Here is a 57,671-nt window from a genome sequence, read left to right on the forward strand (position 1 = left end):
GTACGCTTACCATACCCGTTTTTCGTTACAATTAAGACATTCGTATCTTCTTCAACAATTTCCATACCTACTACTTGGTCCTCTTCGCCTAATGTAATAGCTTTTACACCAGCTGCATTACGGCCCATAGAACGTACATCTTGTTCATTGAAGCGAATTAACATACCGTTGCTTGTCCCTACGATAATATCTTTATCGCCAGATGTTAAACGTACAGAAATCACTTCATCTTCTTCACGAAGCGAAATTGCAATTAAACCGTTCGTACGTATATTTGCAAATGATGAAAGTGGCGTTCTCTTAGAAATACCTTGTTTCGTTGTAAAGAATAAGAACTGGTCGTCACCAAATTCACGAATTGGAATAATGGCATTGATCCACTCACCCTTATCTACCCCTAATAGGTTAATAATTGGTAGCCCTTTTGCAGTACGACTATACTCTGGGATTTCATATCCTTTCGTACGGTATACTTTACCCTTGTTTGTAAAGAATAAAATATGATCATGAGTAGACGTTGTTAATAAGTGTTCAACAAAGTCATCATCATTCGTACCCATTCCTTGTACACCACGTCCCCCACGGTTCTGTGTTTTGTACGTAGAAGCTGGTAACCTCTTAATATAACCGTTATGAGTTAACGTAATTGCAATATTTTGCTCAGGAATTAAATCTTCATCTTCAATAAATTCCATACCGCCAATTGTAATTTCTGTTCGTCTCTTATCATTGAAACGCTCTTTTACTTCTGTTAATTCTTCACGAATAATCTCAAGAACTTTCTCTTCATCTGCTAAAATCGCTTTTAATTCAGCAATTAAATTCATTAAATCTTGATATTCTTGCTCGATTTTTTCACGTTCTAATCCAGTTAAACGTTGCAGACGCATATCTAAAATCGCTTGCGCTTGTTTCTCACTTAAACCGAAACGTTCCATTAAGCCTTGCTTTGCAATATCAGCCGTTTTTGAACTACGAATTAACGTAATAACTTCATCAAGATGATCTAAAGCAATTCGTAATCCTTCTAAAATATGAGCACGTGCCTCTGCTTTTTCTAATTCATACGCAGTACGTCTACGGATTACTACCTTCTGGTGCTCCAAATAATGATATAAGTTTTGTTTTAAATTTAGTACTTGAGGCTCTCCATTTACAAGAGACAACATATTAATACCGAAACTTGTCTGAAGTGCTGTATGTTTATATAGATTGTTTAATAGTACGTTTGCATTGGCGTCACGACGTACTTCCATGACAATACGCATACCATTTCGGTCTGATTCATCACGTAAATCTGTAATACCTTCAATTTTCTTATCGCGAACTAATTCTGCGATTTTTTCAATTAATCGTGCCTTATTAACTTGATAAGGTAGTTCCGTTACGATAATAGATTGTTTACCATTTGATTTCTCTTCAATTTCAACTTTGGCACGAAGCATAATAGAACCGCGCCCTGTTTCATAAGCTCTACGGATGCCACTTCGACCTAAGATTAAACCTGATGTCGGGAAGTCTGGTCCAGGAATATATTCCATTAACTCCGCTATAGTAATATCCGGGTTATGACTTAATGCCAACACACCATCAATTACTTCGCCAAGTTGATGCGGCGGAATATTTGTTGCCATACCAACTGCAATACCTGTCGTACCGTTTACTAATAAATTAGGAAAACGCGCTGGTAATACAATCGGCTCTCTTTCCGAACCATCGTAGTTATCTTGATAATCAATTGTATTTTTTGAAATATCACGTATTAATTCCATAGAAATCTTAGACATTCTTGCCTCTGTATAACGCATTGCCGCTGCTGAATCTCCATCTACAGAACCGAAGTTACCATGCCCATCTACAAGCATATAACGTTGACTGAAATCTTGCGCCATACGTACCATTGTTTCATAAACGGCTGAATCACCATGAGGGTGATACTTCCCGATTACTTCACCGACAATACGTGCTGATTTCTTATACGCTTTATCAGCTGTAATTCCTAAATCATTCATCGCATATAAAACCCTACGATGCACAGGTTTTAATCCATCACGAACATCTGGTAATGCACGAGATACGATAACACTCATTGCGTAATCTAAAAATGAGGTACGCATTTCATGACTAATATTAATTTCTCGAATTCGTGCTTGTTGTTGATTGTCTGACATCAACGAGCACCTCCTCTTACGTTTCCGTTATACATACATTGATTTATATGTAGAAGACAGGAATACTTAGATTCCTGTCATTACTCATTTAAATATCAAGGTTTTTCACGTATTTTGCATTCTCTTGGATAAAGTTACGACGTGGTTCCACTTTATCACCCATTAAAATTTCAAATGTTTCATCTGCTTCTATTGCATCTTGAAGAGAAACTTGAAGTAACGAACGTACTTCTGGATCCATTGTCGTCTCCCATAGCTGAGTTGGATTCATCTCTCCAAGACCTTTATAACGTTGAATTCCTGGTTTCGGCTGGGCTGGTAACTCAGCTAATATTTTTTCAAGTTCTTTATCATTATAAGCATATTGAATTTTTTTACCTTGTTGCACCTTAAACAACGGTGGCTGTGCGATATATATATATCCACACTCAATTATTTGACGCATATAACGATAGAAGAACGTTAATAATAGGGTACGAATATGCGCACCATCAACATCGGCATCGGTCATAATAATAACTTTATGATAGCGTGCTTTTTCGATATCGAAGTCCCCACCAATATTTGTACCAATCGCCGTAATAATTGTACGAACTTCATCATTTGATAAAATCTTATCTAAGCGTGCCTTTTCAACATTAATAATTTTACCCTTCAGCGGTAAAATTGCTTGAAAATGACGATCGCGTCCTTGTTTTGCAGATCCACCCGCAGAGTCACCCTCTACGATATAAATTTCACTAATTGCTGGATCTTTAGAAGAACAATCTGCCAATTTCCCTGGTAAACTTGAAACTTCTAAAGCACTCTTTCGGCGAGTTAGCTCACGAGCTTTTTTAGCTGCTACACGCGCACGTGCTGCCATCGTTCCTTTATCTACAATCTTACGTGCAACATTGGGATTTTCCAGTAAGAATTTTTCAAAAGCCTCAGAGAATACTGACTCCGTAATCGTCCTCGCTTCACTATTTCCAAGTTTCGTCTTCGTTTGCCCTTCAAATTGTGGATTTGGATGTTTAATTGACACAATTGCTGTTAAACCTTCACGAACATCTTCACCAGTCAAATTACTATCCGCATCTTTTAAAATGTTATTTTTACGACCATAATCGTTAATCACACGTGTTAAGGCAGTTTTAAATCCTACCTCATGTGTACCACCTTCATACGTATGAATATTATTTGTAAATGAGTAAATATGATTTGTATATCCTTCGTTATATTGAAGCGCAACTTCAACTTGAATACCATCTTTTGAACCTTCTACATATACAGGCTCTTCATGAATTGGTTGTTTTGAACGATTTAAATGTTCAACATATGATTTAATTCCACCTTCATAGTGGAACTCTTTCTTTTGCTTATGTTCACGTTTATCTTCAATTGTTAATTTAATATTACGATTTAAAAACGCCAACTCACGCATACGAGTCGCTAGCGTATCGAATTCATATTCTGTCGTCTCTTTAAAAATTTCTGGATCCGGTTTAAAGCGAGTTATTGTTCCAGTCTTATCTGTATCACCGATGACTTTTAAATCTGCAACCGGAATACCTCTTTCGTATTTTTGGTAATGGATTTTACCATCACGATGTACAAATACTTCTAATTCTGTTGATAAGGCATTTACAACAGATGCACCAACACCGTGCAAACCACCAGAAACTTTGTAACCGCCACCGCCAAATTTACCACCAGCGTGGAGGACAGTCATAATAACCTCTACTGCAGGACGTCCCATTTTTTCTTGTATACCAACTGGAATACCACGTCCATTATCCGTTACAAGAATACTATTATCTTCTTCGATACTAACGTTAATTTCATCACAATATCCTGCTAACGCTTCATCGATACTATTATCGACAATCTCCCATACAAGGTGGTGAAGTCCCTTTCCACTCGTAGATCCAATATACATACCCGGACGTTTCCGAACTGCCTCTAGTCCTTCAAGTACCTGTATCTGACTTTCATCATATGCATTTTCTTGCATTTGTTTTTGTTCCATTGACACAAAGATCACCTACTTTTCCATTTAAACAGGGGTTTATGCCCTATCTATTTCACAATCTACCGTGCCGTTCGTTACATGAATTGTTTTCGCATCTTTTAATGTTTCGTGTTCAATTCCGTCGACACTCGTCGTTGTAACAAATGTTTGCACCTTTCCTTGAATTGTATTTAACAGATGTGATTGACGATAATCGTCTAATTCTGATAAAACATCATCCAGCAAAAGGATTGGATATTCTTTAACCTCTGAATAAATTAATTCAATTTCAGCTAATTTTAGGGATAGTGCGGTCGTTCGTTGTTGCCCTTGCGAACCAAAGACTTGAACATTTTTACTATTAACGAAGAATTGTAAATCATCACGATGAGGACCAATTAAAGTCGTACCACGGAAAATTTCACGTTGTTTCACAGATTGAAAACTTTCATAGTATACTTCTTTTATTTTCGACAAATCCATTGATTCTGATACATCTACACTTGGTTTATAGACAATTTCTAACTCTTCTAATCCACGGCTTATACCGCGATGAATTGGAGCTGCCCATTCCTGTAGCAAATGCAAAAATTCAAAACGTTTTTGCAGTATTTTCGCACCATGCTCAATTAGTTGAAGTGTAAATACATCCAACATCGTTTCCTCATTCTTACTATTCCCTTGCATTTTTTTCAACAAGTGATTTCGTTGCGTGAGCACCTTTTGATATTGACTTAATTCATACAAATATATAGGAGCTATTTGTCCTAATTCCATATCTAAAAAGCGTCTTCTTACTTGAGGGCTTCCTTTTACAAGATTTAAATCTTCTGGGGCAAACATGACAACGTTCATCACGCCAATATATTGACTTAACTTTTGTTGTTCAAGTTGATTTAATTTTGCCTTTTTACCTTTTTTCGAAATATTTAATTCCAAAGACAAAGAACTGTTTCTTTTTTGTAATTTCCCTTTTATTTGACCAAACTCTTCATCCCAGCGGATAAGTTCGCGATCATTAGAGGTTCTATGAGATTTCGCCATCGCTAAAACATAAATAGCTTCCATCAAGTTTGTTTTCCCTTGTGCATTTTCGCCGATAATTACATTTACCTTATCTTCAAAGGAAAGCTCTAATTTTTCATAATTGCGATAGTTTTTTAATTGTATTTCTGAAATAAACAAAGGGCTCCCCCTTTATGCCTGAACTTGGAAAGTTCCGCTTCCTGGAATTTCAATAACATCATTCGCATATAGTTTGCGACCTCTTCTATTTTCAAGTTCGTTGTTCACGTACACTTCATATTCTTGTAAAAACCATTTTACAGCGCCACCTGTATCAATTACATCAGCTAACTTTAAAAATTGTCCTAGTGTAATATACTCTGTTGAAATTTTAATATGTTTCATAAAATCGCTCACTTTCTGAAAGTGTTCATTCTTTCATTGTACTAAATAAACTAACATTAGGAAAGTAATACCCAAAAATCAAATAAGGGCCACTAGCATCTTTAAACTAGCAACCCTTATTCCTTACCTAGTAAGTACGAACCGGTAAAATTAATTGAATAATTGAATCATCATTTACTGTACGAATTAAGAACGGTCTCATCGCCCCAGTAAAGCTAACTTTAATCTCTGTACTATCTAGAGCTTTCAATGCATCCATCATATATTTTGCACTAAAAGATATTTTTAACTCTTCTCCATCTACTTTTTCACATTGTACTTCTTCGACAACTTTTCCAATTTCTGGTGAATTCGAGGAGATCTCTAGCATTTCTTGCTCTAAAGTTGATAATTTGACAACGTTATTGCGGCCATCTCTCGCTAATAGTGAAGCACGATCAATTGCTTGTAGGAATTCTTTTGTATTTACAAAAATATCCGTTTTACTCTCTGCTGGAATTAAACGTGTCGTATCTGGATAATTTCCTTCTAACAATCTTGAGAAGAATAATAAATGCTTTGTACGGAATAATACTTGATACTCAGTTATTACAATATCTACCATCTCTTCAGACTCATCCAGAATTTTACTTAATTCGTTTAAGCTCTTACCTGGAATAACAACATTAGCTTGAAATTCATCTGCAATATTATGTCCTTCGATTTTCGCTTTTCGAAGTGCCAGTCTATGACTATCTGTTGCAATACAAGTTAACTCGCTGTTATATACCTTCCAGTTTACACCTGTCAAGATTGGTCTTGTTTCAGAAGTAGAAACTGCAAATACAGTTTGTCTAATCATATGCTTAAGTAAATCTGTTGGTATCTTAAATACATGATGTTCTTCAATCTGTGGTAATAACGGATATTCTGCAGAATCTAAACCATTTAAGTTAAACTCTGATTTTCCAGATTTTATTTTTGTCATAAAATGATTTTCCACAGAAATTTCGACAGTATCCTTAGGTAGTTTTTTTACAATCTCACTAAAATATTTTGCTTGTAAAACAATGCTTCCTGATTGAGCTATTTCTACGATTTCTTTTCCATCTTCTTCGACTGGAATAAACGATTCAATAGAAATATCAGCATCGCTTCCTGTTAATGTAACCCCTTCTTCAGTAGCTACAACTTTAATTCCCGTAAGGATGGGGATTGTTGTACGAGAAGAAACTGCCTTCATTACATCTTGTACACCTCTTACAAGATAGTCTTTTTGTATTGTAAAACGCATAAAGAAAAACCTCCGGTAAGTATAAGATTTTATTTAATTAATAAAGATAAAAAATAGTAGTAATAGTAATAGGGCTTGTGGATATGTGGATAACCCCTTTGAAGGATGTAAAAACAGTCTATCTACATGTGGATAGACTGTGCGTAAAACAAGGTAAGTTATTCACACTATTCAGCTACTACTTTAAAATACCATTAATTTCTTCAACTTGCTTTTGTAATTGCGTATCGGTTTTTAGTAGTTTAGAAATTTTTTCATGGGCATGGATAACTGTTGTATGATCACGTCCACCAAATTCTTCACCTATTTTTGGTAAAGAGGAATCCGTAAGTTCGCGTGATAAATACATTGCAATTTGGCGAGGAAACGCAACTGATTTTGTACGTTTTTTCGCTTTAAAATCTTCTAATTTTACTTGATAAACGTCTCCGACAGCTTTTTGAATATCATAAATAGAGATAATTTTCGGCTTAGAATTTGGAATAATATCTTTAAGTGCTTCAGCTGCTAAATCAGCATTAATATCTTTATTAATTAAAGATGAATAAGCTACAACTCGGATAAGTGCACCTTCTAATTCGCGAATATTTGAATCAATTTGATTTGCGATATAAAGCATAACTTCATTTGGTATATCAAGCCCTTCAGCTTTTGCTTTTTTGCGTAAAATTGCAATTCGTGTCTCTAAATCTGGCGGCGTAATATCTGTAATAAGTCCCCATTCAAAGCGAGAACGAAGACGATCTTCTAAAGTTGGAATTTCTTTTGGTGGTCGATCACTAGAAATTACAATTTGTTTACTTTCTTCGTGTAATGCATTAAATGTATGGAAAAACTCTTCTTGAGTTTGTTCTTTTCCAGCAAGAAATTGAATATCATCTATCAATAAAACATCTACATTGCGATATTTATTACGAAAATCAACAGCTTTATTATCACGAATAGAGTTAATAAATTCATTCGTGAATTTTTCTGATGATAAATATACAACTTTTGCATTTGGATTATGTTCAATTACATAATGGCCAATCGCGTGCATTAAATGCGTCTTTCCAAGCCCAACTCCCCCGTAAATAAAGAGTGGATTATACGCTTTAGCTGGCGCCTCGGCTACAGCTAATGAAGCTGCATGGGCAAAACGGTTACCAGAGCCGATAACAAATGTATCAAATGTATATTTTGGATTTAACATGCTCTGTGGTAAATGAGCTGAATCATCTTGTGCTGGATTCCGCTTAACTGGAGGAAGATCAATGTCCTCTTCCGCTTGACTTTGGGGAATAATAAAGCGAATTGCTAATTTTGCCCCTGTTAAATCGTATAGTGTTTCTGAAATTAGTTCTGAGTAATGAGATTCTAGCCAGTCACGAGCAAATTCATTTGGAGCTGTAATCGTTAATACGTCTTTCTTCAAGTTATGAGCCGTTGTTGATTTTAACCATGTCTCATAACTAGGCTTGCTTACCTTTTTTTCTAATTCTTTTAAAGCACTATTCCATAAATCAGAGATATTTTCCAAAGGTGTCCCTCCTTTACTAAGATGGTAAAAGAATAAGGCTGCGCAACAAATGTACAACCTAATAAATATAAAATGTATATTTATACGAAACGTATTTTAAAACCTAAAAACGTCGTTTGTATATGAGATAGGGTTTTCGACAAAAAAACCAAATGTGGACAACTGTTTACCCACATGTGATTAAAACTGTCCACATGTTATACACAAATTGTGGATAAGATAAAGATGTGGAAAACTTATTCAAAGTGAAAACACAACTATAATATCAAAAAAAAGTGGCTATAGCAATGAATTTAAGAAAGTTATCCACAAAATCAATACCTTGTGGAATAAACTTGTCCACAACACGATATACTGTGTAAAAGTGGGAAAAAAGTTTGTGGATATAAAAAACGTGAAAAAACATTTATCCACAAGGAAATATAGATGCTGTGAAAAAGTATGTGAATAGGTTCAAAATGAATATTTAATGAAAATTTCTAGAACCATTGACATTTTCCTAGTTGATTAACTATAATTTATAGGACTGTCTTTAACAGATATTCCTCAGGGAGGTGTCATATAATGAAAAGAACTTACCAACCAAATAAACGTAAGCGCAGCAAAGTACATGGTTTCCGCAGCCGTATGAGCACAGCGAACGGACGTAAAGTGCTAGCAGCTCGTCGTCGTAAAGGAAGAAAAGTATTATCTGCGTAGACCACTGATCGTTCAGTGGTCTTTTTTTCTAATAATAGTGAATTTCCGCTGATGAAATACAGGAGTGTCAATTGATATGAAGAAAAAACATCGTATAAAGAAGAATGATGAATTCCAGGCGGTTTTTCAAAAAGGAAAATCAAATGCGAATCGTCAGTTTGTTGTATACCAATTAGATAAAGAAGAACAGCCAAACTTTCGCATCGGCCTTTCTGTTAGCAAGAAAATAGGAAATGCAGTAGTTCGTAATCGAATTAAGCGCATGGTCCGTCAAGCTATTACAGAGTTAAAAGATGAGATAGATTCTGGAAAAGATTTTGTTATAATAGCAAGGAAGCCTTGTGCAGAGATGACATATGAAGAAGTAAAGAAAAGCTTAATTCATGTCTTTAAACGCTCTGGTATGAAAAGAATAAAAAAGTAGCGTAAGGAAATGAATTACACTATATACATACCGATACAAGGAGGAGTAGGCTTTGAAAAAGAAATTAGGTTTACTAGCCATGGTCGTTGCATTAATGGCGATTGCCACCGGTTGTAGTGAAACGGGTCAGCCGATTACATCGAAAAGTACTGGGATTTGGAATGAATATTTCGTATATCCGCTTTCTCAGTTAATCACGTATTTTGCCGACTTATTTAACAGTAATTACGGTTTAGCAATTGTTATTACAACTCTTATCATTCGTTTTGCATTATTACCATTAATGATTAAACAAACAAAGAGTACAAAAGCAATGCAAGCGTTACAACCAGAAATGGTGAAGTTAAAAGAGAAATATAGTTCTAAAGATCAAGCAACACAGCAAAAACTACAACAAGAAATGATGCAGTTATATCAAAAGAATGGTGTAAATCCATTGGCAGGATGTTTACCGATATTTGTTCAGATGCCTATTTTATTCGCGTTTTATCATGCGATTATGAGAACAACAGCAATTAGTGAACATACATTTTTATGGTTTGATTTAGGACAGGCAGATCCGTTCTATATCTTACCGGTTGTTGCAGCAATTACGACATTTATTCAGCAAAAGCTTGCAATGGCAGGAACAGCTGGTCAAAATCCGCAAATGGCAATGATGCTTTGGCTTATGCCGATTATGATTTTAATCTTTGCAATTAACTTCCCAGCTGCATTATCACTTTACTGGGTTGTTGGTAATATCTTTGGTATTGCTCAAATGTACTTTATCAAAGGGCCAGAGATTAAGGCTAGCAAAGCTGGAGGCTCAAGCAAGTGAGTATAATTACTGCTAAAGGACAAACAGTCGAGCTGGCAGTAGAGGATGCTTTAAGGCAATTAAATACATCAAAAGATCGAGTAGATATAAATATTGTCGATGAGGGTAAAAGAGGATTCTTAGGTTTATTTGGGAATCGTCCTGCAGTAGTAGAAGTTGTATTGAAGAAAGATCCAATTCAGGAATGTGAAGAATATTTAAGAAATGTTATTCACAATATGGGTGTGGAAGTTGAAATTAGTAAAGTTGTAAAAGGACGCGAGATCGAATTTACAATTTCTGGTGATGATGTAGGAGTTTTAATTGGAAAAAGAGGTAATACACTAAACTCTTTACAGTATTTAACAAAACTTGTTGCGAATCGTAACACGAAGCAGTATATAGGTATTACACTAGATGCTGAAAATTATCGTAGTAAAAGAAAAAGTACGCTAGAATCACTTTCTTATCGATTAGCGAAACAAGTATCTAATACGAAAAAAAGAGTTATTTTAGAACCGATGCCATCTTTTGAACGAAAAATTATTCATCAGGCATTATCAAATCATCAAGGTATCAAAACAACTTCTGAAGGAAATGAACCACATCGGCATGTTGTAATATCTCCTAAATGACCGGTTGCTCAAATGAGTGCCGGTTTTTTTGAGCGAAAAATAGATGTGGATAACTAAAAAACACTAAACTTATCCACTGTGAATAAGTTTAGTGTTTTTTACATGGGGATATAATAAAATGAGTTATTCTTCTTTTGTAGATAGGTTCGTTATGGTATCCTAATAATTTAGTGAAAGAAATAATCATGTTGAAATAGAGATAAATAAGCAAGTGAGGTGAAAGGACATGGAATTTGATACAATTGCTGCGATTTCCACAGCGCTTGGAGAGGGTGCAATTGCCATTGTTCGAGTAAGTGGGGATGATGCGGTTGAGAAAGTTGACCGTATTTTTAAAGGGAAGGATTTAACAGAGGTTCCTTCTCACACTATTCATTATGGTCATATCGTTGATTTAGATACAAATCAAGTTATTGAAGAAGTTATGGTGTCTATTATGCGCGCACCAAGGACTTTTACACGTGAAAATATAGTGGAAATTAACTGTCATGGCGGACTTGTTTCAGTAAATAAAGTATTGCAACTTATTCTAGCGCAAGGAGTACGATTGGCAGAACCGGGCGAATTTACAAAACGTGCTTTTTTAAATGGACGTATCGATCTATCACAAGCAGAAGCTGTTATGGATTTGATTCGAGCAAAAACAGATCGTGCGATGAATGTAGCAATTAATCAAATGGAAGGGCGATTATCTAAATTAATTGGTCGCCTACGTCAAGAAATATTAGAAACATTAGCTCATGTTGAGGTAAATATAGATTATCCAGAATACGATGATGTAGAAGAGATGACACATAATATTTTAATTGAGAAAGCGACGCATGTTCGTTCGGAAATCGAAAAAATATTAGAAACATCAAAACAAGGGAAAATTTTACGTGAAGGTATTGCTACAGCAATTATCGGTAGACCTAATGTTGGGAAATCATCGTTATTAAATAGTCTTGTTCAGGAGAAAAAAGCAATTGTAACTGATATTGCAGGAACAACTCGTGATGTTATTGAAGAGTACGTTAATGTGCGTGGTGTACCTCTTAAACTTATAGATACAGCCGGTATTCGTGAGACAGAAGATGTTGTTGAACGAATTGGTGTGGAGCGATCAAAAGAAATGATGAGCCAAGCAGATTTAGTATTAGTTGTTGTCAACTATAGCGAGGCTTTAACAAATGAGGATGAAGATCTATTCCATGCGGTACAAGGAAAAGACTTTATTGTTATTGTGAATAAGACTGATTTACCGCAAGCGATTGATATGGAACGTGTTACAGAGTTAGCTGCGGGAAATCGTGTTATTACAACATCCTTAATTGAGGAACAAGGAATAGATGAACTCGAAAAGGCAATAGCTGATTTATTCTTTGAAGGAACAATCGATTCTGCAGATATGACATATGTTTCTAATGCGAGACATATTGGATTATTAACACAAGCGGGACAAACAATCGGTGATGCAATTGAGGCAATAGAAAATGGTGTACCAATTGATATGGTGCAAATTGATTTAACAAGAACGTGGGAAATACTTGGTGAAATTACTGGTGACACAGTCCATGAAAGCCTAATTGACCAGTTGTTCTCTCAATTTTGTTTAGGAAAATAATATAGTGATGTTTTAGAAAGATAGAGATTATTAGGAGGAATAAACAATGGGATACAATGCCGGTTCATACGATGTCATAGTAATCGGTGCAGGTCATGCAGGATGTGAAGCTGGTCTTGCGGCAGCACGAATGGGCTCAAAAACATTAATGTTAACAATTAACTTAGATATGGTAGCTTTCATGCCATGTAACCCTTCTGTTGGTGGACCAGCAAAAGGGATTGTTGTTCGTGAAATTGATGCATTAGGCGGAGAAATGGGACGTAATATTGATAAAACTCATATTCAAATGCGTATGCTAAATACAGGTAAGGGGCCAGCTGTACGTGCACTTCGAGCGCAAGCTGATAAATTCTCTTACCAACATGAATTGAAGAAAACAATTGAAGAAACACCAAACTTAACGTTATTCCAAGGAATGGTAGAGCGTTTAATCGTTGAAGATGGTATGTGTAAAGGGGTAGTTACACAAGCTGGTGCAGAATATACAGCAAAAACCGTTGTAATTACGACTGGAACATTTTTACGTGGCGAGATTATCATGGGCGACTTAAAATATTCAAGCGGTCCAAATAATCAGCAACCGTCTATTACATTATCTGAGCATTTAGAGGAACTTGGGTTTGATCTTGTTAGATTTAAAACAGGGACACCTCCGCGTGTAAACAGTAATACAATTGACTACAGTAAAACAGAAATTCAACCGGGTGATGATAAGCCACGTTCGTTCTCTTTTGAAACAACGAAATTTATTATGGATCAAATTCCATGTTGGTTGACATATACAAGTACAGAAACACACCGTTTAATAGATGAAAATTTACATCGTTCAGCTATGTATTCTGGTATGATTAAAGGAACAGGCCCTAGATACTGTCCTTCTATTGAAGACAAAGTAGTAAGATTTAATGATAAACCACGTCATCAAATTTTCTTAGAGCCAGAAGGGCGTAATACACAAGAAGTATATGTGCAAGGTTTATCCACAAGCCTACCAGAAGATGTACAACGTGACATGCTTAGAACAATTCCAGGCCTAGAAAATGTTGAAATGATGCGCACAGGTTATGCAATTGAATATGATGCAATTGTGCCAACACAACTATGGCCAACACTTGAAACGAAAAAGATTAAAAATTTATATACAGCAGGACAAATTAATGGAACTTCTGGTTACGAAGAGGCGGCAGGACAAGGGCTTATGGCTGGGATTAATGCAGCATGCCGTTCTTTAGGTAAAAAAGAAGTTGTTTTAGGTCGTGAGGATGCTTATATTGGTGTCTTAATTGATGATCTTGTTACGAAAGGTACAAATGAACCATATCGTTTATTAACATCTCGTGCAGAATACCGTCTATTATTACGCCATGATAATGCTGATCTTCGTTTAACTGAAGTTGGTCGTGAAATTGGATTAATTAAAGAAGAGCGCTATGAGCGATTTACAAATAAAAAACTACAAATTGAACAGGAAAAGGAACGTTTAAGCAGCATTATTATTAAACCACGTCCTGAGGTTCAAGAATTAATTCGCAATATTGGCGGAAGTGAATTGAAAGATGGAATACGTGCGAGTGACTTATTACGTCGTCCAGAGATGACATATGAGCATATTCATCTTTTAGTACCAAGTGAAGTAGAATTAAGTGATGAAGTTACAGAACAAGTTGAAATTCAGATTAAGTACGAAGGATACATTGAAAAATCTTTACAGCAAGTAGAGCGTATGAAGAAAATGGAGAGTAAAAAAATACCTGTAGATATTGATTATGATGCGATTTCTAGCCTTGCCTCAGAAGCTAGACAGAAATTGAAAGATGTTCGTCCACTTTCAATGGGGCAGGCTTCACGTATTTCTGGCGTAAATCCAGCGGATATTTCCATTTTACTTGTTTATATAGAACAAGGAAAAATTGCGCGCGTATCGAACCAATAAATAGTAAGGAGATATTGCTAGATGAACATAGAACAATTTCAATCTATGCTAGAAGAGAAGGGGATCACCCTCTCTTCTAGACAGTTAGAGCAGTTCAAAATCTACTTTGAAACATTAGTAGAGTGGAATGAGAAAATGAACTTAACGGCTATTACAGAAAAAGAAGAAGTATACTTAAAACACTTTTTTGATTCTATTACAGCTGCTTTTTATTATGATTTTTCAAAACCGTTCTCAATTTGTGATGTTGGTGCAGGGGCTGGATTCCCAAGTATTCCTTTAAAAATCTGTTTCCCGCACTTAAAAGTAACAATTGTAGATTCATTGCAAAAACGTATTAATTTCTTAAATCACTTAGCACAAAAGTTAGAATTAAGTGATGTTGCATTTTGTCATGATCGTGCTGAAACATTTGGGAAAAAAGAAGGTGTACGTGAATCATACGATATTGTAATGGCACGTGCAGTTGCACGTCTTTCTGTATTAAGTGAGCTATGTTTACCACTTGTAAAAGTTGGAGGAACATTCATTGCAATGAAAGGTGCAGCAGCAAATGAAGAAATCGAAAATGGTAAGTATGCTTTAGAGGTGCTAGGCGGAGAGTTAAAAGAGATGTCTACGTTCCAATTACCGTTTGAAGAGAGTGAACGTAATATTTTATTAATCGAGAAAAAGCGCAAGACACCAAAGAAATATCCACGCAAACCGGGAACGCCCAATAAATTACCTATTGAAAAATAAATCTTATTAGACGTAAGATTAAATTATATAAATGAAAACGTAAATGTTTCATAGGAAACATTTTATGGAGAATAGTCAATAGGCCTAAAAGGTGGTGGAATATGTATGAAAAATACGTTTTCTCGTTTATTTGGCTTTGGAGATAAAGAGAGCGAATTCGAATTACAAGACGAAAGCCATGAAGAAATAGATAAAAAGGTATATGAAGAAATACAAGAAATTCCGATAGTAAATATTACCCCTAACCGTTATCAACCAAGAACAGTTTTTGATGATGCACGTATTGATGAGCTAGCATTAACGATTCGTACACATGGACTTATTCAACCGATTGTTGTAAGGCAATATGAGGATGATAAGTACGAGATTATCGCTGGAGAAAGACGCTTTCGTGCGGCAACAAAGTTAGGTTGGGAAAAGGTTCCTGCAATTATAAAGAACTTAAATGATACAGAGACAGCTTCTGTAGCTTTAATTGAAAACTTGCAACGTGAGGAACTAACGGCAATCGAGGAAGCTGTGGCATATCAAAAGCTGATTGAGTTACATAATTTAACACAAGAAGCATTGGCACAACGACTTGGAAAAGGACAATCTACAATCGCAAATAAGTTGCGATTGTTAAAGTTGCCTGAAGAAATAAAAAGTGCATTATTAGAAAAAAGCATTACAGAACGTCACGCCCGCGCTCTCATTCCTTTAAAAAATGAGGAATTACAACTGAAGGTTTTACAGGAAATTGTGGAGAAACAACTGAATGTAAAGCAAACAGAAGAACGAATTGCGAAGTTACTAGAGGAAGCAAAACCGAAGCGTAAGGCAAAGCAAAAAGCAGTAAGTCGAGATACGAGGATTGCTATGAATACAATTAGACAATCTTTACAAATGGTTACTGAAAGTGGTTTGAATGTTAATTCTGAGGAAGAAGAATTTGATGAGTACTATCAAATTACAATTAAAATTCCAAAGAAAAAATAATAACGACGTGTTAGAGACCTTATCCTATTGGAGAGGTCTCTTTTACTATATTTTCTTGTTAAATGAAGAAGGAGTTTAGAAATAAATTTTGAAGTTTAATAAAGGACGTAAAAGAAAAAGTTTTATTTCATGTTACAATAAACGTAATTGTTATTAGAATAAGATAGAAAGGTTGAAAGTAGGTGACATCATGGGAAAAATCATTGCTATTGCTAATCAAAAAGGCGGTGTTGGAAAAACCACAACATCTGTTAATTTAGGGGCTGGATTGGCGCAAGTAGGTAAAAAAGTCCTTCTTGTAGATATTGATGCTCAAGGAAATGCAACGACTGGTGTGGGAATTGAAAAATCTGAATTAGATCAATGTATTTACAACGTTCTTGTGGAAGATGCAGATGTTCAAGGGGTTATACAGAAAACCGCAACGGAAAACTTAGATGTTCTACCCGCTACAATTCAATTGGCTGGTGCTGAAATTGAATTGGTACCGACTATTTCCCGGGAAGTACGTTTACAAAGAGCATTACAGCCAGTTCGTGATGAATATGATTATATTATTATCGACTGTCCCCCATCTTTAGGGTTATTAACAATTAATGCATTAACAGCAGCAGATTCTGTTATTATTCCTGTACAGTGTGAATATTACGCACTAGAAGGGTTAAGTCAGCTATTAAATACAGTTCGACTTGTACAAAAACATTTAAATAAAAATTTAGCAATTCAAGGTGTATTGTTAACGATGTTGGATGCCCGTACAAATTTAGGGATCCAAGTTATAGATGAAGTGAAAAAGTATTTTAGGGATAAAGTATATCGCTCGATTATTCCGCGTAATGTACGCTTGAGTGAGGCTCCAAGTCATGGGAAACCTATTATGCAGTATGACGCTAAATCAAGAGGAGCAGAAGTATATATAGATTTAGCAGAGGAAGTGATTGCAGGTGGCTAAGGGATTAGGAAGAGGAATTAATGTGTTTTTTCCTGATTTAGATGTGAAAGAAGAGGAAACAATTCAGGAGATTCTTGTAACTGAATTAAGGCCAAATCCATATCAACCGCGTAAACACTTTAATAAAGAGGCTATTCAGGAATTAGCAATTTCGATTAAGGAACACGGTATTCTACAACCATTAATTGCTAGGAAGAGTATTAAAGGATATGAAATCGTTGCAGGTGAAAGACGATTTCGTGCTGCAAAAGAGGCTGGTTTAGAAAAGGTACCTGCGGTTGTAAGACAATTAACTGAACAGCAAATGATGGAATTTGCTTTGTTAGAAAACTTACAACGAGAAGATTTAAATCCTATGGAAGAGGCAATGGCATACCAGATGTTAATGAATGAGCTAAATGTAACGCAAGAACAATTAGCGAAACGTCTTGGCAAAAGCAGACCTTACATTGCAAATTATACTCGGTTATTAAGCCTCCCTTCGTTCGTCCAAGATATGATTGCAAATGGTCAACTTTCAATGGCTCATGGGAGAACTTTACTTACGATAAAAGATGAAGAACAATTGAAGTCCTTATTGAAACGCATTGAAAAAGAAGGATTAAATGTTCGTCAATTAGAGAAAATCGTCCAAGAGATTAATCAACACGTTTCACGTGAAACAAAAAAAGTGAAAAAAGAGCGAAATATATTTTTCGTAGAACGTGAAACGTTCTTAAGAGAAAAGTTTGGCACAGATGTGAAAATTAAAGAGACGAAAAAAGAAAAAGGTAAAATCGAAATTGAATTTTTTAATAAAGAAGATTTGAATCGTATTTTAGAACTATTATCACAAAAAAAATAAAGAGCAAACCATCTTATTATTTATAGATGGTTTGCTTTTTTTAGTGCGGATAATTTTTGATCCGTCTCTTTTATACTTTGTGCGATTACATCGGCCATTTTCATAACTAAACTTAATCTTGTATTTTGAAGAACGAAAAACTCCATAAACCCATTTAAATTGACGATACCGTGTATATGCAGATCACCAACTGCAGGTAATTTCTTATTCATAGCAGCTCCAGGCTTACTAGGGCCCTTTCCAGTAGTGATTGACCCGATATTTTGAGACTTTCCTAAACATGCATCAACAGCAATTATAAATGCAGCAGGATATTCTTTCTGTATATTTTGAATTTTTTCTTCTAAATTTAGCGCATGTACTGGCTCATCTAGTGTACCGAATACTTGGAGGTTTTTGATGTCTATTTGTTCAAGTTTTGTACCAACTAACGGGCCGAGTGCGTCACCTGTAGAACGATCTGTTCCGATACAAACGAGAATGAGTGGTATATTAGTTTTAATAGGAATGTGGGTAAGTAAGAAATTACTGATTATCTCAGAGGCTTCTAGATCCTGGTGCATAACGTTTTGAGTTTCTTTCTCAAAAAATGGTAAGCGAAAACTTCCAATATTCATGAAGCACCCATCCTTTTAATAAATTTTCAATATATGTTATATGGTGAGAAAAATGGAAATCTATAAGTGCGTAATTTTTGCAAAATGTGAATGAAAACGGAAATAATAGTACTAGTATATATATATTCGTTCCATTTTATACCTGAATGGCGGGGGTAAAATAGGATTAAAATCATAAAATTTTTTCAGCAATTAGAGGACTTCTGATACAATAATAAGGATAACTAAAAAGAAATTTTAGCTAGAGAGGTAGAGGTACATGGATTTATTAACGAAGTGGTTTAATTCTACGAAACAGTATTTATTAGATGCTGATCGTTGGGCTCATATTGGAGTTGCGACATTAAAAATATGTATTATTTTAATAATCGGTGCAGTTGTTGTGCGAATTGCAAGAGCGGTTGTACGAAATGCGTTTCGTATGGGGAGTCGTTCTCCAATTCAAATTTCAGAACGTCGTACAGTTACAGTAGCGAAATTACTTGAAAATATTGTAGCGTACGTTGTTATGTTTATTATGCTGATTGCGATTTTAGGTGTGTTTGATATTAATGCATCAGGTTTATTAGCGGGTGCCGGGGTAATTGGTTTAGCAGTCGGATTTGGTGCTCAAAGTTTAGTGAAGGACGTTATTACAGGTTTATTTATTTTGCTAGAAGATCAGTTTTCAGTTGGCGATTATGTTAAAATCGGTCAATTTGAAGGAGTCGTTTTAGAAATTGGACTTCGTACAACGAAAGTAAAGAGTTGGACAGGTGAAATTCATACTTTACCAAACGGAAGTATTATTCAAGTTACTAACTACTCAGTTAGTAATAGTGTAGCATTTGTTGATGTATCTATTTCATATGAGGCTGATATTGCGAAAGCAGAGCAGGTTATTGAAGATTTATTAGTAGAGTTACCTTCAAAGTACGAAAAAATGGTAACAACACCTCAATTATTAGGTGTGCAAACGTTAGCTGCATCAGAAGTTATATTACGCGTTATTGCTGAAGTAGAGCCGATGCAACATGCAGTTATTGCAAGGGCACTTCGTAAAGAGATTAAAAATCGTCTTGATTTACATGGAATTGAAATTCCATATCCACGTATGGTTTTATATAATCGTGAAGAATTGGTTAGTGGAAAAGCAATTTAGTATGGAGAGGAGGAGTTTGAAGAGTGGAGCAAAAGGAATATAACTTGTACGATGTTGTGGAAATGAAGAAAGCACATCCATGTGGCGAGAATCGTTGGAAAATTATTCGTATGGGAATGGATATCCGCATTAAGTGCGAGGGATGTGACCATTCAGTAATGATTACTCGAAGAGAGTTTGATCGTAAGGTGAAAAAAATACTTGTGAAGCACGAAGAATAGAGAGAGAGTAACAGTTACAGTAGGTAACTGTTACTTTTTTTCGTTTGGCGGAAACTTGTCATTTTTTTCGTTACTATCTATAATGATGAAAGATTGAGACATAGGAGTGAAAAATATGGGATTAACGGCTGGGATTGTTGGATTACCTAACGTAGGGAAGTCCACTTTATTTAATGCAATTACACAAGCAGGAGCAGAATCTGCGAACTATCCATTCTGTACAATTGATCCAAACGTAGGGATTGTAGAAGTACCAGATGAGCGTTTAAATAAATTAACGGAATTAGTAGAACCGAAAAAGACTGTTCCGACTGTATTTGAGTTTACTGATATTGCAGGTATCGTAAAAGGTGCTAGTAAAGGTGAAGGTTTAGGAAATAAATTCTTATCTCACATTCGTCAAGTAGATGCAATTTGCCAAGTTGTTCGTTGTTTTGAAGACGAAAATATTACGCACGTTTCAGGGAAAGTAGATCCAATTGATGATATCGAAACAATCAACTTAGAGCTAATTTTAGCGGACTTAGAGTCTGTTGATAAGCGTATCGAGCGTGTTGCGAAATTAGCAAGACAAAAAGATAAAGAAGCTGTATATGAGCATGAAATTTTAGTTCGTTTAAAAGAGGCTTTTGAAGAGGGGAAACCGGCTCGTACTGTTGAATTTACAGAAGAGCAGATGAAGATTGTTAAAGGCCTTCATTTACTTACAACAAAAGAAATGTTATACGTAGCGAACGTAAGTGAAGACGATATTATCGATCCTTCGGAAAATAAATACGTACAAATGGTAAAAGAATTTGCAGAAAATGAAAATTCTCAAGTAATCGTTGTATGTGCAAAAATCGAATCAGAAATCGCTGAATTAGACGAGGAAGAGAAAAAAGTATTCCTTGAAGAACTAGGTATTGAAGAGTCTGGTTTAGATCAATTAATTCGTGCAGCATATGACCTATTAGGACTTGCTACTTACTTTACAGCTGGCGTTCAAGAAGTACGTGCTTGGACATTTAAACAAGGTATGAAGGCACCACAATGTGCTGGTGTTATTCATACAGACTTTGAGCGTGGATTTATTCGTGCAGAAACAGTTTCTTACGATGACTTAATGACAAACGGTTCTATGACAGCTGCAAAAGAAGCTGGAAAAGTACGTTTAGAAGGAAAAGAGTATATCGTAAAAGATGGAGATGTTATGCACTTCCGTTTTAACGTTTAATTTAATATTTCCTAGGAAAAATAAAGATATGAGCTTGGCGAATATATTATATGTTTGCCAAGTTTTTTATGTATTGGTGAGTTGATTCATATAACTTACTATGATATAATCTAAACTCGTGAGTAATTACTATAAATTAATTGCTCCTTGCCCATTATGGGCCGTTTAGACCAAAAGGAGGTGAAAGTGTAATGAGAAAGTACGAAATTATGTACATCATTCGTCCTGGCGTTGAAGAAGAAGCTCAAAAAGCTTTAGTTGAACGTTTTGCAGGTGTTTTAACAAACAATGGTGCAGAAATCATTAACACGAAAGAGTGGGGTAAGCGTCGTTTAGCTTACGAAATCAACGACTTACGTGAAGGTTTCTACATGATCTTAAACGTGAACTCTAACGCAGAAGCGATTAACGAATTCGACCGTTTAGCTAAGATCAACGAAGATATCCTTCGTCATATCGTTGTTAAAGAAGAAGAAAAATAATTGATATATAAGGGAGAGTGGTTCGATTGATGAATCGTGTTATCCTCGTTGGTCGTTTAACTAAGGACCCTGACTTACGTTACACGCCCAATGGTGTTGCAGTAGCTACTTTTACGTTAGCTGTGAATCGCGCATTTGCGAATCAACAAGGTGAGCGTGAAGCTGACTTTATTAATTGTGTAATATGGCGTAAACAAGCAGAAAACGTAGCAAATTATTTGAAAAAAGGAAGCTTAGCAGGCGTAGATGGACGTCTTCAAACTCGTAATTACGATGGACAAGACGGTAAACGTGTGTATGTAACAGAAGTTCTTGCGGAAAGCGTACAATTTTTAGAGCCGCGTAATGGCGGTGGGGAGCAACGTGGTTCATTCAATCAGCAACCATCAGGAGCTGGTTTCGGTAACCAAAGCTCTAACCCATTTGGTCAATCTAGTAATTCAGGTAACCAAGGTAATCAAGGGAACTCTGGATTTACGAAGAATGACGATCCATTTTCAAATGTAGGTCAACCGATCGACATTTCCGACGACGATTTACCGTTCTAATACAGTAAATTTGTTAGTTTTAACAAAGAATGGAGGGAAATAGACATGGCAGGACGCAAAGGTGGACGTGCGAAACGTCGTAAGGTGTGTTTCTTCACAGCTAACGGCATCACTCGCATTGACTATAAAGATGTTGATTTATTAAAACGTTTCGTTTCTGAGCGTGGTAAAATTTTACCTCGTCGTGTAACAGGGACAAGCGCAAAATACCAACGCAAACTTACAGTTGCAATTAAACGTGCTCGTCAAATGGCACTTTTACCATATGTTGGTGAATAATAGCGTATGAAATGCACAGTAGAGTCGGACTCTACTGTGCATTTTGCTATGCTTTTCTTTTTGAAAGAGAGGTTAAAATGTGAAACAAACAAAGTTTATTACAGAAGGTGCAGCGTTATTAGCTATATATGCAATTTTATTGCTTATATCTATGTATGTTCCGATTTTGGGTACTGTTGTAACTTTTGCTTTGCCGTTACCATTTATACTATTAACGATAAGACATAAACTATCTAATGTGCTCATGATTTTTGTAGCATCACTTTTTGTTACTATTATTGTGAGTCAACCTATGAATTTAGTGAAGACAATTATGTTTGGATTGATAGGGATTGTTTTAGGATATATGTATAAAACAAGAAAAAAGTCAGTAGAAATCTTAATAGCGGGGACGCTTGCATACTTAATTGGTTTTGTACTTATTTATGTTGCGAGTATAAAGTTTTTCAACATAGATATAATGAAGCAAATGCAAAGTATGTTTAGTGAAAGTATGGTGCAAAGTGAAAAGATAGTAAGTGCTACAGGTATGCCGATTAGTAAGGAACAAAAAGAGTTACTTACACAAATGAATGATATATTACAATCGTTATTTCCAAGTATACTTGTTCTAGTTTCAGTATGTTTTTCTTGGATTACAGTGATAATATCAGGTAGTGTTTTGAAAAAGTTAAAACATGACATTATACCTTGGCCTAAATTTAAAGATATACAATTACCAAAGAGTATTGTTTGGTATTACGTTATATTTATTTTGTTAGCAACTTTTATAAAAGTAGAACCAACATCATATTTACATATGGTATTTTCTAACCTAAATGTCATATTTACACTATTGCTTGTACTGCAAGGTCTGACATTTATCGCCTTTTTAGCGTATAGAAAAGGTTTTACTAAAGGGATTCCTATTATTAGTTTTATTGCATGCATGTTTATTCCGATGCTGTTTCCTCTTGTGACAATCTTAGGTATAATTGACTTAGGGATTTCATTGCGTTCTAAAATAGGGGGATAAAACAATATTCCTTATACTATTTTAATCTGTTTAACTAACTGGAAGGTGAGTTAGTTTTACTTTATAGGAGTTGTATACATGCCTGAATTTGATAAGAAACAGTGGTTTTTATATCCTGTTTATGTATTGGCATTTTTTGTGTTTGTGCTCATTTCAATTCTCTGTTATTTTCATTTAATTATGGGAATAGCTGCTTTTATCATTTTTTGTATCGTATTTTTTATCGTTATACGATTTGAACTTAATTTTCAAAGGAATTTCGAAAAGCATACGACAGATATGATTACAAGAGTAAAGAAAGTAAGTAATGAAGCATTTAACCAAATGCCGATTGGTATTTTGTTATACAATAAGGATTATGGGATTGATTGGGCAAATCCTTATTTATCTTCATGTCTGGGACAGCATGCATTAGCTGGATGGCACCTTTACGATGTATCAGAAACATTACTTCTTTTCATTAAAGGAGAAACTTCTGATGATATAGTCTCTTTAAATAATCGAAAGTTTCGCGTTTTTGTAAGGAAAGAAGAAAAGTTAATTTATTTCTTTGATGTAACGGAACAAACAGAAATCGAAAAGATGTATGAGGATCAACGTACTGTTTTAGCTGTAATTTATTTGGATAATTATGATGAAGTTACACAAGGATTAGATGATCAATTACGTACGAATATAACAAGTCTTGTGACATCGCGACTAAATGAATGGGCACTTAAGTATGGTGCGTATTTAAAACGTGCATCTTCAGAAAGATTCTTCGTTGTGCTAAATGAAAGTATTCTGACGCAAATGGAGAAAGGGAAATTTAGTATTTTAGATCAGGTGCGTGAAGAAACATCTAAAAGGAATATACCACTTACATTAAGTGTAGGTGTCGGATCAGGTGATTTACCTTTGTCAGAGCTTGGGGCAATGGCTCAATCTGGTTTAGACCTTGCGCTTGGACGCGGGGGAGATCAAGTAGCTATTAAACAAGCGACAGGTAAAGTTAAGTTCTATGGAGGCAAGACAAATCCGGTTGAAAAGCGTACCCGTGTACGTGCTAGGGTCATTTCGCATGCGTTAAAGGATTTAGTATTAGAAAGTAGTAATGTCATTATCATGGGGCATAGGGCTCCTGATATGGACGCAATTGGTGCTGCGATTGGTATTTTAAAAGTGGCTCAATTAAACGAGCGTAAAGGATATATTGTATTAGATGAAAATGATTCTGATAAGGGAATTAAACGCTTGATGGACAAAGTGAAACAAAATGAGGAATTATGGTCTCACTTTATTACTCCAGAGCAAGCGATGGAATTTGCGAATGATGAGTCATTACTTGTTGTTGTTGATACACATAAACCTTCTATGGTGATGGAACAAAAATTGTTACATAAAATTGAAAATGTAGTAGTTATCGATCATCATCGCCGTGGAGAAGATTTTATTGAAGATCCATTGCTAGTTTATATGGAACCATATGCTTCTTCAACGGCAGAACTGGTTACAGAATTACTTGAGTATCAACCGAAAAATTTAAAGATGACAATGTTAGAAGCAACGGCATTGTTAGCGGGGATTATTGTCGACACGAAAAGTTTCACATTCCGGACGGGGGCTCGTACGTTTGATGCTGCTTCCTATTTACGCTCACATGGTGCAGATACTGTACTTGTACAAGAACTTTTAAAGGAAGATATGGATCAGTATTTACGGGTTGCAAAAGCTATAAAAAATGCGTACATTTATAAAAATGGAATTGCGATTGCTAAAGTTGATAGTGATGATTACTACGATCAAGTGCTTATTGCGCAATCAGCTGACACGTTATTAACAATGACAGGAATTATTGCATCATTTGTTGTTGCGAAACGTGGCGAGAATCTCATTGGAATTAGCAGCAGGTCTTTAGGTGAAGTGAATGTGCAGCTAATTATGGAAAACTTAGGTGGTGGCGGGCATTTGACGAATGCAGCCACACAAATGAAAAATGTTACAGTAGATGAAGCCGAGGAGAAGCTTCGATTTGTTATTGATGACTATTTACAGGGAGGCACACAATCATGAAAGTAATTTTTCTAAAAGACGTAAAAGGTAAAGGTAAAAAAGGAGAAGTAAAAAACGTACCAGATGGCTATGCAAATAACTTCTTACTAAAACAGGGATTGGCTGCTGAAGCAACAAATAGCAGTATGAAAACTTTAGAAGCTCAAAAGCGTAAAGAAGAAAAAGATGCAGCAGCAGAAGTTGAGAATGCAAAAGAGCTGAAAGAAACATTAGAGAAATTAACTGTAGAAGTAAAAGCGAAATCTGGAGAAGGTGGCCGTTTATTCGGTTCTATTACGAGCAAACAAATCGTAGATGCGATGCAAAAATCACATAAAATTAAACTTGATAAACGTAAATTTGAAATGGATGATGCAATCCGTGCATTAGGCTACACAAATGTAACAGTGAAATTGCATCCGCAAGTAACAGCGACAGTAAAAGTTCATGTTAGTGAACAATAAAAATAAATTAAGCAAGGAGGATTGCGTATGAGTGATGTACTTGCTGATCGTACCCCTCCGCATAATATAGAAGCCGAGCAGGCGGTTTTAGGGGCCATATTAATTGATCAAGATGCGTTAACATCAGCATCAGAGTTATTGGTACCTGACTCATTCTATCGAACGAAACATCAAAAGATTTTTGAGGTAATGCTTGGGTTATCTGACAAAGGAGAACCTATCGATTTAGTAATAATGACATCAGCGATGGCTGATCAAGGATTACTAGAAGAAGTTGGTGGAGTGTCTTATCTAGCAGAGTTAGCAGAAGTTGTTCCAACAGCTGCTAACGTTGAATATTATGCACGTATCATCGCTGAAAAGGCACTTTTACGTCGTTTAATTCGAACAGCGACTCATATTGTGTCGGATGGATACGAGAGAGAAGATGACGTAGACGGCCTTTTAAATGAGGCCGAGAAAAAAATATTAGAAGTATCCCATCAAACGAATGCAAAAGCATTTCAAAATATTAAAGATGTTCTTGTAGATGCTTATGATAAAATTGAACTTTTGCATAATCAAAAAGGTGAAGTTACTGGGATACCAACTGGATTTACTGAATTAGATAAGATGACGGCAGGTTTCCAGCGAAATGATTTAATCATCGTAGCAGCACGTCCGTCAGTAGGGAAAACTGCATTTTCATTAAATATTGCACAAAACGTAGCGACGAAAACGGATGAAAATGTAGCGATTTTTAGTTTGGAGATGGGCTCCGATCAGCTTGTTATGCGTATGCTTTGTGCAGAAGGAAATATCGATGCGCAAAGACTTCGTACCGGGTCATTAACTTCTGATGATTGGGCGAAATTAACAATGGCGATGGGTAGTCTTTCAAATGCCGGTATATATATTGATGATACACCAGGAATTAAGGTAAATGAGATTCGAGCGAAATGTCGTAGACTAAAGCAAGAACAAGGTCTTGGTATGGTTTTAATTGACTACTTACAGCTTATTCAAGGAAGTGGGAAATCAGGTGAGAACCGTCAGCAGGAGGTATCTGAGATTTCTCGTACTTTAAAAGGGATTGCGCGTGAATTGCAAGTGCCTGTTATTGCCTTATCACAGTTATCTCGTGGTGTAGAATCTCGTCAGGATAAACGCCCGATGATGTCTGATATTCGTGAATCTGGTAGTATTGAGCAGGATGCTGATATTGTAGCTTTCCTATATCGTGAAGATTACTATGACCGTGAAACGGAAAATAAAAATACGATTGAAATTATCATTGCAAAACAACGTAATGGTCCGGTAGGTTCAGTAGAGCTTGCGTTTGTTAAAGAATTTAATAAATTCGTTAATTTAGAACGACGCTTTGAGGATGGGGCATAAAGGCAGTATAAAAAAGAAACACATTTCTTATAATAAGATGTGTTTCTTTTTTTATGGGATAAAGATAAGGCTTTCATAAGGTGAAAATATAATTCTTACGAACGAAAATGATTTTTAATAAAAAAATGTTCGCTTTTTGGTTGACTTCTTTTTCGGTTTTGGTACAATTATATTGTTTGAATAGATCGTTTGAAAATTGCGGAGGTGCTTTAATAATGTCTTCAGTAGTAGTTGTAGGAACACAATGGGGCGACGAAGGAAAAGGTAAAATCACTGATTTTCTTTCTGAGCATGCGGAAGTAGTTGCAAGATATCAAGGTGGAAATAACGCGGGACATACAATTGTTTTCGGCGGAGTTAAATATAAGTTACACTTAATTCCATCTGGTATTTTCTATAAAGAGAAAATTTGTGTAATCGGAAATGGCTTAGTAGTAGATCCGAAAGCATTACTTGAAGAGTTAAAATACTTACACGACCGTGGTGTAAGTACTGATAATTTACGTGTAAGTAACCGTGCACACGTTATTTTACCTTATCACTTAAAACAAGATGAGTTAGAAGAGGCTAGTAAAGGTGATAACAAAATCGGTACAACGAAAAAAGGTATCGGTCCTGCATATATGGATAAAGCTGCTCGTATTGGTATCCGTATGGCTGATCTTTTAGACCGTGAAGCATTTAAAGAGAAGCTTGAGCGCAATTTAGTAGAGAAAAATCGTTTGTTTGAAAAAATGTACGATACAGAAGGTTTCAGCGTAGAGGAAATCTTTGAAGAGTACTTCGAATATGGACAACAAATCGCACAATATGTATGCGACACATCTGTTGTATTAAATGATGCACTAGATAACAATCACCGTGTATTATTTGAAGGTGCACAAGGTGTTATGCTTGATATTGACCACGGTACGTACCCGTTCGTTACATCTTCTAACCCGATTGCGGGTGGTGTAACAGTTGGAACTGGAGTTGGCCCTGCGAAAGTTACTCGCGTTGTAGGTGTATGTAAAGCATATACAAGCCGTGTTGGTGACGGTCCATTCCCTACTGAACTTAATGATGAAATTGGTCATCAAATTCGTGAAGTTGGTCGTGAGTACGGAACAACAACTGGTCGTCCGCGCCGCGTAGGTTGGTTCGATAGCGTTGTTGTAAGACATGCGCGTCGTGTTAGTGGTTTAACGGATCTATCATTAAATTCTATCGACGTTCTAACAGATATTCCAACTCTTAAAATTTGTGTTGCTTACAAATACAATGGCGAAGTTATCGATGAAGTTCCAGCAAACTTAAACATTTTAGCGAAATGTGAGCCTGTATATGAAGAGCTTCCAGGTTGGACAGAAGATATTACTGGTGTAAAATCATTAGACGAGCTTCCTGAAAATGCAAGAAAATACGTAGAACGTGTTTCTGAGTTAACAGGAATTCAATTATCTATGTTCTCAGTTGGACCAGATCGTAACCAAACGAATATTGTTCGTAATGTATACGAAGCTTAATTGATATTTTTAGAAAAAACTCATGTCCGCATGAGTTTTTTCTTATCTTTTATAAAAAAATGAAAAAAAGTATTGCGAAGAATACAGAATACATGTTATGATACATCTTGTCGTCACGAAAATATGACGTTGGTGAGTATGAGCCATTAGCTCAGTTGGTAGAGCATCTGACTTTTAATCAGAGGGTCGAAGGTTCGAATCCTTCATGGCTCACCATTTTATTTTTCGTGGCCCGTTGGTCAAGTGGTTAAGACACCGCCCTTTCACGGCGGTAACACGGGTTCGAATCCCGTACGGGTCATGTTTTTTTATGCTTATTTTTGGTCCCGTGGTGTAGTGGTTAACATGCCTGCCTGTCACGCAGGAGATCGCCGGTTCGACCCCGGTCGGGACCGCCACTTTTGTTTATACCACCATTAGTGGTTTTATATATAGTTTTGGCTCGGTAGCTCAGTCGGTAGAGCAGAGGACTGAAAATCCTCGTGTCGGCGGTTCGATTCCGTCCCGAGCCACTCTCAGGATATTAAGTGGGCCCACTTAATATCCTTTTTATTTATGTAATTTTACAAAACTGAGTAGTTATTTTAAAATAGAACGAGGAGCCTCTAGCAGTTGAAGCTAGAGGTTTTTCTATAGATCGTATAGGATGCCGTGTAAAAGTGGATCATACATGAGTCTATGAGAATAGAGGAGAAAATACTTAAACAAAGGATGCGGTCATATAGGACATACTATGTAAACATCGATATGTTTAGGGATTATTGACCATATTTTTATAAGGAGGAAATAGACGATGATGGGAAAGAAAATTTTAGTAGTTGATGATGAAAAGCCGATTGCAGATATTTTGAAGTTTAATCTAGAAAAAGAAGGTTTTGAAATAGTAATGGCGCATGATGGTGATGAAGCAATTGAAAAAGCTAATGAAGAACAACCAGATATGGTTTTATTAGATATTATGCTACCGGGTAAAGATGGATTAGAGGTTTGCCGTGAAATACGTAAAAGTTCAGAAATGCCGATTATTATGCTTACAGCAAAGGACTCTGAGATTGATAAAGTATTAGGGCTTGAGCTTGGGGCAGATGATTATGTAACGAAGCCATTTAGTACGAGGGAATTACTTGCTCGTGTGAAGGCGAATTTACGCCGTCATCAACAAGGTGGTTCTGCAGAAAAAGAAGAAAATACAGAAATGGTTATTGGACCAATTGTTATTAATCCAAATGCATATAGTGTAACGAAGCGCGAGGAAAATATCGAGCTTACACATCGTGAATTTGAGTTGCTACATTATTTAGCGAAACATTTAGGACAAGTTATGACACGCGAACATTTATTACAAACAGTTTGGGGTTATGACTATTTTGGAGATGTGCGCACAGTAGACGTAACAGTACGTCGTTTGCGTGAAAAAATTGAAGATAATCCAAGCCATCCTACTTTAATTGTAACTAGACGTGGAGTAGGGTATTACTTGCGTGACCCAGAGCAGGAATAGTATATGAAGAAAGTTGGTTTTTTTCAATCTATTCATTTAAAATTTGTGCTTATATATATGCTATTAATATTAATAGCGATGCAAGTTATTGGGGTTTATTTCGTAAGGGAATTAGAGAAGAGCCTAGTACAAGGTTTTAGGGATTCTTTAACGCAGCAAACAAACTTATTATCATATAACTTGAAACAAGAGTTTAAAAAAAGTTATACAAAAGCAGAAACAGAGTCAACAGATGAAACCATTAAAACTTCTATTCGAAAATTTGCCTCTGATCAAAAGAAAGTTATCCAAGAGGTAAGTGTATTTGATTCGCATAGAAAGTTATTGGCTATTTCAGATGAATCAAAGCAGAATAAGGTGAATAGAACATCAACTGATATAGCTGTTCAGCGAGTGTTAGTACAAAAAAAGCCAGAAGTGAAAATTGAGAAGGATGGTAGTACAGGCCATCGTGTTCAAGTTATGCTTACTCCGATTCTAGATGATAATGGCAAGGATGCGCTTGGTGTTATATACATCGTTGCATCTATGGAAGATGTATATAAACAAATGAAGGATATAAATCAAATTTTTGCTACGGGAACAGTAATTGCCTTATTAGTAACGGCCGTACTTGGGATTTTATTGGCTCAAACAATTACAAGACCAATTTCAGATATGCGGAGACAAGCAATTGAAATGGCAAAAGGAAATTATTCGAGAAAAGTAAAAGTGCATAGCCATGATGAAATTGGACAACTGGCATTATCCTTCAATAATTTATCAAAAAAATTACAACAAGCTCGTTCTTCTACAGAAAGTGAAAGGCGTAAATTATCATCCGTTTTATCACATATGACAGATGGAGTAATTGCTACTGACCGAAAAGGGGATATTATTTTACTAAATGACCCTGCGGAAAAGATGTTAAATGTTTCTCGTGAAACAGCGCTCGATCAATCTGTTTTAGAGGTATTAGGGATACAGGAAGAATTTACGCTCGATCATTTATATGAAGAGCCAGATTCTGTGTTATTAGATTTTAGTACGAGAAACGAACCATATATTTTACGTGCTAGTTTCTCTGTTATTCAAAAAGAAACAGGGAAGGCCAATGGCTTAATTGCTGTACTATATGATGTAACAGAGCAGGAGCGTATAGAAGGGGAACGCCGTGAGTTTGTGGCGAATGTCTCTCATGAATTAAGGACGCCATTAACGACGATGCGCAGTTATTTAGAGGCACTTACAGATGGAGCGTGGCAGGATCCGAATATTGCACCACAATTTTTAACGGTTACACAAGAAGAAACAGAAAGAATGATTAGACTTGTAAATGCGTTGTTACAGCTATCTAAACTTGATAGTACAGAGCACCGTTTAATGAAAGAATGGGTCGACTTTACTGATTTCTTTAATAATGTTATTGATCGCTTTGAAATGTCTAAAGAGCAAAATGTAAGTTTCAAACGATCTTTCTCTAAAAAATCTAGGTTTATTGATATGGATACTGACAAAATTACTCAAGTGCTGTATAACATTATTTCTAACGCATTAAAGTATTCACCAGAAGGTGGAACAGTAACATATCGCTTACGTGATCGCGGTGATTTATTAGAAATTAGCGTAAGTGACCAAGGAATGGGTATTCCAAAAGAAAACGTTGATAAAATCTTTGAACGTTTTTATCGCGTAGATAAAGCTCGTTCAAGACAAATGGGTGGTACGGGACTTGGATTAGCAATTGCAAAAGAAATGATTGAGGCACATGGTGGCTCTATTTGGGCGAAGAGTGAAGAAGGAAAAGGGACAACTATTTATTTCACGTTACCAATGGCAGCAGATGAAGAGGACGATTGGGAATGAGTATGGAAAACTTTAAAACAATAGTTTTAATTAACCTAGTCGTAATTAGCCTATTTCTTACTTTTAACCTATGGACGTATGTGCCAGATTCTACATCCATGCAAAACGCGAAATTTGTACAGGGCAATGAAGGAACGAATCAAACTAAAATTGCCGATGTTGTCCGTCCTACTTCTATCATCGTGCATAAAGATAAAAATCATTATGGGAGCAGAAGAGAGGCAGATATAGAATCAATCTATAAGCCTCTGGAAGTAGGGGAACTACATGAGTTTAGAGAGATATCAATCACTAAGGGTGATTTCCTGTCCTATGTGCATGGTGAAGGGAAAATTGAACTTGTTTTCCCTACCGATATCCCATTTGATGCAGTTAAATCCATGTTTAACATGAAAGAGAAAGGTACAGATAAGCCTAAACATTTTAATCGTATTCTTCTTGATCCTTCTAGAAGTAAGGATCAAGAAATTAAAATTAACTTTGTTTCTGATGGTGATAACTTTAAAATATATGAGGCAAAATTAAGTGGCGTGTATTTAAAAGATATTGTAAATGCCCAAAATCAATTTATAGTATCAGCAAAGCCTTATTTTGATTATCAAATCAATGATATGAAAAAGTTATTTTTACCAGATGGAACGACAGAGTTAAACAATATAACATATATCTCATCTAATTTAGCAGTGGATACGTTTAAGAATGCTCTGTTTAGTGATCCTCGTTATTTAAGTCCAATTACTGAGATATCGAAAGAAACATTTACAGATGGTATTAGATCTATGGAAATTGAAGACGATCGTCACATGCTAAAGTATAAAAACTCTTCTGTCTTAACTGAGAAAACGATAGATAATTTAATGCTGTTACAAAAAAGCTTTGAATTCGTAAGTGGTCACAGTGGAAGTTTGGATTCATATCGTTTGGACTATATGAATAAAGGAGAGACAGTGTTTCGCTTACATGAAGATGGATATTCCGTATTCAATACAGATGGATTAGCTGAATTGAGACAAAAATGGGGATCAGAAGAAGTAATGGAATATGAAAGACCGTTGCTGTCTTTAAATACTAAAGGCATAGAACAGAAGGTTACTCTTCCGTCAGGGCATGTTGTAATAGCATCTCTAGAAAATAATCCAGAGATAAAGAAACAAGTAATTAAGGATATTGGTATTGGATACAAGTTATCACTAGATGGACAAGTAGTTCGACTACAACCAATTTGGTATGTAAAGCTTGTTGAAGGTGAAACAGGTAAACAGAAAATCTATGAGTGGAGTGAGGGAGGACTAAATGGATTGGGATCGGATTAAAACCATATTTATTGTGACCTTTTTTGTTTTGGACCTCTTTCTCATTTTTCAATTCATTCAAAAGCAAGATAGTAATCAATTGGAGCTTATTGCAGAAACAAAGATAGATCAAGAATTAAAGGCAAACAAAATTACTATAGGGAATATCCCTAAGGAACCGAAAAAAGAGTCGTTTATTAGAGCGGAAAATAAAGCCTTTAAAGAAGATGATATACAGTCTTTGAAAAATCAAACGGCGCATATACAAAATATGTACAAGATAGAAAGTAAGCTAAAAGAGCCTTTTTTAAATACGAAATCATTATCAAAAGATAAGTATAATGAATTTTTGAAGAACTATGTATTGGATGGACAAAAGTATGAATTTGGAGCGGTGAAAGACTCTAAAATTTATTTCTTCCAAAAATATAAAGATAAGCCTATTTTCTATAATAATCAGGCGATGATTGTTGTGGAATTAAATGAAAAAAATGAACTTGTTTCATATACGCAGACAATGCTAACTGATTTAAAAGAAATGGGCGAAGGTGAAAAAACGAAAGAGCAAGAAATTATTACGGCTCAAACAGCTTTAGAAAATTTGTATTTAAAAAATAAAATTCATGGAAATACGCATGTTAAAGAAGCACAAATTGGCTATGCCACTCTTACCGCATCTACTTCTAATAACCAAGTACTTGCTCCAACGTGGAATTTAAAAACGGAGCAGAAACAGGACTTCTTTGTGAATGCAATTGAAGGACAAGTTATGGAATTAGGGGAAAAGGAAAATCAAGTGGTTGATGAACATACTGGAGTGAGAAAGAATGGGGTTGCATTTTAGCGTACTTGCAAGTGGAAGTACAGGAAATATGCTATACGTAGGAACCGATGAAAAAAAATTACTAGTCGATGCAGGTTTAAGTGGTAAAGCGACAGAGGCTTTATTTAAACAAGCAGAACTGAATATAAATGATGTATCAGGTATTCTTGTAACACATGAGCATAGTGATCATATTAAAGGGTTAGGTGTATTGGCGCGTAAATATGATTTACCCGTTTATGCGAATGAGAAAACATGGAATGCAATGGAACATTTAATAGGAAATATCCCAACTGAGCAAAAATTCATTTTCTCAGTTGGGGATGTGAAAACATTTGGTGATATTGAAGTTGAATCATTTGGAGTTTCTCATGATGCGGCAGAACCGATGTTTTATGCTTTCCATAACAATAATAGGAAATTAGCACTTATTACAGATACGGGATACGTAAGCGACCGTATGAAGGGCGTTATTAAGGGAGCTAATGCTTTCGTATTTGAAAGTAATCATGATGTGGAAATGCTTCGTATGGGACGTTACCCATGGAGCATTAAACGACGTATTTTAAGCGACGTTGGGCATGTTTGTAATGAAGATGCTGCATTAGCAATGGCAGATGTAATTACAGATGAGACAAAGCATATTTATTTAGCCCATTTAAGCTTAGATAATAACATGAAAGAACTAGCTCGTATGTCAGTATCACAAGTACTAGAGGAAAAAGGATTTGGAGTGGGTGAATCCTTTGAAATTCACGATACAGATCCAAAAATGCCTACAAAAATTCAATACGTATAATTCTTCATTTTAGTAAACAATAAAGGTGAATATAGTTGTTTTCAGGAAGATGGGTGAACAAATATGTCCTTTATTGATGAAGAAAATTATCGTATGAAACGTGCAGGGAAAAAGAAGCATAAAGGTATAGTTCTTTCTAGTATAGCGGGAACAATTGTAGGAGCTTCTTTATTTGCGTTTGGAGCTCCTTTATTTTCAAATTCTGCTGATACGCTTCCGCAAGCTGAAGCAAGCGGAAGTAATATGGCCGAAGCTCAAGGAATTAAACAGATTAGCTTTGTAGATGCTGTTGACCGTGCATCTGAAGCTGTTGTGGGCGTTATTAACATTCAACGAGATAACTTTTCAGAGGCAGATTCAGAGGCTGGTACAGGATCAGGAGTAATTTATAAAAAGACAAATGGTCAAGCTTATATTGTAACGAATAATCATGTTGTAGCTGGAGCGAATCGTATTGAAGTAAGTTTAAGTGACGGTAAGAAGGTTCCTGGAAAAGTATTAGGAACCGATGTAGTCACAGATTTAGCTGTATTAGAAATAGATGCAAAGCATGTGAAAAAAATAATTGAAATCGGCGATTCTAATACTGTTCGCAGAGGAGAGCCAGTCATTGCGATTGGAAATCCACTCGGACTGCAATTCTCTGGAACTGTTACACAAGGTATTATTTCAGCTAATGAACGTATTGTCCCTGTAGATTTAGATCAAGATGGACACTATGATTGGCAAGTAGAAGTGTTACAAACGGATGCGGCGATTAATCCGGGGAATAGTGGCGGTGCGCTTGTAAATGCAGCAGGACAATTAATTGGTATTAATTCAATGAAAATTGCTGCAAAAGAAGTAGAAGGAATCGGACTTGCTATTCCGGTGACTAGGGCTGTTCCGATTATGAATGAACTTGAGAAGTATGGAAAAGTAAGAAGGCCGTATGTTGGGATTGAACTTAGGTCATTAAATGAAATTCCAAACTATTATTGGTCAAAAACATTACATTTACCAGGTACTGTAACAGAAGGAGTTTGTATTTTGGATGTGAAAAGTCCTTCGCCAGGCGCAGATGCTGGTTTAAGAGAACATGATGTTATTGTGGCAGTAGATGGAAAACCGATTCGCGATATTATTGGATTCCGCACGGCCTTATATGATAAGGAAATTAATGATAAAATGACTCTTACGTTTTATCGTGGTACAAAAAGAGTAACAACAACAGTGAAATTAGGCATTCAAAAGTATTAAAAACAGGAGGGCCTACCTCCTGTTTTCTATTGTAGAAAAGTGAGGTGAAGAAAATGAATTTACCTTGTTGTTTAGAACATGTTGAATTAGCGTTAGATATTATTGTGGATGAGTGTGAAGTTGCGCCGGTTATCAACAATGTGGATAACTCAGAAAAAGAGAAAAAAACATGTGAATTTTGTCAAAATGAGGCGACATATGTTGTATCGAACACAGATTCTCACACAATATGTGGGTAGTGTTTGTGGATATGTGGATAAGTTTTGTGGATAACATGTTTGTAAGGTGGATGATACGTGTGAATATCTCGATTATTTCAATTGGGAAATTAAAAGAAAAATATTTGAAACAAGGTATAGCAGAATACTTAAAACGATTATCAGCATACGCAAAAGTAGAAGTAATTGAATTGCCCGATGAAAAGGCGCCAGAAAATTTAAGTGAAGCAGAAATGTTAATTGTAAAGGAAAAAGAAGGTATACGTATACTGGATAAAATTTCTGATGACACGCATGTGATTGCATTAGCTATAGAAGGAAAGCAAAAGTCATCAGAAGAATTTGCGGTAAGTCTAGATCGCCTTGCTACATACGGAAAGAGTAAAGTCGCATTTGTAATTGGTGGATCACTCGGACTAAGTTCAGAAGTGATGAAGCGTTCAAACGAATCACTTTCTTTTTCAAAGATGACATTACCACACCAATTAATGCGATTAGTATTGCTTGAACAAGTGTATAGAGCGTTTCGGATTAATCGTGGGGAACCGTATCATAAGTAAGATATTCTATGTAAAATAAAGGTAAGACACTGATATTATCATATTTATTTTATTATGCCTATAACTGGAGGCTATGTGAATGGTAAGTGATCAGACGAGATATTCTAGGCTCGCGAATATAACAAAAATAATAAATACGAAATTAGAACTACGTGAAGTATTGCAGCGTGTGACAATGGCGATATCAGAGGAGATTGTTAGGTGCGATGCTGTTGGAATTTATTTACCACAGGAAGATGGAACATTTAGAGGGTTTGCAGGAAAACCAGAGACCATAAATGGCGTAACGCTCGATACTCAGGTAATTGATCCTGAAATAGACTTACTGGCAAAAGAAGTTATTGAAACGAAAAAAACCATCTATATTCCTGATACCTCAAAGGATCATCGACCAGATCCGAGACCAGTTGATGCGTTTAAAATTAAGTCCTTATTAGCTCTGCCTATCTCATTTAGGCAAGAGTTATTTGGTCTGGTTTTTTTATTTGATTATGGGATTCCGATGAACTTAACAGATTCAGAAATTCAAAGTGTTGAAGCTTATGTAAATATGGCCGCGGTCGCAATTCAAAACGCAAATAATTTAACACAAAAGGAAAACCTTATTGCTGAGAAGCAGCTGTTACTAAATGTTACCCGTGATTTATCAATGTGTTCTTCGATACAGGAGAGTTTTGATAAATGCTTTTTTTACTTAGAACAGATTTTAGAGAGTAAAAATATGACTGTCCATCTTCTAGATCCGCTAGACAAAACAACGATTAAAACAACGAAATTAAGTAAGGGCTGTGATTGGACAGAAGCGGATCGGACAGAGAAAAGCTATGAAGCCAAGATCCAAGAGGTTATTCAAACAAAAAATATAGATAGTAAGGATCTATTGATGATTCCATTGGTTTCAGTGGGAGAAGTATTAGGGGTAATCGTCGTTGGCAAAGAAGGAAAAGCTCACAATTACGATAATTCTCAAATTCAACTAGCAAAATCTATCGTTGATGCCACAGCCCCTACGTTTTCAAATTTGTTATATATGGATCAACTAGAAAGCATAGTGAAAGAGCGAACGGGAGAGCTAGCTGCTGCTAATGAAAAAGTTACAAGTGTGATTGAATGTATTACGGATGGATTCTTTACTTTAAATAATAAATGGGAATTTACGTACGTAAATAAGCACCAATATTTTCCGCAAAGAAAAACAGCAAAAGATGTATTAGGAAAGAATATATGGGATGTTTTCCCGAGTGACATCGACACAGTTATGTATAAGGAATTTCATCGTGCGATGTCAGAGCGAACTACAGTTCATTTCGAATTTCTTTCTACTGCAGATGAATATTGGCACGAAGTTATTGCATACCCGTATGATGATGGTATTTGCTGTATTTTTAAAAACATAACGGAAAAAAAGAAATATGAACAGGAATTGAAAAGATTATCTAACATTGATTTAATAGGGCAAATGGCAGCAGGTATCAGCCATGAAATTAGAAATCCAATGACAACGGTACTAGGATTTTTGCAGTTATTAAAAGAAGAGAATACCTATGAGAAACATAATAAGTACTTTCATTTAATGATTGAAGAACTTAACCGTGCCAATTCTATTATTACTGAATTTCTCTCAATGGGTAATACAAGGAAATTAGATTTGCAGATGTTAGATTTAAATTCAATTATCCGCGATATTATCCCTTTAATAAAGATTGATACGTATAATCAAAATAAATATATTCAAGTCGATACAAATGACATTCCGGAATTACTTTTAAATCGTAATGAGATACGGCAATTATTAATGAATCTATATCGTAATGGCTTAGAAGCGATGAATACAGGGAAAGTTCTAACCATTAGCACCTACAAGGAAGGTCAAAATTGTGTGGTGCTTGCAGTGCACGATCAAGGAAAAGGTATCAGGCCTGAAGTCTTAGAGAAACTGGGTACGCCATTTTACACGACCAAAGATAATGGAACTGGATTGGGGTTAGGTGTATGTTATGCCATTGCTGCCCGCCATAATGCAAAAATAGAAATTCAAACAGGATCGGAAGGCACTACCTTTTTTGTTAAATTTAATTATAAAGATAATAAAAATTAAACTTATTTAGATTAGTTACGGTGAACTGTATCATAAATATTGATCCGAAATTAATCATGCCTTGTGTACCAACATGAAGTATTATTGGCTGTATATTGAATAAAAAATATAATCAAGAAAAAAGCACTTATCTTTACAAGATAGAGTGCTTTTTTATACGCATTTTATTATTTTAGATTTAACCGATATGTAATGAAGATGTACAGTAAATATGGGGGTATGCAAGTGCCTGGTGAAATCAAGTATACTCAATATAGGAAAAAAGAAGTATTAGATGTAATTAGGGGGGATTAACATATTTAAGGAAGATATGAAAAAAATATTGGCATCATTACTAAAAAATCCATTAGTAATAATCGTATACTGGATTTTTTGTTATGAGTTAGCTTTATTATGTATGTATGGGAGAATGAATAATAATATTTATATTTGGTTATTATCTATAGCATTTCTAATACTTATCATTATATTTACTACAATTAAAATTGTGAAAAATAGGGAACGCGAATCATCCAAATTATTAAATGTAAAGGGATGGAAATACATTTCTGTTCTAATACTTATCCTTATAACGTCTTTTTATGGGATAAAAATTTATAAAAGTGCAACGAATTATGGCGGTAAACTAGCATGGTTTATAGAAAGCGTAAAAAACGAAAGATCAGTTAAACTTGAGCGTGATAATATATATAAGTATGGTGTAGAGGGCATTTTTGAAGATATAAATAAGAAATATACTTTGCCAAAGAAGTTATATATGTCGGATGATTTTACTTTGGAATTTAAATCAGATGGAACAATTACATCATTTGATACTTTTCTTTATGGGAAAAATGCTGCTGGAAAAGAGGAAAGCTACTTAATATCTTATAATAAAAATAAATCAAAAGATATTTTTGTAGGATTAAATGGGTATGTTAACGCTGATTATAATGAAGATAAATTAGTAAAACCTTTAATTAAAACAGTTCAAGCCATTCCAGTTAAACAAACTGTAAGTAAGTGGAATGAAGATAAGTATGGGCTGGTCTATTATGGGAAAAGGAACTGGGGTTACAACAGAGAAGGAATTATTAATATTAATAAAGATGGGAAATTAGAGAAGCTTGAAGAAGCAAAGTCCGAAATAATTGGATATACGGTATCTATATTTATCCCTGGAAAAGAGAAAGAGGTAGTACCTGCTAGATATAATTTACTAGGTGACCCAAATTGGAGTAAGGAAAGTAGTTCTAAAAAGAAAAAGAAGAATTTAACTAATAATAATGAGCAATTTTACTTTTCAAAAGAAGTTGGTTATAAACTAGATGTCACAGATAAAGCATTAGGGAGCACCTTTTATTCACTAAGCAAGACAATTGATGGAGGGGAAACATGGGGAGTTATAAATGAAGACCCGTTCAATGAAGCGGTAGGTAGTGCATCAGGAATCATCTTTTTTAATGAAAAGCTCGGATTTTTAAGGGCAGCCAGACCCTCTGGAAATGAAGGGAGGTTATACCGTACAGATGATGGGGGTATAACTTTTAAAAAGTTGAGCTATACAAATTATGAAGTGAAACTAGAAAGTGGACAGGCAATAAATCCGTTTGATTTTCCTAATATGCCTTATGAGAAGGATGGAGTTTTTAACATGCTAGTAGGGCAAGGAGCAGATGGAGACTACAATGGTAATAGTAGTATACTTTATCAATCAAAAGATCAAGGTGAAACATGGGAGTATGTAAAAGAGGTTAAAGATAATTAATAGTGGGAAAGACCATTGGACAAAAATTACCGATGGTCTTTTAAACATTATTAGATGGTATGTACATTTCCTAAAATAAGTATGTTTCTATTTCTATAAAAATATGCTGTAATATGAAGAGGAAAAAGTATAAGTAGTTAGAGAAGTGAGGAATTAAAGGTGAAGAAGTTTAAGAAGTTTTACTTGGAGATTACGAGTGTGTGTAATCTTGCGTGTAGCTTTTGTCCGCCGACGGAAAGGCAGAAGCAATTCATTTCTGTAGAGGATTTTGCTAAAAGATTAGACCAAATTAAACCTCACACAGACTACATTTATTTGCACGTGAAGGGTGAGCCGTTGCTCCATCCGAAAATAGATCAGCTATTAGACTTAAGTCATGAAAAAGGGTTTAAAGTTAATATTACAACGAACGGAACGTTAATTAATAAGAGAAGGCATAGGCTGTTAAATAAGCCCGCGTTAAGACAAATGAATTTTTCACTGCATAGTTTTGATGGACACCCAGGTTCGCAAGATAAAGAGGGCTATGTAAGGAGTATACTTTCCTTCATTAGGGAAGCGACAAGTCAATCAGATTTAATTGTATCGTTAAGGTTATGGAATTTAACTCAGGATAATAAAACAAATGCTGAAATCCAGAAAAATAGAGAGTTATTATCCATAATTGAAAATGAATTTGATCTATCTTATCAGATTGAAGAGAAGCTTACACCAGGAAAAGGTATAAAAATTGCAGAACGTGTCTTTATTAATCAAGACTATGAATTCCAGTGGCCAGCATTACATGAAGAAGAGGATGATGGGAAAGGATTTTGTCATGGACTTCGTAATCAGGCAGGGATTTTAGCGAATGGGACGGTTATTCCTTGTTGTTTAGATGGTGAAGGGATTATTAACCTTGGAAATATTAATAATGATTCATTTTCTAACATTATAGAAGGTGAAAGAGCAACAAACATTGTCGATGGATTTTCAAAAAGAGTTGCGGTTGAAGAGCTTTGTAGGAAATGTGGATATCGTAAAAGGTTTGGGAAGTAAATATGAAATAAGCCCTCATAAAGCGAGGGCTTATTTTTTATTCTTGATAAGAATGCTCTAATTCATCAATTAATGAACCAACGTAAGAAACAGCTTTACGGATTGCATCTGATTTTGACATATCTACTCCGGCATGTTTCATTAGTTCAAGTGGTTTCATTGTACCACCAGCGCGAAGCACATTTAACCAGCGATCAATAGCAGGTTGTCCTTCCGCTTTAATCATTTGAGCTATTGCAGTAGCTGTAGTGAGGCCTGCGGAATATGTGTAAGAATATAGACCCATATAATAATGAGGCTGACGCATCCAAGTTAAGCCCGCACCTTCATCGATTTCTACAGAATCTCCCCAGAATGTCGAAAGGACATTTGTTTTAATTTCAGTTAAAGTTGTAGCTGTAAGGGCCTGTCCTTCTTCTGCTAGAGCATATACCCTACGTTGATATTCACCCTCAAGTAAATGAGTAACAAAGTTGTGATAATATGTGCCGAGTAGTTGTAGAATGACCCATCTGCGCATTCTCTTATCGTCAGTAGTCGCTAGTAAATGCTGAGCTAATAGTAATTCATTCATAGTTGATGGTGCTTCAACAAAGTACATAGATGGGCGTACGTTCATGATACGTTGGTTTTTATTTGCTAAATAGAAATGACCAGCATGTCCAAATTCATGTGCTAATGTGAAGCATCCACGCATCGTATTTTGCCATGTAATTAAAATATAGGGATGAGAGCCGTATGGACTTGAGCAAAATGCCCCGGTTGATTTGCCTACGTTATCTGCAAGATCTACCCATCTTTCTTTGAATCCTTTTTGGATTATTGAACTATATTCATCGCCTAATACTTTTAAAGAATCTTGAATGAGCGTGCCTGCTTCTTCATAAGTAATAGCTGGATTAAATTCGGGATCTAAAGGTGCATGTAAGTCGCAGAAAAGCATTTGATCGAGTCCTAATACTTTCTTTTTTAAATCTGCAAAACGGCGCATATGAGGTGCTAATTCTTTATAAATAATATCAAGTTGGTTGTTATACATTTCAAGTGGAACTCTTTGTGGTTCTAATAGCATATGGGTAACGGATTCATATTTACGTAAACGAGAAAGTGTTACTTGTTTTTTAACTTCAGTAGCATATGTTGTGGCAATTGTATTTTTATATTGTTTTAGTGTGGAAACAAATGATGAATATGCTTTTCGACGTATATATGTGCTTGGAGAAAATTCATATTTGCTTTCAAATAATGAGAATGAAACAGGGAGTTCGTTTCCTTGTTCGTCTTGTATAGAAGTGAAATCCATATCGGCCAATTTAGTCATGCCGTAAATTTTGTATGGAGAACTATGAACTTCGCCAAGTGCAGCAAGTGCTTCTTCTGTTTCAGGAGAGAGAGTGTGCTGCCTTTTTTTGAGTATCTCTAGTAACGACTTACGGAAAGGTTCAAGTTTTGTTTCGTCAGTTAAATATTTTTCAATTGTTCCTTCTTCAAGTGAGAGAATTTCATTATGGATAAAGGATAGTGCAGTATGTACTTTCGTCCATAAAGCAGAAATTTTGGAAGAGTTCGCTTGAATAACTGGATTTGTACGATCAGTAGATTCTTTTAAATTTGCATATGAATACAGTTTTGTTAACTTCATTAAAAGCTCTTCTTCTAAAAGTAGGCAATTTAATAAAGTTGTGGAGTTGGTATGTAAACGTCCTTTAAATGTATCAAGTTTCTGTATATCATTTTCTAATACGTTTAATGCGGTATGCCATTCGGCATCAGAATTATACAAATCGGATAAATCCCATGTTAGTTCAGCAGGCACCTCTGCGCGATTAAGGCGATTTTCCATTACATTTTTCAAGTCTATCTCCTCCTCATTAAGACTATTTAAAAACATGATACTAGAAAATTCAGTAAAATAAAAATATTTTATGTTTTTATATATTAAAAAGAAGGACAAGCACTTTTATGCTTGTCCTTCTTTTTAAATTTAAGAATTAATATACTTTATCGCCGTTGAAAATCGAGTTTTTCACGACAACATAATCTACAGTACGAATAGCATCTAATTTTGTTCCGCCAGCGTAAGAGATAGAAGATTGAAGATCTTGTTCCATTTCGATTAACGTATCTTCTAAAGAACCTTTATGCTCAACGAACATTTTCTTACCTTCAACGTTTTTCTTCTCACCCTTTTGGAATTCAGAAGCAGAACCGAAGTATTCTTTATAAAGTTTGCCATCTCTTTCGATTGTTTCCCCTGGAGACTCTTCGTGACCAGCGAATAGAGAACCGATCATGACCATAGTTGCCCCAAATCGAATAGATTTAGCTACGTCGCCGTGTGTACGAATACCACCATCAGCGATAATTGGCTTACTTGCAGCTTTTGCACACCAGCGAAGTGCAGCTAGCTGCCAACCACCAGTTCCGAAGCCTGTTTTAATTTTAGTAATACAAACTTTACCAGGTCCAATACCAACTTTTGTTGCATCAGCACCAGCATTTTCTAATTCTCTTACCGCTTCTGGAGTTCCAACGTTTCCAGCGATAACGAAGCTCTCTGGTAAATGTTTTTTTATATGTTGAATCATGTTGATCACAGCATTAGAATGACCGTGTGCGATATCAATCGTGATATATTCAGGTGTAATTTGCTCAGCAGCTAATTGTTGTACGAATTCATATTCGTCCTCTTTTACACCAACGCTGATAGAAGCGATTAATCCACGTGATTGCATATCTCTAATGAATGAGATTCGTTTCTCTGGTTGGAAACGATGCATGATATAGAAGTAATTGTTTTCAGCTAAATAAGTTGCGATTCTTTCATCAATAATCGTTTGCATATTTGCAGGCACGACAGGTAATTTAAATTTATGTTTTCCTAAAGTGACAGTTGTATCACATTCAGAGCGGCTATTTACAATACATTTTGCAGGAATTAATTGAATATCTTCATAGTCGAATACGTTTTCCATCATTTACACCCCTAAAATACGAATATTTTATTTTTATTAATCAAAAATGTTCGTCCATAGGATAATTTACATTATTTTTATTAAGAAGTCAAAGGATTTCTTAACATTTTTTGAAAAACTAGATGTTACATCTGAAAAATAACGTTAAAAACGAATTTAAAATGTATTTTTATTTATATTGTTCGTTTATGGTAAAGATTGAAAAATTGAGATAATTATATAAGGTTGTATGTATTCTTTTTATTTTTTTGGAGTGGGATGGAGGATACCATGAAAGAGTCAATGCTAACAATACGAGCAAAAGATGTTATCAATTAGTTGAACAATATATGAAATGATAAGGTTTATTTCTATATAAAAAGAGGAATCTGGTATGAACCACCTTTTTATGTAAGGTTTCAAGTATAATAAGTAGGGTAATAGTAACGTATACAAAAGATAAAAAAGAAAATAATACATAATAAAATGAGGTTAATATATGAGTAAAAAAAGTTTTTCTGATTATAAATTAAGTAAGGAAATTGTAAGGGCACTTACTGGGTTAGGATATGATCATCCAACAGAAGTACAAGGTGAGGTTATTCCAGTCGCATTACAAAAGAAGGATCTTGTTGTGAAGTCTCAGACTGGAAGTGGAAAAACAGCTTCATTTGGTATTCCACTTTGTGAAATGGTGGAGTGGGAAGAGAATAAACCACAAGCATTAGTTTTAACACCAACGAGAGAGCTTGCGGTGCAGGTAAAAGAAGATATTACAAATATAGGTCGATTCAAAAGGATTAAGGCTGCGGCAGTTTATGGGAAATCTCCATTTGCACGTCAAAAATTAGAATTAAAGCAAAAGACACACATTGTAGTTGGGACTCCTGGTCGTGTATTGGATCATATTGAGAAGGGTACCCTTTCTTTAGAGTGTTTGAAGTATTTAGTTATTGATGAAGCAGATGAGATGCTAAATATGGGCTTTATCGATCAAGTAGAGGCAATTATTGATGAATTACCTACAAAAAGAATGACAATGTTATTTTCAGCAACACTTCCAGAAGATGTTGAAAAATTGTCTCGTACATATATGAATTCACCAACTCATATTGAAATTAAAGCAGCTGGGATTACAACGGATAAAATTGAACATACTCTTTTTGAGGCGATAGAAGACGAGAAGTTTTCACTACTTAAAGATGTAACAATGATTGAGAATCCTGATAGTTGTATTATTTTCTGCCGTACACAAGAAAATGTAGATCATGTATATAGACAGCTAAAACGAGCTAATTATCCTTGTGACAAAATACATGGTGGTATGGTACAAGAAGATCGTTTTGAAGTCATGGATGATTTTAGAAAAGGAAAATTCCGTTATTTAGTAGCAACAGACGTAGCTGCGAGAGGAATTGATATTGATAATATTACACATGTTATTAATTATGATATTCCACTTGAAAAAGAAAGCTATGTACATCGTACTGGAAGAACGGGACGAGCTGGAAATAGTGGAAAAGCTATTACATTTATAACACCATATGAAAATAGATTTTTAGAAGAGATTGAGGATTATATTGGTTTTGAAATTCCAAAGGCAATTGGACCTTCAAAAGAAGAAGTTATGAAAGAGAAAGCTGCATTTGAAGAAAAGATACATGCTAAACCAATTATTAAGAAAGATAAAAATGCGGACATAAACAAAGGCATTATGAAGCTGTACTTTAATGGCGGGAAGAAAAAGAAAATTAGAGCGGTAGATTTCGTCGGTACAATTGCTAAAATTAAAGGTGTTACAGCAGAAGATATAGGCATTATTACGATACAAGATAACGTTTCTTACGTTGAAATATTAAATGGAAAAGGACCACTTGTCTTGAAAGTCATGAAGACTACAACGATTAAAGGGAAACAATTAAAAGTTCATGAGGCAATTAAGTAAATAAAAAACTATCCACTTTAATAGGTGGATAGTTTTTTATTTATGATTTTTTCAAATCATCAACTAGTTGCTCTGCTAAACGTCTATACATATTACTCATAGTCACGAAGGATGTTAATAGTAGAAATTTTTCTAGCTTTGTACCTTCTAAGGAAGAAATCTTATTTACTTCTGTAACACGTTTATTTACGTCTTGTTTAAAGTTTTCGACATTGCTTGCAGTAAGAGCAAGATAATTTTTATATAACGCATTTAATTCAAATGAATCATCGTTTAATAAGGAGTCATTTATATTTTCTAATGAACTTTTTATGTCGTTAATGGAGAGAGCTCCCTTTAATTGGTAAATCAGGCTAATTAAAATCATATGCTCTTTTGAATACTTTTTATTTTTGATAGGGATGAATAGTTTCCCTTTTGCGTAATTATTAATCATCGTTTTTGTTAATACTTTTTCATCATCAGTTCTCGTTGTATCTGCATAAGTATTCTCAAATAGTTGGACAACTTGGTCTACATATAAGTCAACATTTGGAATATCCTCAAGTTTAATATTTTTTTCTAAATGTAATGTCTCAAGTAATTCATTTATATTTTCCACGTAGAATCCCTCACTTTTATAACTTAGTGGAACTTAATGTTTAATATATCTTTAAATATGGTATTACGAAACAAATGAATTGTAAATGTTGACCTTAAAAAGAAATGTGTATATAATTACATGTAGTTATAAAAACTACATGTAATTATATGAGGGGTGTTATTATGAATACTTATGTAAGGGAACCAGTTAACGCATTTACTCACTTAGGTGGAGCGATCTTATCATTTATTGCCTTATTAGCTATGCTTGTGAAAGTTTCTATTAAGATGCCATCATTTGCTGCAATTACAGCTGTTATTTTGTTTGGTATTGGAATGATGGTCCTTTATGCGGCGTCAGCTGTGTATCATAGTGTTGTGGCCAATGAACGTGTTATTTACTTCTTTAGGAAGCTAGATCATTCTATGATTTTTATATTAATTGCAGGTACATATGCACCCTTTTGCTTAATTACATTAAATTCAGCAAGTGGTTTGCTATTATTTTGTTTAGTCTATGCAACTGCGATTTGTGGTATTGTGTTTAAAATGTTTTGGTTTAATTGTCCAAGATGGTTATCGACAGCAATTTATATTACGATGGGTTGGTTAATTGTTTTGTTCTTTGCACCGTTAGCTGAGAATTTAAGTACAGGAGGTATTGTTTTCTTAGTACTTGGGGGCATTTTTTATACAATTGGTGGATTTATTTATGGCACAAAGCCAAAATGGCTAGAGTTTAAATATATGGGACATCATGAAATTTTTCATGTTTTTGTATTATTAGGTAGTCTTGCGCATTTTCTAAGTGTATATTGTTACGTAATTTAATAAAAAAACGCCACATAATTTTTATTATGTGGCGTTTTTTTTATTACCTGATTAGAATCGTATATGTTATAAAATTATTATGGGATAAAATGTAAGTTTCTGTGTTCGCATGTTAAACATAGGATAAGAAATATGTGATATACTTTGAGAAGTTTATAATGAATGAAATATGGAGGACTATAATTATGGCAATACTTGTAACAGGTGGAGCAGGATATATTGGTAGTCATACATGTGTAGAATTACTAAATAGCGGTTACGAAGTTATAGTAGTGGATAATCTTTCGAATAGCTCGGTAGAATCCATAAATCGAGTGAAAGAAATAACAGGAAAACAATTTAAGTTTTATAAAGAAGATGTTTTAAATCGCGAAGCGCTTGACGCAATTTTTGAAGAAAATGTAATTGAAGCAGTTATTCACTTTGCAGGATTTAAAGCTGTAGGGGAGTCAGTAGCGATTCCATTAACATATTATCATAACAACATTACAAGCACGTTAGTGCTATGTGAAGTAATGCAGAAACATAATGTAAAGAAGATGATCTTTAGTTCATCTGCAACTGTATATGGTATCCCGGAAACGTCACCGATTACGGAGGAGTTTCCATTAAGTGCAACAAATCCATATGGTCAAACGAAATTAATGATTGAGCAAATTATGCGTGATGTAGCATTTGCAGATGCAGAATGGGGTATCGCATTACTTCGCTATTTCAATCCATTTGGTGCACACGAAAGTGGGCGTATCGGAGAAGATCCAAATGGAATCCCAAATAACTTAATGCCATATGTAACGCAAGTAGCAGTAGGTAAGTTAAAAGAATTAAGTGTATTCGGAAATGACTATCCAACGAAAGATGGAACAGGAGTCCGTGATTACATCCATGTTGTGGACTTAGCAAATGGTCACGTAAAGGCGCTTGAGAAAGTAATGAGTACAACAGGAGTAGATGCTTATAACCTGGGCACAGGCATGGGCTATAGTGTACTAGAGATGGTTGAAGCATTTGAAAAAGTTTCGGGCAAGAAAGTTCCTTATAAAATCACAGAGCGTCGCCCAGGTGATGTGGCAGTATGTTTTGCTGATGCATCGAAAGCAAAGCGTGAATTAGGCTGGGAGGCAACACGCGGATTAGAAGAGATGTGTGCAGATTCTTGGAAATGGCAATCAAATAATAAAAATGGCTATTTAGAAGTTTAATGATGAATAAAAAAATGACCTTTGCTTAAAAGCAAGAGGTCATTTTTTATATTCATTTTTTATTAAGTTTATTACCTAACCTAGAAAAGAACGTTCCCTGTTTTATAGGAATATTTGACTGGCAACACGTGTAGGAATCGATACTTTCAATATTAGTAAAGGTATTGATTATTAAGTATGCGCTCTATTTCTCGTCTTAGAACGAAAGTGTATTTAATATAGCCTAGTAGTAAGTGAATAAAGATTGAAAAGTGCTACAAAGGTATTGTTATAAATAAGGAAAATTATCGGAAAGGATATAGATGAGGGATCAACTGCCTGTAAAACCCCAACTGATTAAAGTTTTATTTTATGATCAGCCAGCAACACAAGAGCAATTTCAGCGAGCATATGTAAATTTATTAAAAGAAATGTAACTACTCAGCTTAATTAGGAAAAAGGGCATACCAAATACATGTTTTCATTCGAAAACATAAAAAAGAAAAGACTCCAATAAGAGAAAGAATCTAAATCAAACAGAGAATTTCTCTTATGAAGTTGTGCGATTCCAAGGAACCGTTCCGGTTTCTATAACTTGTCCTATCGCTTGTAAGACAGATTGTTTTTGTTTTTTCATGGTACTCATAAAGCTTCGTATCTGGCAAAAAGATTCTGCGCCTTTCTTACTTCGGAAAGTCCCAGACACTTTCTGTTTGACTTTCGTCATTCGAATATCCCGTTCCGCTTGATTATTATCAAATGGAATGTCTGGATGTTCTAAGAATGCTAGAATTCTGTCAGCATATTTGACGAAGCGATTCCATAAATTTTGAGCAGGCGTCTGCTTTCTTTTCTTTTTTAATTCTGTAGAAAAGACTGGTTGTTCTTTCAATATAGCTTGATAAACAGTAAACAGGTGCTGTTGCTTTACTTTTGGCAGATTTCCTTTGTATTGTTTTTTCAGCGTTAAAGCTTGCGTGAGAAATTTCTGCATCTGTTGCGCCCATTTTTGCCCCGTACTATCTATAATTCCTTGCAAATCTCGTAAGAGATGGGCATTACATAATACATGTCGGCAATCTGTATACGCATCATACGATTTCCAACCATCATGCATCGCAATTCCAGAAAAAGACGGTAAAATTCCGCCCGCATCCATTGCTTCTTTTCCGCGTTTGTGATGAATATGTTGCAATGTCACCTCCGGTGTACTGGCAGTATGTAACCATTGTGTTTTGTTTTCTACACGCATACCGGTTTCATCAAAATGGACAATAGGAGACTGCAGGATCTTTTCCGTTACTTTTTTTATGAATGGCTGCAATTGAGAAGCGAAAGCCTGTGTATGATTTACCAGGGTTCCTTCGCTTATAGAATGTCCAAAACAATCCTGAAAGAATTCTTTTGTTCGCTTCAAAGAAATGCATTGATAATGCGTTAAATAGGGAATCAGTCTTTTTATATTTGGACCATATTGAACAGGACGAGATACTGTCGAAGGAAATTGGGCTTCTTGGATAGAATGGCAATGTGGGCATTCTTTCTGTTCTACTTTATGTTCTGTCACTTCAATCTGAATAGGTGGTAAGTCATACACTTGGCGAATGCGATACCCTTTTACAGGCTCGTGGTTCAAGGAAGTATGACAACAAGTACAATATGTAGGAGAATGTGTAATCGTATGATCTGGAGTCGCTGTCAAACCAAGAGTATGTCCCTTGTGGCCTAACTGGCCACCGGTTTGACGATGAGACGGTTTGCGCAAACTTTTTGTAACAGGCTTACCTAAACCATCTGTAGAAGGTGGCTTATGACTATTTTTGGAGTTTTTTTTTGAAGCATTTTCTAGTTCTTGTATACGTTTTTCTAATTTAGAAAATGTTTCTTCAAATAAAGAAATAACAGCTTCAGGTCCTTTTTTATATGTATCTAAAATAATTTTTCGATCGACCATAATATTCACCTCCCCTGTTTGATATACTCAGTATTTACAAATAGGAGGCATATGAAACTAGTAAAATTAAAAAAAGCCACCGAAAGGTGGCTGAGTAGTTACAAAGAAATTAAAGGTTTTGATTCAAGCCTATTCCTTATACAAAATTGAGGATTTGAAACAATCAAAAACTGTTAAGGGTTACTATCGCGTTTTAGGTCCGTAATACAATTTTCTCATAAGAAAGAATGTATTACGGACCACCACCTATTACATAATAGGAGGAATTAATGAATTCGAACAAGTTGTTTGTGATATACTGTGTTTCCCTCTTGACTTGTATATGGTGGGAGACTTCGTCCGAAACAATTTGCAATAATATTGGAGTGAGCGGGATAAGAAATACGTATTTCATACAAATCAATAGTTTCATCTAAATTAGCATAAAAGACTGCGAGATGATTGCCTTGTAAAACATATGGGAATTCTACTTCTGCATTTTCACCAATTAATACAGGTAACTTTACAGGATTAGAATAATTAGACCAATCCCACACTTCTATATTTACATAGTGAGCGTAATATGCATCTAAATTTACAATGTTTATGACCGCTGAAATAGTTGCAGGTTCTCTTGTTAATACACCTGTAGAGTGAAAAACAGAATGATTTGGATAATGAAGAGGCATAAATATCAAACCTTTCTTAAAATGATAGGATTTTACAATATCTTATGCTAGAAGGTAGTAGAATGAGATAGAGGAATGTATTATTTTATTCATTTTTTATGGAAATTGAAAGCGTATTATTGAAATGTATTCCAACACTTGTATCATCGCTAGAGTCCGTTTATAATCAAGGAATCCTAGTTCATGTTTTGATAGGATTATTTATTATTGAAAGCGTTTTAAGTTCGCTCCTTTTTAAGGTAGGAGGTCTGACTTATACAGATGAAAAATTATGTATGTAGTTTTAAATGGGAAGAAAAATAATATAAGTATCACTTTATAGTGTGGGGAGGTTAAAAGTGTGAAAGGTAAAGATTTTCACACGAGTATATATGGGTTATGTAGGATTATTACTTTCAGGGGCAGCTTTATTTTTAAATAGTCTTGTTATATTAGGGAAAGCAGAGATGAAAAGTGCGGGTGTTTTTAATTTATTTGTGGGTGCACTACAAATTATTATTCCGTTTTATTTGATCATGATTTCTGACCAAAGCAATTGGACAGTGTATTCATATGCGGCTACTTTCTTATTTGGATTAACCTATTTATATGTAGGTGTTACTTTTATAAAGGGAATGGATAGTAGTGGTCTAGGATGGTTTTGTATTTGGGTAGCAATTATAGCCTTATTCTATATGGTTGTTTCATTTGTTCAATTTCATGATGTTGTTAATGCGTTAACATGGTTTATGTGGGCATTACTTTGGTACTTATTCTTTGTGCTAAATACACAAAAAAAGAATATTAATCAATATCTCGGACGAATCGCCTTCGTACAATCATGGGTAACATTGACTTTACCTTCACTATTTTATTTTATGGGAGTGTGGGGAGAGGGATTTGTATATGAACTATGGGTTTATGTATCAGTAATTTCTATTTTGTACTTTTGTTATTGTATTTTTAAATATAGAGTCCGTTAATATATTATCTGCATAAAAGCATGGAATCGTTAAACTGATTTCATGCTTTTTTTTATAATAGCCTTTTATAATAAAAGAAGTAGTATTTTATAAATTGCAAAAATGGGGATGATGAAATTGAAGAAAGTGTTGGTGCTAGGAGGAACAAGATTTTTTGGTAAACATTTAGTAGAGTACCTTTTGCAAGCTGGACACGATGTAACAATTGCCACGAGGGGAGTTACTGAAGATTCTTTTGGTAACGCAGTAAAAAGAATAATTGTCGATAGAGAAGATGGAAAACTACTAGAAGAGCGTCTAGAAGGAAAAAGTTATGATATTGTATACGATAATTTATGCTATAGTTCAAATGCAGCGAAAATGGTATGTGAAGTTTTGAAAGGAAAAACGAAGAAGTATATTATGACATCTTCAATGGCTGTCTATGAACCTGCATTAAGCTTGTTAGAAGAGGACTTTAATCCATACGAATATGCAATTACATATGGAGATAGGAATGATTTTAATTATAGTGAAGGAAAGCGATTAGCCGAAGCGGTTTTATTTCAATATGCAACATTCCCAGTCGTTGCAGTGCGTTTTCCAGTTGTTATTGGAGAAAATGATTATACGAAAAGGTTACAATTTTACGTTGAATGTGTTGTGAACCAAAACCCTATCGTTGTGGATCATGTAGATGGAAATTTGTCATTTATACATGAAAAAGAGGCAGGAGAGTTTCTAGCTTGGTGCGGAATGGAAAATGTGAAAGGACCAATTAACGCCTGTAGTAACGGGGTAGTTTCTACGGAAGAAATTATTCATTTCATAGAAGAGAAGACGGGAATAAAAGCACTTATCCAGGAAGCTGGGGAAAATATAGCTCCTTATAATGAGGTAACTAACTGTACGTTACATAATGGAAAGGCTCGTGAATTTGGATTTTTGTTCCGAGAGCTGAAAATAGAAATAAAAAATGTTTTAAAACATTATATAAATACAATGAAGTAATCATAAATCCCCCGGTGGCAATCCGGGGGATTCTGGAGGATTTCGACAATACTGATTTTACATTACCAAATTTACCTTATACGTACGACTAATGTTTTTGCGATTGAATTGCTTGTAAATACTTCTCGTTTACTTGGTCCCAGTTTACTGTATGCCACCAGTTGGTAACAAACTCGGGGCGCCGATTTTGATACTTTAAATAATAAGCATGTTCCCATACATCAATTACGAGTAAGGGGATTTTTCCTTCTTGCAAAGGCGTATCTTGATTTGGTGTACTCATAACAGAGAGTTCCTCACCGTCAAGAACAAGCCATCCATAGCCACTTCCAAAACGACTAATAGCTGCTTTGGAAAGTTGATCTTTTAAGTTGTCAAAGGTATTGAAATAATAATCAATTACTTTTGCAACGTCTCCATTAGGCTCACCGCCACCTCGTGGGCTCATCACTTCCCAAAAAAGACTATGACAATAGTGACCACCACCGTTATTTCGTACAGCTGTAACAATTTCCTTCGGTAAAGCATCTAAATTACATAGCAATTCTTCTAAAGATTTATTATGTAATTCAGTATAATTTTCTAAAGTAGCATTTAAATTGTTTACGTATGTCGCATGGTGCTTTCCATGATGAATGGAAAGTGTATTGCTATCGATATGTGGCTCTAGTTCATCATAGTCATATGAAAGCTTTGGCAATTGAAATGAAGACATAACATTCCCTCCTTTCTATTCAAAAGTTGGTCTAGGTAAAAATACTTTACCTGAGTCAAAAATACACTCATTTTCTATGGAAGTCAATAGTAAGTTCGTTAATTTTCTGAAAAATATTACAATAAAAGTAACACTCTCGCTTTCATTTGTGACTCCTATCCTTTTTGCTTATACTGTAAAGTATCAGGGTTTTGTTGAAATAGAAGGAGATTGTTTATGAGTGAAACGAAACAATTAATAGAGGAAGCAAGTAATTTTATTACGATTTGTTATAAAGAGCTTCATAAAGAACAATTGATAGAAGAACGTATAAAAGAAATTCAAATTGAGGTAGAGAAGACAGGGACATATGAGCATACATTTGAAGAACTTGTTCATGGTTCACGAATGGCATGGCGTAACAGTAATAGATGTATTGGAAGACTATTTTGGAGTAAGATGCACATATTAGATGCGCGCGAAGTAAATGATGAAGAGGGTGTATATAATGCATTAATTCATCATATTAAATATGCAACGAACGACGGGAAAGTTAAACCAACCATTACGATTTTTAAGCAATATCAAGGTGAGGAAAATAATATACGAATTTATAATCACCAATTGATTCGATATGCAGGATATAAAACAGAAATGGGAGTGATCGGTGACTCTCATTCCGCTACATTTACGGACTTTTGTCAGGAGCTTGGCTGGCAAGGAGAAGGTACGAATTTCGATGTATTGCCACTTGTGTTTTCTATAAACGGGAAGGCGCCTACATATAAAGAAATTCCGAGGAAAGAAGTAAAAGAAGTGCCAATTGAACACCCAGAATACCCTATTTCATCACTTGGAGCAAAATGGTATGGGGTTCCAATGATCTCGGATATGTGCTTAGAAATTGGCGGTATTTCTTATACAGCTGCTCCGTTCAATGGATGGTATATGGGAACAGAAATTGGGGCGCGCAACTTAGCGGATCATGATCGTTATAATTTACTTCCGGCTGTTGCGGAGATGATGGATTTAGATACATCGAGAAACGGTACGTTATGGAAGGATAAGGCGCTAATTGAGTTGAATATTGCCGTACTACACTCTTTTAAAAAACAAGGAGTTAGTATTGTTGATCATCATACTGCTGCACAACAATTTCAGCAATTTGAGAAGCAAGAAGCTGCTTGTGGTCGTGTTGTAACAGGTAATTGGGTGTGGCTTATTCCACCATTATCTCCAGCTACCACTCATATTTATCACAAACCGTATCCGAATGAAATTTTGAAGCCAAATTTCTTTCATAAATAATATTTAGTGCAGTTTTTTCTGCAAAATATAATTTTTTTAATTACTGTTATGTAGCAAATGGAAGCCTTTACTCTCGGTTATTTTTGGAAGAGGATTTTTGAACCAAGGAGTTCCTTATGTTATAATCAAATTTCTGTTTCGAAGACCTTATAGAAATATAAGGTCTTTTGTTTTGCTTTTTTATGTAAGAGAAAGAGATTTTTTCTTTTTAATAAGGGATTTGGCATATTTTTAGGGACAACATAAGTATGTGGGAAGTCGATAAAATGTTATGTATATATAATTATTGTGTTTTGGGTTTAAACAATAAAACATAATAAAGTTGTTTTTTTAGATTGCTGAGGAAGGAGGAATTGTAAATGAGGATGAAGAGTCGAAAAACTGATTGGCCTGTATTTATTATTAGCGGTGGTTCACTTTTATTATTTGTAATTGCAGTTTTTTTGAACAAGGATTATGTAGAGAGTGCGATTAATAACAGTTTCGCTTTTTCAATTAAATATTTTGGTGCCTTCTGGCAAGTTTTATTATTAGGTACATTTATTGTTGCGATGTGTATGGCGTTCTCCAAATATGGGAGAGTTAAACTTGGGGGATTAGAAAAACCTGAGATTAGTACGGCAAAATGGCTTGCTATTATTATGTCTACATTACTTGCCGGAGGTGGCGTTTTTTGGGCAGCAGCAGAGCCAATGTACCATTTGATGACGGTGCCACCAATACATGATGGTATATCTGCTGGAACGAAAGAAGCAGTCATGCCTGCTTTAGCACAAAGTTATATGCATTGGGGATTTTTAGCATGGACGATTTTAGGTACAATTAGTGCGGTAGTTATGATGTATGGACATTATCATAAAGGTATGCCGCTAAAACCTCGAACGCTTTTATATCCTATTTTTGGGGAAAAATTAAGAAAGAGCCTGCTTGGAACGATAATTGATGCAGCTGCAATTATTGCAGTAGCTGCAGGTACAATTGGCCCCATTGGATTTTTAGGTTTACAAGCAAGTTATGGGTTACAAGAATTATTTGGAATTTCTGATGTGTTTACTACTCAATTGGCAATTATTGTTTGTGTAGTGGCCGTGTCTACCATATCGGCAGTAACAGGTATTGATAAAGGGATTCAAATTATAAGTAATTTAAATGTTAGATTAGCAATTTTGTTAATGGCATTCATATTACTATTTGGGCCAGGTGGATTTATTATTGATTCGTTTGTTTCTTCGTTTGGATTTTATGTAAGTGAGTTTATACCGATGAGCACATACCGTGGTGATACAAGTTGGTTAGGATCTTGGACAATCTTTTTCTGGGGATGGTTTATTGGATACGGACCAATGATGGCAATTTTAGTGAGTCGAATTTCAAGAGGGAGAACGATTCGAGAAATCATCGTTGCAATTGGAATTATCGCACCTATTATTACAACGTTTTGGTTTACTATATTAGGTGGATCAGGTGTGTTTTATGAGTTAATGAATCCTGGTTCTATCTCGGACGCATTAAGTGAATCTGGTATGCCGGCAGCTATGATTGCAATTACAGGGCAATTGCCACTTTCTA

General features: G+C 35.2%; 52 protein-coding genes and 4 tRNA genes (2 of these 56 running past the window's edge). 43 read left to right on the plus strand and 13 right to left on the minus strand.

The genetic code is table 11. The annotated features are described in order from the left end of the window. The 6 genes from gyrA to dnaA all read right to left on the minus strand — a co-directional run. Positions 1-2,171: the 5' portion of a DNA gyrase subunit A gene (gene gyrA, locus MHI28_RS18105; protein ID WP_001282868.1), read on the minus strand. 301 nt of this gene lie to the left of the window's left edge; 2,171 of the gene's 2,472 nt are visible here — the first part of the coding sequence; the start codon lies at positions 2,169-2,171; its stop codon lies off the left edge, out of view. Between the two features lie 88 nt (positions 2,172-2,259). Then, entirely contained in the window at positions 2,260-4,182 is a 1,923-nt protein-coding gene (gyrB, locus tag MHI28_RS18110; RefSeq protein ID WP_000435979.1) for a DNA topoisomerase (ATP-hydrolyzing) subunit B, read from the minus strand. A 39-nt stretch (positions 4,183-4,221) separates the two neighbouring features. Beyond that, complete coding sequence (recF, locus tag MHI28_RS18115) at positions 4,222-5,349, minus strand: DNA replication/repair protein RecF (RefSeq protein ID WP_000470754.1); 1,128 nt, start codon at positions 5,347-5,349, stop codon at positions 4,222-4,224. A 12-nt stretch (positions 5,350-5,361) separates the two neighbouring features. After that, a complete protein-coding gene (yaaA, locus tag MHI28_RS18120) occupies positions 5,362-5,574 on the minus strand; it encodes a S4 domain-containing protein YaaA (RefSeq protein ID WP_000680510.1) in 213 nt (70 codons plus the stop codon). Positions 5,575-5,701: 127 nt separating this feature from the next. Then, positions 5,702-6,847: a DNA polymerase III subunit beta gene (gene dnaN / locus MHI28_RS18125; RefSeq protein ID WP_001212884.1), complete on the minus strand. Its 1,146-nt coding sequence runs from the start codon at positions 6,845-6,847 to the stop codon at positions 5,702-5,704. A 178-nt stretch (positions 6,848-7,025) separates the two neighbouring features. Continuing rightward, positions 7,026-8,366, minus strand: a complete 1,341-nt coding sequence (gene dnaA, locus MHI28_RS18130) for a chromosomal replication initiator protein DnaA (protein WP_000428018.1) — start codon at positions 8,364-8,366, stop codon at positions 7,026-7,028. A 564-nt stretch (positions 8,367-8,930) separates the two neighbouring features. Between dnaA and rpmH the strand changes: the two genes are divergently transcribed. The 10 genes from rpmH to spo0J all read left to right on the plus strand — a co-directional run bounded on the left by rpmH (position 8,931) and on the right by spo0J (position 17,977). Beyond that, entirely contained in the window at positions 8,931-9,065 is a 135-nt protein-coding gene (rpmH, locus tag MHI28_RS18135) for a 50S ribosomal protein L34 (protein WP_000831901.1), read from the plus strand. Between the two features lie 76 nt (positions 9,066-9,141). Beyond that, positions 9,142-9,489, plus strand: a complete 348-nt coding sequence (rnpA, locus tag MHI28_RS18140) for a ribonuclease P protein component (protein ID WP_000726621.1) — start codon at positions 9,142-9,144, stop codon at positions 9,487-9,489. 52 nt (positions 9,490-9,541) lie between these two features. Continuing rightward, positions 9,542-10,309 (plus strand): YidC family membrane integrase SpoIIIJ, encoded by a 768-nt coding sequence (gene spoIIIJ, locus MHI28_RS18145; protein ID WP_000727741.1) that lies wholly within the window; start codon positions 9,542-9,544, stop codon positions 10,307-10,309. After that, complete coding sequence (jag, locus tag MHI28_RS18150; RefSeq protein WP_000022797.1) at positions 10,306-10,923, plus strand: RNA-binding cell elongation regulator Jag/EloR; 618 nt, start codon at positions 10,306-10,308, stop codon at positions 10,921-10,923. The genes spoIIIJ and jag overlap by 4 nt, the downstream gene beginning before the upstream one ends. 226 nt (positions 10,924-11,149) lie before the next feature. Continuing rightward, positions 11,150-12,526 carry a tRNA uridine-5-carboxymethylaminomethyl(34) synthesis GTPase MnmE gene (mnmE, locus tag MHI28_RS18155; RefSeq protein WP_000393760.1) on the plus strand — a complete coding sequence of 459 codons (1,377 nt, stop codon included), beginning with the start codon at positions 11,150-11,152 and terminating at the stop codon, positions 12,524-12,526. A gap of 46 nt (positions 12,527-12,572) precedes the next feature. After that, positions 12,573-14,462, plus strand: a complete 1,890-nt coding sequence (gene mnmG, locus MHI28_RS18160; RefSeq protein ID WP_000541045.1) for a tRNA uridine-5-carboxymethylaminomethyl(34) synthesis enzyme MnmG — start codon at positions 12,573-12,575, stop codon at positions 14,460-14,462. Between the two features lie 21 nt (positions 14,463-14,483). Continuing rightward, entirely contained in the window at positions 14,484-15,203 is a 720-nt protein-coding gene (gene rsmG / locus MHI28_RS18165; protein ID WP_001019628.1) for a 16S rRNA (guanine(527)-N(7))-methyltransferase RsmG, read from the plus strand. A gap of 105 nt (positions 15,204-15,308) precedes the next feature. Further along, a complete protein-coding gene (gene noc / locus MHI28_RS18170) occupies positions 15,309-16,181 on the plus strand; it encodes a nucleoid occlusion protein (protein ID WP_000799016.1) in 873 nt (290 codons plus the stop codon). Positions 16,182-16,371: 190 nt separating this feature from the next. Beyond that, positions 16,372-17,133: a sporulation initiation inhibitor protein Soj gene (gene soj / locus MHI28_RS18175; RefSeq protein WP_000516114.1), complete on the plus strand. Its 762-nt coding sequence runs from the start codon at positions 16,372-16,374 to the stop codon at positions 17,131-17,133. Next, entirely contained in the window at positions 17,126-17,977 is an 852-nt protein-coding gene (spo0J, locus tag MHI28_RS18180; protein WP_001051833.1) for a stage 0 sporulation protein Spo0J, read from the plus strand. Before soj ends, spo0J begins: the two co-directional genes overlap by 8 nt. 20 nt (positions 17,978-17,997) lie before the next feature. On the opposite strand, the gene yyaC is transcribed toward spo0J, so the two are convergent. Next, positions 17,998-18,594 (minus strand): spore protease YyaC, encoded by a 597-nt coding sequence (yyaC, locus tag MHI28_RS18185; protein ID WP_001020711.1) that lies wholly within the window; start codon positions 18,592-18,594, stop codon positions 17,998-18,000. 259 nt (positions 18,595-18,853) lie between these two features. Between yyaC and MHI28_RS18190 the strand changes: the two genes are divergently transcribed. The 26 genes from MHI28_RS18190 (at position 18,854) to MHI28_RS18315 (ending at position 42,033) form a co-directional block, all read left to right on the plus strand. Further along, positions 18,854-19,735, plus strand: coding sequence for a mechanosensitive ion channel family protein (locus MHI28_RS18190; RefSeq protein WP_000365111.1), 882 nt, complete (start codon positions 18,854-18,856; stop codon positions 19,733-19,735). A gap of 23 nt (positions 19,736-19,758) precedes the next feature. Next, positions 19,759-19,956 carry a DUF951 domain-containing protein gene (locus MHI28_RS18195; protein WP_000435486.1) on the plus strand — a complete coding sequence of 66 codons (198 nt, stop codon included), beginning with the start codon at positions 19,759-19,761 and terminating at the stop codon, positions 19,954-19,956. Positions 19,957-20,071: 115 nt separating this feature from the next. Then, positions 20,072-21,172 (plus strand): redox-regulated ATPase YchF, encoded by a 1,101-nt coding sequence (ychF, locus tag MHI28_RS18200; RefSeq protein ID WP_000524658.1) that lies wholly within the window; start codon positions 20,072-20,074, stop codon positions 21,170-21,172. Positions 21,173-21,363: 191 nt separating this feature from the next. Continuing rightward, positions 21,364-21,654 carry a 30S ribosomal protein S6 gene (gene rpsF / locus MHI28_RS18205; protein WP_001233781.1) on the plus strand — a complete coding sequence of 97 codons (291 nt, stop codon included), beginning with the start codon at positions 21,364-21,366 and terminating at the stop codon, positions 21,652-21,654. A 26-nt stretch (positions 21,655-21,680) separates the two neighbouring features. Beyond that, a complete protein-coding gene (gene ssb, locus MHI28_RS18210) occupies positions 21,681-22,202 on the plus strand; it encodes a single-stranded DNA-binding protein (protein WP_000981963.1) in 522 nt (173 codons plus the stop codon). Between the two features lie 45 nt (positions 22,203-22,247). After that, positions 22,248-22,481 (plus strand): 30S ribosomal protein S18, encoded by a 234-nt coding sequence (rpsR, locus tag MHI28_RS18215; protein WP_000918873.1) that lies wholly within the window; start codon positions 22,248-22,250, stop codon positions 22,479-22,481. Positions 22,482-22,560: 79 nt separating this feature from the next. After that, positions 22,561-23,496 (plus strand): YybS family protein, encoded by a 936-nt coding sequence (locus MHI28_RS18220; RefSeq protein ID WP_000814842.1) that lies wholly within the window; start codon positions 22,561-22,563, stop codon positions 23,494-23,496. 78 nt (positions 23,497-23,574) lie between these two features. Further along, positions 23,575-25,548: a DHH family phosphoesterase gene (locus tag MHI28_RS18225; RefSeq protein WP_001113779.1), complete on the plus strand. Its 1,974-nt coding sequence runs from the start codon at positions 23,575-23,577 to the stop codon at positions 25,546-25,548. Next, positions 25,545-25,991, plus strand: a complete 447-nt coding sequence (gene rplI, locus MHI28_RS18230; RefSeq protein ID WP_000864237.1) for a 50S ribosomal protein L9 — start codon at positions 25,545-25,547, stop codon at positions 25,989-25,991. The genes MHI28_RS18225 and rplI overlap by 4 nt, the downstream gene beginning before the upstream one ends. A gap of 27 nt (positions 25,992-26,018) precedes the next feature. Next, positions 26,019-27,368, plus strand: coding sequence for a replicative DNA helicase (gene dnaB / locus MHI28_RS18235; protein WP_001286147.1), 1,350 nt, complete (start codon positions 26,019-26,021; stop codon positions 27,366-27,368). Between the two features lie 215 nt (positions 27,369-27,583). Then, positions 27,584-28,873 (plus strand): adenylosuccinate synthase, encoded by a 1,290-nt coding sequence (locus MHI28_RS18240; RefSeq protein ID WP_000100230.1) that lies wholly within the window; start codon positions 27,584-27,586, stop codon positions 28,871-28,873. 140 nt (positions 28,874-29,013) lie between these two features. Beyond that, positions 29,014-29,089: transfer RNA gene (locus tag MHI28_RS18245), tRNA-Lys, on the plus strand. Between the two features lie 13 nt (positions 29,090-29,102). After that, positions 29,103-29,174, plus strand: a tRNA-Glu gene (locus MHI28_RS18250). A gap of 21 nt (positions 29,175-29,195) precedes the next feature. After that, positions 29,196-29,271, plus strand: a tRNA-Asp gene (locus MHI28_RS18255). A gap of 41 nt (positions 29,272-29,312) precedes the next feature. Next, positions 29,313-29,385: transfer RNA gene (locus tag MHI28_RS18260), tRNA-Phe, on the plus strand. Positions 29,386-29,666: 281 nt separating this feature from the next. Then, positions 29,667-30,374 carry a cell wall metabolism DNA-binding response regulator WalR gene (walR, locus tag MHI28_RS18265; protein ID WP_000971869.1) on the plus strand — a complete coding sequence of 236 codons (708 nt, stop codon included), beginning with the start codon at positions 29,667-29,669 and terminating at the stop codon, positions 30,372-30,374. A gap of 3 nt (positions 30,375-30,377) precedes the next feature. Further along, positions 30,378-32,219 (plus strand): cell wall metabolism sensor histidine kinase WalK, encoded by a 1,842-nt coding sequence (gene walK, locus MHI28_RS18270; protein WP_000755366.1) that lies wholly within the window; start codon positions 30,378-30,380, stop codon positions 32,217-32,219. Continuing rightward, positions 32,216-33,532, plus strand: coding sequence for a YycH family regulatory protein (locus MHI28_RS18275; RefSeq protein ID WP_000061567.1), 1,317 nt, complete (start codon positions 32,216-32,218; stop codon positions 33,530-33,532). The genes walK and MHI28_RS18275 overlap by 4 nt, the downstream gene beginning before the upstream one ends. Then, positions 33,513-34,355 (plus strand): two-component system regulatory protein YycI, encoded by an 843-nt coding sequence (locus MHI28_RS18280; protein WP_000383719.1) that lies wholly within the window; start codon positions 33,513-33,515, stop codon positions 34,353-34,355. Before MHI28_RS18275 ends, MHI28_RS18280 begins: the two co-directional genes overlap by 20 nt. After that, complete coding sequence (locus tag MHI28_RS18285) at positions 34,339-35,133, plus strand: MBL fold metallo-hydrolase (protein WP_000522837.1); 795 nt, start codon at positions 34,339-34,341, stop codon at positions 35,131-35,133. The genes MHI28_RS18280 and MHI28_RS18285 overlap by 17 nt, the downstream gene beginning before the upstream one ends. A 63-nt stretch (positions 35,134-35,196) precedes the next feature. Further along, complete coding sequence (locus MHI28_RS18290; RefSeq protein WP_000008032.1) at positions 35,197-36,372, plus strand: S1C family serine protease; 1,176 nt, start codon at positions 35,197-35,199, stop codon at positions 36,370-36,372. Positions 36,373-36,425: 53 nt separating this feature from the next. Further along, entirely contained in the window at positions 36,426-36,611 is a 186-nt protein-coding gene (locus tag MHI28_RS18295) for a CxxH/CxxC protein (RefSeq protein WP_001052827.1), read from the plus strand. A 59-nt stretch (positions 36,612-36,670) separates the two neighbouring features. Beyond that, positions 36,671-37,150, plus strand: a complete 480-nt coding sequence (gene rlmH / locus MHI28_RS18300; RefSeq protein WP_001027003.1) for a 23S rRNA (pseudouridine(1915)-N(3))-methyltransferase RlmH — start codon at positions 36,671-36,673, stop codon at positions 37,148-37,150. Between the two features lie 79 nt (positions 37,151-37,229). Beyond that, positions 37,230-39,248 carry a GAF domain-containing sensor histidine kinase gene (locus MHI28_RS18305; RefSeq protein WP_000253122.1) on the plus strand — a complete coding sequence of 673 codons (2,019 nt, stop codon included), beginning with the start codon at positions 37,230-37,232 and terminating at the stop codon, positions 39,246-39,248. Positions 39,249-39,558: 310 nt separating this feature from the next. Then, a complete protein-coding gene (locus tag MHI28_RS18310) occupies positions 39,559-40,995 on the plus strand; it encodes a WD40/YVTN/BNR-like repeat-containing protein (protein ID WP_000721638.1) in 1,437 nt (478 codons plus the stop codon). Positions 40,996-41,154: 159 nt separating this feature from the next. Continuing rightward, positions 41,155-42,033, plus strand: coding sequence for a radical SAM/SPASM domain-containing protein (locus tag MHI28_RS18315; RefSeq protein ID WP_000713633.1), 879 nt, complete (start codon positions 41,155-41,157; stop codon positions 42,031-42,033). Positions 42,034-42,070: 37 nt separating this feature from the next. Here MHI28_RS18315 and pepF read toward each other — a convergent pair whose 3' ends face one another. Both pepF and guaC read right to left on the minus strand, forming a co-directional pair. Next, entirely contained in the window at positions 42,071-43,888 is a 1,818-nt protein-coding gene (gene pepF, locus MHI28_RS18320; protein WP_000800232.1) for an oligoendopeptidase F, read from the minus strand. Between the two features lie 136 nt (positions 43,889-44,024). Further along, positions 44,025-45,008: a GMP reductase gene (gene guaC, locus MHI28_RS18325; RefSeq protein ID WP_000432438.1), complete on the minus strand. Its 984-nt coding sequence runs from the start codon at positions 45,006-45,008 to the stop codon at positions 44,025-44,027. Positions 45,009-45,486: 478 nt separating this feature from the next. Here guaC and MHI28_RS18330 point away from each other — a divergent pair, with 478 nt between their 5' ends. Next, positions 45,487-46,932, plus strand: a complete 1,446-nt coding sequence (locus MHI28_RS18330; protein WP_000039346.1) for a DEAD/DEAH box helicase — start codon at positions 45,487-45,489, stop codon at positions 46,930-46,932. Between the two features lie 40 nt (positions 46,933-46,972). Here MHI28_RS18330 and MHI28_RS18335 read toward each other — a convergent pair whose 3' ends face one another. Further along, complete coding sequence (locus MHI28_RS18335) at positions 46,973-47,533, minus strand: DUF1836 domain-containing protein (protein ID WP_000427875.1); 561 nt, start codon at positions 47,531-47,533, stop codon at positions 46,973-46,975. 164 nt (positions 47,534-47,697) lie between these two features. On the opposite strand from MHI28_RS18335, the gene trhA reads away from it, so the two are divergent. Both trhA and galE read left to right on the plus strand, forming a co-directional pair. Beyond that, the gene (gene trhA, locus MHI28_RS18340) at positions 47,698-48,345 is read left to right on the plus strand and encodes a PAQR family membrane homeostasis protein TrhA (RefSeq protein WP_001099726.1); all 648 of its coding nucleotides are present in this window, start codon (positions 47,698-47,700) and stop codon (positions 48,343-48,345) included. A gap of 185 nt (positions 48,346-48,530) precedes the next feature. Next, entirely contained in the window at positions 48,531-49,547 is a 1,017-nt protein-coding gene (galE, locus tag MHI28_RS18345; RefSeq protein ID WP_000996551.1) for a UDP-glucose 4-epimerase GalE, read from the plus strand. A 529-nt stretch (positions 49,548-50,076) separates the two neighbouring features. On the opposite strand, the gene tnpC is transcribed toward galE, so the two are convergent. Both tnpC and MHI28_RS18355 read right to left on the minus strand, forming a co-directional pair. Then, positions 50,077-51,480 (minus strand): IS66 family transposase, encoded by a 1,404-nt coding sequence (tnpC, locus tag MHI28_RS18350; protein WP_340828062.1) that lies wholly within the window; start codon positions 51,478-51,480, stop codon positions 50,077-50,079. Positions 51,481-51,746: 266 nt separating this feature from the next. Beyond that, entirely contained in the window at positions 51,747-52,148 is a 402-nt protein-coding gene (locus MHI28_RS18355; protein ID WP_001128270.1) for a hypothetical protein, read from the minus strand. 371 nt (positions 52,149-52,519) lie between these two features. Here MHI28_RS18355 and MHI28_RS18360 point away from each other — a divergent pair, with 371 nt between their 5' ends. Beyond that, positions 52,520-53,110 carry an AmiS/UreI family transporter gene (locus MHI28_RS18360; RefSeq protein ID WP_000542567.1) on the plus strand — a complete coding sequence of 197 codons (591 nt, stop codon included), beginning with the start codon at positions 52,520-52,522 and terminating at the stop codon, positions 53,108-53,110. A gap of 102 nt (positions 53,111-53,212) precedes the next feature. After that, positions 53,213-54,100 carry an NAD-dependent epimerase/dehydratase family protein gene (locus MHI28_RS18365; protein WP_003310130.1) on the plus strand — a complete coding sequence of 296 codons (888 nt, stop codon included), beginning with the start codon at positions 53,213-53,215 and terminating at the stop codon, positions 54,098-54,100. 88 nt (positions 54,101-54,188) lie between these two features. On the opposite strand, the gene sodA is transcribed toward MHI28_RS18365, so the two are convergent. Further along, the gene (gene sodA, locus MHI28_RS18370) at positions 54,189-54,815 is read right to left on the minus strand and encodes a superoxide dismutase [Mn] (protein WP_000094037.1); all 627 of its coding nucleotides are present in this window, start codon (positions 54,813-54,815) and stop codon (positions 54,189-54,191) included. Positions 54,816-55,031: 216 nt separating this feature from the next. Between sodA and MHI28_RS18375 the strand changes: the two genes are divergently transcribed. Both MHI28_RS18375 and MHI28_RS18380 read left to right on the plus strand, forming a co-directional pair. Continuing rightward, the gene (locus MHI28_RS18375; RefSeq protein WP_000005086.1) at positions 55,032-56,102 is read left to right on the plus strand and encodes a nitric oxide synthase oxygenase; all 1,071 of its coding nucleotides are present in this window, start codon (positions 55,032-55,034) and stop codon (positions 56,100-56,102) included. 359 nt (positions 56,103-56,461) lie between these two features. Beyond that, on the plus strand, positions 56,462-57,671 hold the 5' portion of the coding sequence (locus MHI28_RS18380) for a BCCT family transporter (protein WP_001242450.1). It continues 359 nt past the right edge of the window; 1,210 of the gene's 1,569 nt are visible here — the first part of the coding sequence; the start codon lies at positions 56,462-56,464; the stop codon falls past the right edge of the window.

It is taken from the genome of Bacillus sp. FSL K6-0268, assembly GCF_038005425.1.
GTDB lineage: Bacteria > Bacillota > Bacilli > Bacillales > Bacillaceae_G > Bacillus_A > Bacillus_A thuringiensis_S.

Coding starts and splice junctions, on each gene's coding strand:
- rpsF (WP_001233781.1), top strand. CDS start 21,364: ATGAGAAAGTACGAAATTATGTACATCATTCGTCCTGGCGTTGAAGAA.
- MHI28_RS18290 (WP_000008032.1), top strand. CDS start 35,197: ATGTCCTTTATTGATGAAGAAAATTATCGTATGAAACGTGCAGGGAAA.
- MHI28_RS18355 (WP_001128270.1), bottom strand. CDS start 52,148: ATGCCTCTTCATTATCCAAATCATTCTGTTTTTCACTCTACAGGTGTA.
- MHI28_RS18375 (WP_000005086.1), top strand. CDS start 55,032: ATGAGTGAAACGAAACAATTAATAGAGGAAGCAAGTAATTTTATTACG.
- ychF (WP_000524658.1), top strand. CDS start 20,072: ATGGGATTAACGGCTGGGATTGTTGGATTACCTAACGTAGGGAAGTCC.
- rnpA (WP_000726621.1), top strand. CDS start 9,142: ATGAAGAAAAAACATCGTATAAAGAAGAATGATGAATTCCAGGCGGTT.
- rsmG (WP_001019628.1), top strand. CDS start 14,484: ATGAACATAGAACAATTTCAATCTATGCTAGAAGAGAAGGGGATCACC.
- soj (WP_000516114.1), top strand. CDS start 16,372: ATGGGAAAAATCATTGCTATTGCTAATCAAAAAGGCGGTGTTGGAAAA.
- MHI28_RS18360 (WP_000542567.1), top strand. CDS start 52,520: ATGGGTTATGTAGGATTATTACTTTCAGGGGCAGCTTTATTTTTAAAT.
- guaC (WP_000432438.1), bottom strand. CDS start 45,008: ATGGAAAACGTATTCGACTATGAAGATATTCAATTAATTCCTGCAAAA.
- rpmH (WP_000831901.1), top strand. CDS start 8,931: ATGAAAAGAACTTACCAACCAAATAAACGTAAGCGCAGCAAAGTACAT.
- dnaB (WP_001286147.1), top strand. CDS start 26,019: ATGAGTGATGTACTTGCTGATCGTACCCCTCCGCATAATATAGAAGCC.
- trhA (WP_001099726.1), top strand. CDS start 47,698: ATGAATACTTATGTAAGGGAACCAGTTAACGCATTTACTCACTTAGGT.
- walK (WP_000755366.1), top strand. CDS start 30,378: ATGAAGAAAGTTGGTTTTTTTCAATCTATTCATTTAAAATTTGTGCTT.
- walR (WP_000971869.1), top strand. CDS start 29,667: ATGATGGGAAAGAAAATTTTAGTAGTTGATGATGAAAAGCCGATTGCA.
- MHI28_RS18225 (WP_001113779.1), top strand. CDS start 23,575: ATGCCTGAATTTGATAAGAAACAGTGGTTTTTATATCCTGTTTATGTA.
- sodA (WP_000094037.1), bottom strand. CDS start 54,815: ATGTCTTCATTTCAATTGCCAAAGCTTTCATATGACTATGATGAACTA.
- MHI28_RS18305 (WP_000253122.1), top strand. CDS start 37,230: ATGGTAAGTGATCAGACGAGATATTCTAGGCTCGCGAATATAACAAAA.
- noc (WP_000799016.1), top strand. CDS start 15,309: ATGAAAAATACGTTTTCTCGTTTATTTGGCTTTGGAGATAAAGAGAGC.
- galE (WP_000996551.1), top strand. CDS start 48,531: ATGGCAATACTTGTAACAGGTGGAGCAGGATATATTGGTAGTCATACA.
- MHI28_RS18310 (WP_000721638.1), top strand. CDS start 39,559: ATGAAAAAAATATTGGCATCATTACTAAAAAATCCATTAGTAATAATC.
- MHI28_RS18285 (WP_000522837.1), top strand. CDS start 34,339: ATGGGGTTGCATTTTAGCGTACTTGCAAGTGGAAGTACAGGAAATATG.
- dnaN (WP_001212884.1), bottom strand. CDS start 6,847: ATGCGTTTTACAATACAAAAAGACTATCTTGTAAGAGGTGTACAAGAT.
- yyaC (WP_001020711.1), bottom strand. CDS start 18,594: ATGAATATTGGAAGTTTTCGCTTACCATTTTTTGAGAAAGAAACTCAA.
- tnpC (WP_340828062.1), bottom strand. CDS start 51,480: ATGGTCGATCGAAAAATTATTTTAGATACATATAAAAAAGGACCTGAA.
- MHI28_RS18330 (WP_000039346.1), top strand. CDS start 45,487: ATGAGTAAAAAAAGTTTTTCTGATTATAAATTAAGTAAGGAAATTGTA.
- MHI28_RS18280 (WP_000383719.1), top strand. CDS start 33,513: ATGGATTGGGATCGGATTAAAACCATATTTATTGTGACCTTTTTTGTT.
- MHI28_RS18295 (WP_001052827.1), top strand. CDS start 36,426: ATGAATTTACCTTGTTGTTTAGAACATGTTGAATTAGCGTTAGATATT.
- gyrB (WP_000435979.1), bottom strand. CDS start 4,182: ATGGAACAAAAACAAATGCAAGAAAATGCATATGATGAAAGTCAGATA.
- mnmG (WP_000541045.1), top strand. CDS start 12,573: ATGGGATACAATGCCGGTTCATACGATGTCATAGTAATCGGTGCAGGT.
- rpsR (WP_000918873.1), top strand. CDS start 22,248: ATGGCAGGACGCAAAGGTGGACGTGCGAAACGTCGTAAGGTGTGTTTC.
- mnmE (WP_000393760.1), top strand. CDS start 11,150: ATGGAATTTGATACAATTGCTGCGATTTCCACAGCGCTTGGAGAGGGT.
- rplI (WP_000864237.1), top strand. CDS start 25,545: ATGAAAGTAATTTTTCTAAAAGACGTAAAAGGTAAAGGTAAAAAAGGA.
- yaaA (WP_000680510.1), bottom strand. CDS start 5,574: ATGAAACATATTAAAATTTCAACAGAGTATATTACACTAGGACAATTT.
- MHI28_RS18240 (WP_000100230.1), top strand. CDS start 27,584: ATGTCTTCAGTAGTAGTTGTAGGAACACAATGGGGCGACGAAGGAAAA.
- MHI28_RS18190 (WP_000365111.1), top strand. CDS start 18,854: ATGGATTTATTAACGAAGTGGTTTAATTCTACGAAACAGTATTTATTA.
- MHI28_RS18275 (WP_000061567.1), top strand. CDS start 32,216: ATGAGTATGGAAAACTTTAAAACAATAGTTTTAATTAACCTAGTCGTA.
- MHI28_RS18365 (WP_003310130.1), top strand. CDS start 53,213: ATGGGGATGATGAAATTGAAGAAAGTGTTGGTGCTAGGAGGAACAAGA.